The organism is Streptomyces sp. NPDC005195, assembly GCF_040608315.1.
GTDB lineage: Bacteria > Actinomycetota > Actinomycetes > Streptomycetales > Streptomycetaceae > Streptomyces > Streptomyces kaempferi.
Genome location: NZ_JBEXHZ010000003.1, coordinates 1 through 55,184, shown reverse-complemented (window position 1 = coordinate 55,184; position 55,184 = coordinate 1). Strand labels below are relative to the sequence as shown.

Below are 55,184 nucleotides of genomic sequence, written 5' to 3'. Positions count from 1 at the left end.
GAGTGGGAGCGGCGTTGACGTGCTGGTACATCAGCAGGTATTCGCTCTCCGCCGAGAACGCCAGGTGCCCGCTGAGGAGTTCGTGCAGCACACAGCCCAGCGCGTACAGGTCGGTCTGCGGGGTGATGCGTCCGCCGCGGACCTGCTCGGGCGACATGTACTGGTAGGTGCCGACGGGGGTGCCGGTGGCGGTCAGTTTGGTGACGTCGGTGCGCAGGATCGCCGCGATGCCGAAATCGAGGACTTTCACGGTGCCGTCGCGCGCGACGAGGATGTTGCCCGGCTTGAGATCCCGGTGGATCACCGGCACCTCGTGCGCGTACGACAGCACGGTCGCGATCTGCGCCGCGACGGCGGCCGCCCAGCTGACCGGGAGCGGCCGGCCGGGGTCGAGGTAGGCGGACAGCGGCACGCCGTCGACGAGCTCCATCACCAGGAACAGCCGCTCGTACGAAGCGTCGAGCACCGCGTCGTACACCTGCGGCACGCCGGGGTGCTGGATGCGCGCGGTGATGCGGGCCTCGCGGCGGAAGCGTTTGGCGAACTCCTCGGCCATCTGCGGTGAGGTGACCGCCTCCTGCCGGATGAGCTTCACGGCGACGGGCCGGTCGAGCACGGCATCGTAGCCGCGCCACACGTCGCCCATGCCGCCGTGGCTGAGCTCCTCCAGGAGTTCGTAACGGTCGGAGATCGCCTCCTGCGGCACCTTGCCCCCGGTGTGCGTGAAGATCGGCCACGGTCAGGGGTCAAGTGTGACCGCTGTGTCGATCCGGCGTCCAGCGGTCGCGGTGCGACAGGGCTTGAGCGCGGCGGTGGACGGCGGGCAGGGGGGCGCGGCGGCCGGTCGGCCTGGCGTCGGCAGGACGTACTCCGCCCAGACCGTCTTGCCGGGGCCGCTCCGGCGCGGGTGCCAGTCCCAGCGGTCGGCGAGGTGCTCCACCAGGAGCAGGCCGCGGCCGGTGTTGTCGAGCTCCGTGGGCGTCTCTGCGACCGGTACGCCTTCGGTGCGGGTGTCGGTGACCTCGATCCGTACGGTCGTGGCGTCGCAGGCCAACGCGAGGTGGAAGTCGCGTCCGGGGACCCGGCCGTGCCGGACGGCGTTGGCGGCGAGCTCGGCGACGATCAGCGTCAGCGCGTGATGCGTGTCGCAGTCGTAGGGGACGCCCCACGCGTCGAGGCGATGCCCGGCGAGGCGTCGGGCGAGCCGCGCGCCCCGCGGAGTGGAGCTGAAACGCATCGCGAAGTGGCTTGTGGGGCGGGCGGGCCGAGAGAAGCGGTCGGGGGCAGCGGTTTCATCGGTCATGCCCTCCACGCTCCCGGCGGTGTCGTAGCGTGACCAGTAGTGACGCACCGCCACGTTCCGGTTGTACGCGACGGAGCGGGAGGAGTACGAGGCACGCCGCGTGACCGGCTCGGGGCGGGCGCGTTGGGCCGGGGAACTGGGCTGGGGAGACGGTGGAGCCGATGGAGTCGGACGAGCAGGGCGAGGGCGAGCGGGAGGACGCCGGGCCGAGGCCGGAGGACGAGCCGGGATCGGGCGTGGTGGCGGCGTTCGGGCGGCAGTTGAAACTGCTGCGGGTACGGGCGGGCCTGGAACGGCCGGAGTTCGGCAAGCTCACGGGCTACGCGGGCCAGTCGATCGCCTCCTTCGAGCAAGGTCGGCGGATTCCCTCACCCCGGTTCATCGACCGCGCGGACGAGGTGCTGGACGCCGGGGGCGTCCTCAAGGCGCTGAAGGAGGAGGTGGGGCGGGCGCAGTATCCGGCGTTCTTCAGGGACATGGCGCGGTTGGAGGCGGGCGCGGTCGGCCTGTGCGTGTACGCGGCGCATGCGGTGCCGGGCCTATTGCAGACAGAGGATTACGCGAGGGCTGTTTTCCGCATGCAACGCCCTCTACTCGATGACGACGTCATTGAACAGCGTCTGGCGGCTCGGATGGTGCGGCAAGACATCTTCACTCGTCGGCCACCACCGCTGCTGAGCTTCATCATCGAGGAAGTGGTGCTGCGCAAGCCGATCGGTGGACTGGCGACACTCCGCGAGCAGTTGGAGCAGATCCTGCTCGTGGGGCAGAACCGCAACGTGGAGATCCAGGTGATGCCCACCGACCGAGAAGACCACGCAGGGCTGGGCGGACCCTTCAATCTGATCGACACTGCCGAAGGGCGACGCATCGCGTACACCGAGGTACAGGACGACAGTCGCCTGTACACCAGCGCCGGAAAGATCCATGAGCTCGAAGCCCGATATGGCATCCTCCGGTCACAGGCACTCACCCCCTGTGAGTCGCTGGCCTTCATCGAGGAACTGCTGGGAGAGAAATGAGAGTTCAGCAAACCGAGTCGACTGTGCCGGTGACGGCCTGGCTCACGAGTAGCTACAGCAGCGGCGGGGGTGGTGAGTGTGTCGAGGTCGCATCCGCCGTCGACGGCGTACACATCCGGGACTCGAAGGTCCGATCCGGTCCGGTTCTTACGGTCACCCCCGGCGCGTGGGCCGGGTTCGTCGGGCTGGCGGCCGAGCAGGCCGTCTGAGCCGTACATTCGCAAGCCCCGTGATGGCCCAGCGGCACTGGCGGCTGGGCCACACCACCGCCCGCGACGCGAACGCGGGCGGTGCGAGCGCGTCTACGCGAACGCCTACGCGGGCAGCGCGGGGAATACGACCACCGAGCCGTCCGTGTTGCGGGCTATCTCGATCGCCACGTCCGTCGTCCGGCTGTTGACCGTGACGCCGTCGCCCAGTCGGCGAATCCGGTATGCCGCGCGCATCAGGCGTTCGACTTCACCGGTCGTGATGACGGGGAGCAAACCGCTCGGGCCTGCCAGCTCCAGCGCCGACAGGCGCACCAGGACAGTGGCGATGCTCGACTCCATTTCGTCGAGTCGCTGCTGGTCGCGCTTGAGTGCGCGGGTGAAGTTCTGGAACGGATTGCCGGGGTTGCTCTGGGCGCTTTCGACTGCCTGGAGGATGACGACCCGCCGCATCAGCGCGATGGCCAGCGAGGCGAGTTCGAGGTGGGCGCGGAACGTGCCGCCATGGTCGCCGACGCCGGGGAACGACTTGGTCAGCGTGTCGAGTTCGACGGCCTTACCCTCTGGCAGGTTGTCGAGCGCACTCTGCCACCGGGCGAGACGGAGGTCGGCTTTGCCCAGCGCAGTGTCGATGGTGTGCACTGCCGAGTCGAGCCCCAGCGAGACACCGAGCTTGCCCTCGTCGAGCAGGATGGCCGTGGCCTTGTCGATGGCGGCACGGCTGCCGTTGAGCGCGCTGTGCTCGTCGTCGAGTTTGTCCTGCTGAAGTTGCTCCAGCAGTTCCGTGATGTGTTCGATGGCCTGCTGGCGCTTGTGGTCGGCGTGCGCACTCACCCCCACCGCCACGGCCATGAGCACGAGCGGAGCGGCCACAGTGAGCACCGTGCCGCCGGCGGCTGCGGCACCGGCTGTCGCACCGGCTCCACCGACCGTGCCCGCCGCTGCCGCTCCTCCGACTGGCACGAACCTCGCTTTGGCGGCGATCCTGCCCGTCGTCGTGTTCACGATGTCCCCGAAGACGCGACCGGCCGCCCCCTTCGGCTCCATCAGGCGAACGGTGCCCTGCCCGAACTGGGCGGCGACCTTCGCCGGGACCACTATGCGATACAGATTCTCGCCGGAAGCGGTCGCTCTGGCCGCCGTGAGGGAACTTCGCGTCGATTGCGTGATGAACTGTGACAGGTGCTGAGCCAGGGGACTCGCGGCGTCGAGCGGGAGGCCCTTGGCGCGGTCGATCTTGGCGGGCAGCGGATGCGCCTCAAGTGTGACGATCGGCTCGTCGGCCAGGACGGCCAGCACTCCGCGCAGTTCCGTCAGGCGCTCGGCCGTCATCGACTCGCCCGCGGTCAACCCTGGCACCTGGACCTCACCGGTCGCCAGCGTCCACACCGGAACGATTCCCTTACGGTCGTCACTCATCGTCTCCCCTTGTTCTCCCACAACAGCCCATGGCTGACGTCCGACAAAAACGGTATGAACCTCGTGTACCTGCGGCCGCCGGGTCGCAGACGAACCGAGGCCGGAGGGCGCCCCGGCCGGCACTTCCAGCCGGGGCGTATGCGATCAGACGTCGTCGTCCAGGCCCTCCTCGCGGCGGATCATCCGCCACGCGGCCTTGCGGGCGCTGCGGTCCAGGCTGGACTTGAAGCCCTTGTCGGGGCCGAAGTACTGGCGGCCCATGCCCGCGATGGTGTCGATGTGGTCGGCAGCTTCCTCGCGCAGATCGTCCCCTACCGGGACGCCGAGCTGGAGCGGCTGCACCTTTACGGCCGCTACCTCCTCAACCGGCTGCCACGCGACGGACCAGGCGTGGTTCGCCAGCTCCGTGTGCTTGCTGCTGTTCAAGGTTTCCCGAGTTCCTTCCGAGCCGTGCCGCCGGGCGAGGGGGCGGGTGCGGCCAATTGTGATGGATGCGTGAAGAAGTGTGCCAGTGGGTCAGGTCGACGCGGTCTCGGGTGGGAGCAGTGCGCCCGCCGTCAGGCCGGTGGTCAGGAGGTCCGCGTACTGGTGGGCCAGGTTGGTCGCCTGGCGGGCGGCGGTGTGCAGTTCGTGCACCCGGCGGAAGGCCTCGCCGTAGCGGCGTTGCTCCTGCAGGGGCAGCAGCGGAACGCGCAGTCGGCCGGGTTGGAGGTGGATGGTGGTGCTGCCGGTGGAGGCCCCGGTGATGTTGTCGTGCGCGCCGACGAAGCCGGTGAGGAACCAGGGGTCCAGTCGCGTCGGGTCGGGGCGCAGAAGGTAGAGGTCATGTCCGAGCAGTGCGCCGGTGTCCTGTTCGTCGGCCAGCCTGGCCATGCTTCCGCCGTCTCCTGTGAACACGCGTACCAGGATGTCCCCTTCGGCGATGACCGGTGACGACTTCAGGGGCACGCTGTCGAGGAACGTGCCGGAGGCGGGTAGGCCCTCCGCGATGTCGGTGCCGTGGAGAACCAACCGTCCGGCGTTCTCGGCCCTCCATTGCGCGCCCTCGGTCTTCTCCCGGGTGTCGGTCGCCGCCCGCAGGATCTCGAGGGCGCCGCCGCGGGCGAGGTCGGAGAGGGTGGCCGTGCGCCACTGCCGTGGGGAGTCGCCGGTGGGCTGCCAGGTGCCGTGGGCGGCCTCGGCGAGGAGGCCGGCGTGCTCGGTCAGCTGCTCGCGGTGGTCGTCGGCCTGCCGTGCCACCTGGGCCGGGTCGATGTCGGCGGGCAGGGCGCGGACCTGGCGGGCCGGGGTGAGGTCGACGACCTCGTCGAGGAGATCCAGTACGGGGACGGCCCGGGCGATGCCCGGCTCGTCGGAGAAGGACTCCAGGTCGGCGCGGAAGGCCGTCCAGTGGTCCAGCACGGTGTCCGTCAGTTCGTCCCAGTCGAGGGCGTCGCGGCGTCGGCGCGTCCCCGGTGAGCCGAGTGTGCTGTCGGCGCGGTTGCGCGGCCTGTCCTGTTGCCGCTCGGCTGCGGCGTCCACGAACAGCACCGAGGCGCGGTCCGGGCCGTCCGGCTCCGGGGTCTGCAGGATCCACAGCTGGAGTCCGATGTGCAGGGGCGCGGCCGCGCCGGACGGCAGGGCCACGACGGCGCGCAGGGCGCCGCCGCGTACCAGTTCGGCGCGTACGCGGCGGCCCGAGGCACGGGCGGCGGTGGCGGGGGGCAGCAGCAGTACCGCGTAACCGCCGGGGTGCAGGTGGGCCAGGGCGTGCTGGATCCAGGCGAGTTCGGATTCCATGCGCGGTGGGACGCCGTAGGCCCAGCGGGGGTCGTAGGCCAGCTCGTCGTGGCCCCAGTCGCGGTCACCGTAGGGCGGGTTGCACAGGACCGCGTCGACCGGCGGCCGCGGGAAGGCGTCCTGGCGCAGGCTGTCGCCGGCCTGTACGGACACCGCCGCGTCGGGCGTGGCCAACAGCAGGTGTACCGCGCTGCGTTGGGACTGCACCGGCAGGGCGTCCTGGCCGTACAGCTCCCGGGCGCCGTGGCGTGCGGCGGCGGCCAGCAGAGTGCCGCTGCCGCACGCGGGGTCCAGGACACGGGCCGTGTCCGCGGGCAGCACGCGCGCCATGAGATCGGCCAGGCGGTCGGGGGTCTGGTAGGTGCCGGTGGAGGCGCTGTCCTCCAGTTCCCGCTCGGCGAGTACGTCGAGGGTGGCCTGGGCGCCCTCCTCCCGTACGCAGTGGATCAGCGCCCGCACGATGCCCGCGTCGGCTGCCGTGAAGGGGGCGGCCTCGGTCTGCGGAAGGGTGTCGGCGAGGTCGGTGACGGCGGCGTCCGCGCGTGTGGCGAGATCGGCGTCCGGCAGGTCGGCCAGCTCGGTCAGCTCGTGCGGGGAGCGGCGGGAGGTGGCGAGGACCAGGGGGAGCAGCGGCGTGGCCGGACCCGCGTCCGCGGAGTGCAGTCGCAGCAGGGTGCGTAGCTCCTCTGCCGGGGCGGCGGCGGAGGTCTGGCCGCGGGAGCGCAGCCAGGCACGCACGGATTCCAGGTCGTAGAGCGGGCTGGTCTCGTTGCCACCGGCCGGTGCGGGGAAGTCGTCGTGCCGGCGGCGCCAGTTGCTGACGGTGGCGCGTGTGACTCCAGCGATGCGGGAGATCTCCGCGGCTGTCACCTGGGCTGTCGGCTGGGGCATGACGGGTTCTCACCTCTCGTCGGGTACGGAGAGCACGTTACACCACCGACTAAGTGTGTAAGCAGGTTTGACAGTGCTTTCATCTCCATGCTTATCTGTAGATGCTTCCGCTGGCAGTCATCGGCGGCAGCACCCCCCCCGTGGGACCGGCCGTCGCGGCGTGCCCCGGGACGGCAGACGAAGCCTCACGAGCGGAGAGACCTGCTTGACCGAGACGGGCGAGCCCGAACTGACCGTGTATCACCGCCACCTGGCGCAGTTGCTGAAGCGCGACGCCGGGGAGAACTTCCGGGCCCTGCTGGTCCAGGCCCGCCACATCACCGGCACGTCCTACGAGACCAACCTCTACGACCACCAGCAGGCATTCCGCCTCCTGTGGCGCCACCTGGAGCGCAGCGGCCACCTGCGCCGCGCCCACCGCGATGCCCACACCCGCCTCGCCCCGGTCACGCCACGCCCGACGAACGCGCCGACCTGGAGCTGTTCCTCACCGTCTACGGCCAGGTCCACCCGCAGACCACCGCCGGCGCCTGACCCGTATGACCCACCCGGCGGGCGTCACGCGTCGGCCGCCCCCTCTCCCGCCGCCCTCAAGGGCTACCTGCTCGGAAAGGAAGTCATCCATGAGCATCACTGTCGACTCCTCGCGCCTCTCCCTGGTGCGTGAGGAGTCCACCTACCTGGCGATCCGCACCAGCCAGGGCGGCAGGACCGTCTACACGACGCGCATTCCGCTCGCCGACCTGTCGGTCATCCTCACCATCCCCGACCCGGCCAAGCCGGACCCGGACAACCGCAAGGTGGACATCACCCACGCCAAGGGCTTCGGCCAGTACCTCGCCGACAACCCCAAGTGGGTGGCTCCGGCCCTCCTCATCCGCGACACCGGCGGCTGCCGCTTCGAGCCCATCAGCGAGGACGGCTCGGTCGGCTACCTCACCGTCCCGTGGTCCATCGGCGGCATCGGACGCCTGATCACGATCGACGGCCAGCACCGCATCCTCGGGGTCCACCTGGAGAAGAAGCGCATCACGGACGAGGTCTCCCGCGTCGACCGGGAGATCCACCGCGCGGGCGAGGCCAAGAAGGCGAAGCTGGAGCAGGACCGCGAGGCGCTGATCGGCCGCATGCAGCGACTCAAGGACGAGTTCGTCGGCATCGACATCTACGTGGAGCCCGACGGCGTCAGCGGCCAGCAGATGTTCGTCGACGTCGCGGACAACGCCAAGGGGATCTCCGGTGCCGTCCGGGCCCGCTTCGACACCTCGCGCATCGCCAACCGCACGCTCAGCGACATCGTCGTCCACCCCCTCTTCCTGGGCAAGGTCGACATCGAGCGGGACCGGATGACCCTGACCAACCGCAACCTGATGGGCGCCAAGCACGTCGCCGACATCACGCGGGCCGTCATCGGCAGTGCCAGTGGCCGCTTCAGCAAGAAGGTCGAGTCGCTGACCGACAACGAGGTCATCGAGAGCGTCCGCAGCTTCCTGGACGTCATCTCCCTCGCTTTCACCGCGCTCGCGGAGATCACCGAGGAGGACGTGGACAACTACGACCCCTCGCTCTCCGAGAAGAGGAAGAACGAGCCGCCGGCGCCCCCCACCAAGGCCATGCGGCTGCGCGAGTCCTCGCTCCTGGGCTCGGTGGGCATGCTCCGCGTCCTGGGCGGCGTCTACCGCAACCTGAAGGAGGACGGAGCCGAGGACGGTGACATCCAGGAGTTCTTCAAGCGGCTCGACCGGCACATGACCGCCCCCGTCACCGAGGACAGCATCTGGCGCACCACGGACGCGAACGAGGACTTCGAGCCGAACGCCTCCGCCCCGATCATGCGTCAGCAGAACGTCGTGCACCTGACCAAGGTGATCACGGACTGGTACAAGAAGGCCCCTGCCGCCATCTGACCCACCGGCAACACCGGAGCCCGTCCACATCCGACGGATTCCAGGGGCCATTGCGACACCGTGCCGACGCCTGACCCACACGATCAAGTTCGGCGGGCGTCACGCGCGCCCGCCCTCTCCCGCTGCTCTGTTGCACAGACAAGAAGGCAACAACTGCCATGGGTCGCCGTTCTCCCCTCGCCCACGCACCGCGCCCCGCCACCTCCACTCTCCGCCAGGTGCACGTGAACGACAAGGTCGAGGCCGTCGCCGGGCCGATCGTGCTGGCCACGGATGCCTCGGTCAGTCCGGACCGGGTGGCCTCCGGCTACCTTTCCACCACCGGCCACACCGGTCTGCGCGCACACCTCTACCCGAAATACCTCGTACGCCCCTGCTCCCGGGTGGTCGTCACCGAACTGCGCGCCGTGTACGGGGGCCTCAAAGCAGTCCTCCACGCGCACCCCGGCCGGCCCATCGAGGTCCGCGTGGACAACCTGCAGGCGCTGCGGCACCTGCACAGCTGGCGGCAGGGCGGGACGGACATGCCCGAGGGCTACGACACCCACCTGCGTGCCCAGGGCCGCCGGCCCAGCCTGGTCAAGCTGCAGTTGCTCGCCGAGTACACCCCGCACCTGACCTTCGTCCACGAGAAGGCCCACGCCGGCCATCCCCTCAACGAGGCCGCGGACTCCCTCGCCAAGCTCGGCCTTCGCTGCGTGCGCGGAGCCGTCCCGCGCACCGAACTCCCGCGGCTGGTCCCGTTGTGGGCCGCCGGCGCCCTCGCCGACTACCGGCGCTCCCTGGCCGCCTGACGCACATTCCAGCTTCACACGTCACACGTCACACGCACCCGCAAGGTGCATCTACATCCCTTGGGGGGACCATGAGTCAGCAGCAGTACCCGCAGCAGCCCCAGCCCGGTTGGGGAGGCCCTCAGCAGCAGGGTCACGGCACTCCGCCGTTCCAGCCGCAGCCGCCGAAGAAGTCGAAGGCGGGGAAGATCGTCGGCTTCGGCTGCCTCGGCGTCGTCGCCGTCTTCGTTCTGATCGGCATCGCCGCCGCGGCCGGCGGCGGAAACGGCGACTCCATCGACACCGGCACCAAGGACAAGGCCGTCGCCGCCGGCCGCACGCCGGAGTCCGACAAGGCCGAGGCGACGCCCGAGCAGAAGACGAGGACGCAGGCGGAACAGTTCAAGGCCTGCGTCGCCAAGTCCGGTACGGCCGCGGAGAAGAAGGCCGTCCAGCACGTGACGAAGGTGACCGGCGCGGACAAGCGGAACGACATCCTGGACTCGGCTGAGATCTACACCGACTTCACCGGCGGGTTCATGAGCGACGACGAGGGGGACGCGAAGCTCATCGCCTCCGCGTTCACGTCCTGCTACGAGTCCAAGAACGGGCTCGTCAGCGTCTACGGCCAGGATGGCGACCTCATCGCCAACGCCAACTACTGATCTCTTCTACCCAGGCCGTGAGGTGGTGCGGCGGCGGCTCATTCGACAGAGGCAAGTGGACTGACACCAGGTCGGCTGACCGGCTGCCCGAGCGAGTCAGTACGCCTTCGAGTGCGGCGGCGAGGCGATGCTCCGCCGCCTCCGCGCCGCCCCCGGCCACGACCTGCCGTGTGGTTTTCACCCTCCGATTCCTTACCTGAAGGACAACCGTGAACAGACCCAAGGTCCTCGCCATCGCCGCCTGCGGGTTGACCGCCCTGACCGTCACGGCGGCCACCGTGGACCACGTCAGTACACACTCCGCGCTCGCCGCCTCCCGCCGTCAGGCGGCTGCGGCCGACCACCGCGCCGATCAGGCCGAGTCCCGCCCGCCCAAGGTCGTCACCCATACGGTCACCAAGACCGTGGACAAGCCCGTCTTCGGCCGCTCGACGCTCCTCGGCGCCTACGCGTCCGGCGTGATAGCGGGGGGTGTGTACGCCGACGACGGCAGCATGGCCTACACCGCGAGTGACAGCACCTGCTCGCAGGAGTACGCCCAGATCTCCCAGGAGCCCACCGGCGGCACCGTGCACCGCGACGCCTTCATGAAGGCCTGCCTGACCAACGTCAACGACACCGCCAAGGCCGACCCCGCGCCCTGACCCGCGGCGCTTGGCGCTGACTGGCGGGCCACATGGGCGCGTTGGGCGCGGCCGGCACCCCTCGACGAGGCCGCAGACCGCCGACCCCCTCGCCAAGCTCGGCCCGCACTTCGCGCGTGGCACCGCCCCGCGTACCGAACTCCCGTGCACCGAACTCCCGCGCTTGGTCCCGCTGTCGGCCACCGGCGCTCTCACCGACTACCGACGCTCCCGGGTCGCCTTTCCTCACTGCCGTCCGGGAATCCGGTCAACCTGCCTCGCCTTCGGCCCGGCCCTCGGGCTCTCCACGCCTTCCCGCGCCCACTCTGGAGCACCTCATGACCGAGACGGAACAGCCCCAGCACGCCGCGCACCATCGCACCCAGCCGACCCGGACCGCCCCGTCCATGCCCGTAGCCGAACTGGTTGAGGCCCGCCTCGCGGAGGCGCTCCTCAGCGAGCCGGTGAAAGTGCTCCTCAAGGACGCGCTGGGCGAGGGGGAGGCCGAAGGGCCGTCCTCCGTCGGCCGGATCTACCTGGCCTCCGTCGCCGTCACCGGATTCCGCGGCATCGGCCCCCGCGCCTGGCTGAACCTCAGCCCCCGGCCGGGCGTGAACCTCGTAGTGGGCCGCAACGGTTCCGGCAAGTCCAGCATCGCCGAGGGCATCGAGACCGCGTTCACCGGCACGAACACGCGTTGGCATGGGCTGCACGCGTCGCGCAGCGGCAACTGGCGCAACCTCCACCTCGAGGACGGTGCCAAGCCGGAGATCGAGGTCAAGCTCGCCATCGAGGGCGACACCGGCCGCAGCACGCTCACCCGTACGTGGGAGAGCGGGGACTTCGGCAGCTCCGAGGCGGAGTTCAAGCGGCCCGGACACGGACGAGTCCCTCTCGACCAGGTGGCCTGGAAGCAGGCCATGGAGGACTACCGGCCCTTCCTGTCGTACGTCGATCTCGACCGCATGATCAGCGGCAAGCCCTCCGAGATGTACGACGCCATCGCCACGATCCTCGGCCTGCGGCATCTCAGTGCGGCGGACAGCCGGCTTCGCGCGGAGGAGAAGGTACTCGACGACGCGGCGAGGGCGGCGAAGGCGGAAGTCCCGGAACTCGTGGACGCCCTGTACGCGCTGGAGGACGACGAGCGCGCGGTGCACGCCCTCCTGGCCATCGACACCCCGGGCAGCCCGGACTTCGACACGGTCGAGGCACTGGTGGCGGGACTGCCCGCCGACACCGACGAGGGTCTTCTCGCCGAGCTGCGGGTCGCGGCCGCTGTGCGGGGCCCCGACATGGAGCAGGTCGCCGACGCGGTGGGAGGGCTGCGCAAGGCCCTCGCCGATGCCGAGGACGTCCGCGGCACGAGCGCCGAGGACGCTCACCAGCGCGCCGACCTCCTCGCCAAGGCCCTGGCCCACTACGACCGGCACCCCGACGAGACGTCCTGCCCGGTCTGCGGAACGGACCGCGTCCTGGACGGGGAGTGGGCTGCGCGTGCCGCCGCGCAGATTGCCGTACTGCGGCAGGAAGCCAAGGCTGCCGACGAAGCGCGCAGCGCACTGCGGTCGGCGGTGCGTGTCGTGCAGGACCTCGTACACCGGCCTCAGCGGATCCCGGCCGCGTTGACCGACCCGTGGGACGCCTGGGCCGACTGCCGCACGGTCAGCGATCCGAGCGAGCTCGTCAGGCGCGCCCACGAGGCGGCCGGGACGCTGGCCGACGCTTGCGCCGCGGTGCGAGAGAACGCCACGAGGGAGCTGGAGAAGCGGGACGAACGCTGGCGCCGGCTCGTCACCCGCCTGGCCGGCTGGGCGGAGCGGGCCCGTGCGGCGCAGGAGAGCGGTCCCCGGCTGAGAGACATCCGGCGGGCCCGTGCCTGGATCAAGGCACTGAGCACCGAGCTGCGGGAGCGGCGCATGGAGGGCTTCGCCGAGCAGTCGCAGCGCATCTGGGAGAAGCTCCGCCAGGAGAGCAACATCGACCTCAACGGTGTGAGCCTGCGCGGCAGCGAGAAGGCCACCGTACGCAAGCTCGTCATGGACGTCTCCGTCGACGGCCGGGACGCCTCGGCACTGGGTGTCATGAGCCAGGGCGAACTGCACTCCCTCGCCCTGTCCCTGTTCCTGCCGCGCGCCGTTACGGCCGACAGCCCGTTCGGGTTCGTAGTCGTCGACGACCCGGTGCAGTCCATGGACCCCGCCAAGGTCAACGGGCTCGCCCAGGTCCTGGACGAGCTCGGCAAGCACCGACAGGTCGTCGTGTTCACCCACGACACCCGGCTGCAGCGGGCGTTCACGAGCCAGGAGTTGCCGGTGACGGTGTTCCAGGTCGAGCGGAGCAAGGCCTCGAAGGTGAAGGTCGAGCGAGTGACCGATCCGGTCGCGCAGGCGGTCGCCGACGCGATGGCCATCGTCCGCACCCCGGATCTGCCGTCGGCGGCCCGGACCCATGTGCTGCCCAGCCTGTGCCGTATCGCTCTGGAGAACGCCTTCCTGGAAGCCGCGTGGATCAGGTACCACCTCTCCGGCGGACCTGAGCGGGAACTGCACGCCGCCGTCGACGATGCCGAGAAGTTCACGAAGGTCGCGGCGCTCGCTCTGTTCGGCGACACCACGCGGATCCGCGACATCGACAAGGAGGTGAAAAGCCGCTACGGAGCCCAGGCGGCTTACCTCATCAAGCAGTGTCAGAGAGGAGCCCACGCGGCGGGAGCGCAGATCACAGACCCGCGCCGTTTCGTCCAGGACGTCGAGGCTCTGGCGCAGAGGGTGCGCAGGCCGGAGGTGAGCGGCCGATGAGTGCCTCCGCTGCATCCTCACCCCCCGTATCCGCGGAACCCGCTTTCCCCACCTCCGTCGAAGACCTCCTGCTGACGGCGGACCGGCTGCTCGCCGGCGACCTCGGCGGTGCCACGGCTGCCGGCCGTCACCGCGGAGCCTCACTGGCCCTGAGGACTGCCCTGGAGATCTGCGTGGACCGGGTGCTCGACGCAGCGGAACCGGGACTCGCCCGCGCCACCATGCGGGCCAAGATGCTCTGCTTGCGCTGCTACACCTCTGGGGAGACTGCCCGGCGGACCCGCGCCGTCTGGTCGCACCTGTGCCTGGGGTGCCACTACCACCAGTACGAGATCGGCCCTGCCTACGAGCAAGTCCGCGCCTGGCGTACGGAAGTCGGCGAGCTCGTCCGGACGTTGGACGTTCCTTGACTGTTTGGTCATGGAGGTCACTCCCTCCTGACGCCGCTGCGATGCACCGCTAGGCTTCACCCATTTCATCCACTACCTTCACGACCTCTCCATCAGCGAGGGAGCTGCGCAGTATGACCCTCCAAGGCAGGCTGCCTTCCACGGACCGCGCTCGACTGGAGAGGCTGCTCGCCTCATGGCGGGACTCACTCATCGATCTGAGCTTCCGTAACCGGCTGCTCAACTACCAACGCCGCTCGTCGTCCGCAGGTATGGATGTGGTCGAGCCCGGGTTGTCCACCGTGCTGGAAGGGCTTTCCCGCGGCTGCGCCTTCTCCGCTGTACGCGACGACGGCGACGAGAGCGCTTCGCCGGACGGCTTGGCACCCCGCGCCAGAGCGGTCCCGGCCAGTTCCGCCACTGGCGCCAGGCCGATCGACACCCCGGCATCCCGGGCAGGATCCGGCAGTAACCGCCCCGTTGTAACGCTCACCACGTCCAAGGCCACGCAGGCTGAACAGGATCGGCATGTGCGTCGCCTCGCCCTTGTCGCGCGGGAGAAGTACAACGACTACGGCCTGTGGGTGCTCCATCTCGGTGTGGGCTTCCTCGACTGGACGCCGGCCTCGTCCGCCGAGAAGAGCTTCAGTTCGCCGTTGGTGATGGTGCCGGTCGTGCTGGAACGGCGACGTGGGGACTCGTACGTCCTGAAGGCCAACACAGATGAGGAGCCGGCTCTCAACCCCGCCCTCGCGATCAAAATGGGCGAGTTGGGTGTTGACTGGCCACGCGTCGAGCAGGTGGAACACCGTGACATTCCAGCTTTGATTGCGCAGGTCCGGCGTGCGGTAGCGGGTATGCGCGGTTGGAAGGTCACCAATCGTGTGGTGCTGGACACGTTCAACTCCAGCAAGGAGGTCATGTATCGAGACCTCCTCGACAACGCCGATCGGGTGCAGGGCAGTGCCCTCGTGCGGGCCATTGGGCTCGGCGCGGACTCCGGCATCTCGCCTGGGACCTTTGCCTTCGAGCCGGCCGACGCCGATCGCATCGACGAGATCCAGCCGCCCGAGAAAGCCCCGCTTGTGCTCGACGCGGACTCTTCCCAGCGGCAGTGCGTCGCTGCTGCGATCGAGGGCCGCAGTTTCGTGATGGACGGCCCGCCCGGCACCGGCAAGAGCCAGACGATCACCAACATGATCGCGGGCTTGCTGGAGCAGGGCCGTACCGTGCTCTTCGTCAGCGAGAAGGCGGCCGCCCTGGATGTGGTCCGCAACCGTCTGAGCGATGTCGGGCTCGATGACTACGTCTTGGCATTGCACAGCAACAACACGGGCCGCAAGCAGGTGGCACAGGAGCTCGGCGGGGCATTGCAGGCGCCTCGCCGCACCCTGTCGGGCGGTGCCCGGGCCGATCTTCAGCGTGCTCGCCAACTGCGCCAGGAACTCTCCGGGTACGCGGCGGCGATGAACGAGAGCCGGCCGGGACTCGGTATGAGCCTGCATGACGTCCTGGGCAGGATCTCACTGCTGGACCATTCTCATCCGCTTCCCGCGGACCCGGCCTTCGACGCGGCGGCGCTCACGGCCGAGGGACTCGACCAGGCGACTGTGGCAGCCCGCAAGGTCAGCAGGTCGTGGCGCCCGGCTTTGGAAGGCACGGCATTCTCCTGGTACGGGCTGACAGAAGCCGGTAATCCGCTGCAGACGCTCGACCTCGCCACCGAAGCCCTCAGCGAACTCGATACAAGGCTGCTGCCGCACACGGCTCTTCTTGCTGAACTCAATTGGGAGGAAGTCCGTGACACCGCCCGGCTGACCGCGCTGCTGCACGTCGCGGGCGCTCGGCCGACGCTGCCGCACCCTTGGCTGACCACCGATCACCAGCGCCTGACCACGGCGGTGACGGGCTTCCGGTGCCGTCTCGACGAGGTCATCGAAGCCGAACGGTCGGCGGAACAGACACTCGGTGCCGCATGGGAGCAGTTGCCTGCCGAGGCGGATCCCACGCCGAGTGCTGAGGAGACCGCTCTGTCGGCTGTGCTGCCCCCTGCCATCGATATCAGTGTGCTCACGGCCGACGCTGCCCGTGCGCTCGGTGACCGACTTGAGGCAGATGCCCCGGCACTCGACGAGGCGGTCCAGTCGCTGGCGGCCGTTGCCGCGATGTACGGTCTGCCCGCCCCCGAGTCCTGCGACGACGCCCTTCGCTTGGGACACCTCGCCGTTCTCGCAGGACACCCCGACGACGCCAAACCGCTGCCCTCATGGCTCACCCGTGAGGGAGCGACTGCCGCCAGGACCGCCGCACAGGTCCTGCGTGAAGCGGTGATGCGGCTGCGGGAGACCCGGACGAAGGCCGAAGCGGTCTTCACGGACCGGGCGCTGCGGGAAGACTCTCTCGAAGAGGTCACGCACCGGTTTGCCACCGTGCACCGGTCCTTCACCGGGAGGCTGTCCGCAGCGTGCCGCGCCGACCGGCGGTTGGTCAGGTCTCTACTCCCTGACGGCGGCAAATGCACCAAAGCGGTAGTGGCCGCGCTTCCGGCCGCGGTGACGTGGCAGCAGGCGGCACGGACACTGAATGCTGAGGCCGGTCACCATGCGTCTGTCCTCGGTCCGCACTGGCGGAGCGAGGACACCGACTTCGATGTCCTGGACTCCCTCATCGCACGAGCCGACGACATCCTCAGGCTCGCTCCCCGAGTGATGAACCAGGACGCGCTGGCGCGCGAGGTGGCTTCCGGAGGGCAACCGCGCCCTGCCCCGAGGCACACCGCAGAACGGGCAGCCGCGCGGCTGACCGAGTGGCGGGATTCCCTGGTGCTTCCACCCGTGCCCGGGCCGTCGTACGAATTGGAACCGGGAAGCCTCAGGGCCGCTGCGCAATGGAGCCGCGCGCATGTTGCACCTCTGCGAGAGGCTGAGCGACTGATCCGGACGGTGGAGGAGACCGCCGCCGCGAACGGACGAGCGGTCGCGGCACCGGGCACCTGGACTCTCTCCACGGCACGCGCCGGTGTGCATGCCGTACGGGCAGCGCGTGCCGCCGCGGTGAAGTTCGAGTCCGGAGCGGAAGACGACCGGGCCTTGCTCGGGGATCTCTACACGGGCCGGAGCACGAGCGTGCCCGGCCTGACCGCCGCCCTCGACTGGATCACCACTCTGCGTGCGGCGTGCGGACTTCGGAGCACGGCGCCACTGAGTGTGTCCGCCGCCGAGATCCTCTACCGCGCGGAAGCCGACACCGGGCTGGAATCCGCGGCAGCCGCGTGGGCACGGGCCACAGAGGCATTGGCGGGTCTGTTCCGTCCGGAACGTGCCGAGCAGCTCCGAGAGTCGTTCTCCCGCGGCCAGGATGCAGCCTTGAAGGTGCTCGCGGTCCTGGACGGTGATCGGGGCGGCCCTGACGAGTGGCGTGCCTACGACAGAGGCCGCCGGGCCCTCGACGACCTGGGCCTGGGCGATTTGGTGGACCGGGCGGTGCGCCGCGGGGTTGTTCCGGCCGACTTCCCAGCTCTGGTCGAACGTGCGGCTCTCCGCGCCTGGGCTGATCTCCAACTGTCCCGTGATCCACGGCTGGGAACCCCTCGATCCGCGGACCGTGATGACTTGGTGGCCGGCTTCCGGGAACTGGACGCGAGACTGGCCAACCACGCCCGTGCGCGCGTCGTCCAGGCCTGTGACGCCCGCCGCCCGCGAACCACGGACGCTCCGGGTGCGGCGTTGCTCAGGCGAGAGGGCGAGAAGAAGAGTCGGCACAAGCCCGTGCGAGAGCTCCTGGAGGCCGCCAGGGAGACGGTGCCGCTGATCAAGCCGTGCTTCATGATGAGCCCGCTCACGGTCAGCCGATTTCTGCCGCCCGACCTCGTCTTCGATGTGGTGATCTTCGACGAGGCGTCGCAAGTGCTGCCACAGGACGCCATCAACTGTGTCTACCGTGGTCGGGCGCTGATCGTGGCCGGCGATCAGAAGCAGCTCCCGCCCACCGAGTTCTTCTCCTCCATGGGCGATGACGAGGAGGACGGCGAGGACGAGGAGTCCCCCGATCAGTTCCGTTCCGTGCTGGATCTGTGCAAGGCGAGCGGGCTGCTGGAGAGTTTGTCGCTGCGCTGGCACTACCGCAGCCGTCATGAGGACCTGATCGCTTTCAGCAACCGGGAGTTCTACGACGAGTCGATGACCACCTTCCCGGGGGCTCACGCCGAGGGCGCGGATGTCGGCGTCGCCTTCTACCGCGCCAGGCAAGGCGTCTACCGTTCCGGGGCAGCCGCTCGCAACAACCCCGGGGAAGCTGAGGACGTGGCCCGCCGGGTGATCCACCACTTCAGCACGCGCAAGGGCAGATCGCTGGGTGTGGTCGCGCTGTCCCAGTCACAGGCCGTCGCGATCCAGGACGCCGTGGACGCGGCCCGCCGGAGCCGACCCGACCTCGACGAATGCTTCTCCGAGGACCGGCTGAACGGGTTCTTCGTCAAGAATCTGGAGAGTGTGCAGGGCGACGAACGGGACGTCATGATCCTGTCCGTCGGGTACGGCCGTGACGCCCACGGCAAGTTCTCGAAGAACTTCGGCCCCATGAACAAGGCGGATGGCTGGCGCCGTCTGAACGTCGCCGTGACCCGCGCCCGCTACCGCGTGGAGGTCGTAGCCTCGTTCGACCCGGATGAGGTGGGGAACACCGGCAGCAAGAGCTTCCGGCACTTCCACCGCTACCTGCAGTACGCGCAGAGCGGTCCGTCTGTGCTCTCCCAAGAGACGGTGGACCCGGACGCCCAGCCAGAGAGCCCGTTCGAGGAATCCGTACTGGCGGTGCTGCGCGGCTGGGGCTATGACGTGCAGCCTCAGGTCGGTGTCGCCGGCTACCGCATCGACCTGGGCGTCCGGCATCCGCACCGGCCGGGGTTGTACGCGCTGGGGGTGGAGTGCGATGGCGCCATGTACCACTCCTCGAAGGCGGCCCGTGACCGTGACCGGTTGCGCGAAGGAGTACTGCGGGGACTTGGCTGGGAACTGCACCGGATCTGGGGCACCGACTGGTACCGCGACCGGTCCGGCGCCGAAGCCCGGCTGCGCGCCGCCGTCGAACGTGCGATAGCCCTCGTCGGTACGAGCCCCCGCGCCCCGAAAGTGGTCGAGGGTGACGCGGCAAGACCGGAAGCGTCGTCGTCACGAGCCGAGCCACACATCGGGCCTGGGCGGCGGTCCTCCGCGGGTCAGGACGCCGAAACCCGGACTGCTCCAGCTGCGCGACAGCGCAGAACCGTGCCGACTCCGCGGCATGGCGAGTCCCCTCCTGCCGCCCTCTACCCGGTGACAGCGTTGGCCAGGACATCCCGGCAACGTGTTGAGAACGAGCTGTCCCAGATACGCGAGTACCTGCGGCAGCCGAAGACCCTTGATACCGCGGCCGATTACCGGGTGCGTGCCGATAACCGGCGCAAATGGGAAAAGAGGCGTGAACAGCTCGAGGAGCGCGCCACTTTCCTGGAGAGCTTCCTCAGCGCAACCTCTGTCACCCCTCGCACAACCGGGGGAGCGACAGTCGCCCCTGGTCGCTTGGTCGGCCTGACCTTCGACGGATCCGCAGACGTTGAGGAGTACGAGATCACTTCACAGAGCCCGGTCGCGGAGGAGGGTCAGGCGCTCAGCCCTTTCACCCCACTCGCAGCTGCCCTGCTGTGGCGCGAGGCCGGCCTCCTGGTGGAGTACGAGGACGGCTCAGGGAAGCGCCGCACCGCCCACATCCGACACGTTCACGACTGAACGGAACCGTACGGCTATCGGCCGGAGCCGGATGCAGAGGAGCGATCGCGTCAAGGGTGAGGGCCCCGTCCATGTGCCGGGAGCTCGCAGAGGGTCATCCGATGTGACCGGTTGTGGCCACCCCTTGTCCCGATTCCATAGACCCACGGGTTTGGTGTTCACCTGGGAGGACGGAGGCGCTTACCACCTCGAGTGCGTGTCGCAGGTGTTCATGCTCCTCATGAAGAAGCTCGACGTGCCGCCGACGCAGCAGCGCACCCTTTGCCCCGGGCTCGGTCAGCCGCTCGTGCTCCTTCGCGATGGCCAGCTTGTACTCCGGGGTAAAGGACCGCCGCTTCGGCCCGTCCGCGCGCGGACGGCGCTTCTTTTTGCCCACGGCCTCATCATCGGCCACGCCGGCCTCAAGGTCGGCACTGCTCAATGTCACGCTCGAAAGGTCCTGTTCTCGCCCTGCTAACAACAGAAGACTCGATTGGCTTCATGTCTCACGGGAATCCGACAGGGACGGCGCGCACGCATTGGTGGGACGGTCCAGTCAAGGGCACTCACGCTGACCTCTGGCACGGCAAGCGTCTCTGTAGCAGGCGGCATACCAAGTGAGCAGGCGTAATCCTGCGGCCGGGCCGATTTTGCCGCTGCGCACGGCCCAGCCCTGTCGCCATCACCTACGGCCAGCCCTGACAAGCGGCCAGATTCCGTTCCCATGGCGTGCCCATTTCACCGGGGAAACGAGACCGCCGCACTACTTAGCGGCAAAACCGCAGGTCAAGCGTGCCCCCGGCAGGATTCGAACCTGCGACACCCGCTTTAGGAGTTCGATCGACACCCGCCCCTGGTGCCACCGTCGGCAGGTCCGGCGGTCGTGTGGGGGCGCTGCCGTATGCCGCCGTTCGGCCTCGTTGATGTCAGCCGTGGATGTCAGACCGCTCTGGCATCCTGCGCCAGTGACCATGACATGGGCCGCCTTCTGGGCGCTGATAGCCACCCTGAACGGCGAAGCCACGGAGGCGAGCTGCCAGCGTCTGGCCGAGGAGCTGAGCCGCCGTTCCGTCTCCGACATCGTCGGCTTCGCGGAACGTCATGCCGAGGCTCTCTACCGCTTGGACCAAGAGAAGTTCGGGACGCTTCCGGTTGCCGACATGACGGACCGGAACGGCGAGCCTTTCCCGCAGTCTGCCGACGTGTTCCTGTACGCCCGTTGCGCTGTCGTCGCTGCGGGACGAGCCGTATGGGAAGGGGTCTTCTTCGACGTCGACAAGTTTGCCCCGTACACCTCCACCGAGTTTGACGGGGAGTGGCTGCTGTACGTGCCGGATCAGGCGTACGAACTCGCTACCGGGAAGGAGTGGGACCGCCCGACCCGGTATTGCTTCGAGAGCTACTCCAACAAGGATGGATGGCCGGACCTGGGGCGCTGAGGTGGACTACCGCTTGACGGGGATCTCGTAGACGATCTCGCAGTGCGCGGCGGGCACGACGATGTCTGCCGTCTCCACGGGCCGTCCCTCCTCGCTGTAGTAAGTCCGCCGGATGTTCGTCACGAGTGCGGCCTTCTGGATGCCGAGTAGCGACGCCTCTTCGGCGGTCGCCGTCCGCGGCTCCGGCTGTTCCACCGCATGACTGACGATGACTCCGATCGCGGCCATGCGGTTCACGACGCCCGCCCCGGCGTGCGGCCCTCCCTCGGGGAGGACGACGAGGGTGCCGGCTGTGAGGTCGTACGGCTCCCAGCTCGTCGACAGCTGTACCGGCTTGCCGTCCGCCAGGAACTCGTACACCGTCCGGACGCACAGCTCGCCGTCGGCCAGCCCGAGCCGCGCCGCGATATCCGCAGGCGCCGGCACCTTGGCATCCGTCCGGCTCTCCCAGTTGCCCTGCTTGCCCACGGCCCTCATGTCAGTCCGGAAGGGCGACTCGGCGGGGTGCTCCCGCGCCGAGGACCGCACGACCCGTACCCGCTGTCGAGGCTCGGCGACGTACGTACCCGATCCGGCGCGGCCCTCCAGCACTCCATGGGAGATCAGCAACTCCTGCGCCCGGCGGATCACGTTCTCACCCACTCCGCACTCCTGGCCGATCTGGGCGCGGGAGGGCAGGCGATCGCCCGGCTCCCACACGTGCTCCGCGATCCGGCGCCGGAGTTCGTCGGCGATGCGGAGATAGGGCGGCTGCTCAGGCATATGGAAAATCTAGTCCACTAGCTCTAATCTAGTTAACTAGCTTCACTGAAAGTGATCGCCTGTGACGGAGGCTGCCCTGTGCCCGATTCGGAAGTCAGCGCGGCGGCCATGGCCGCACGGCTGTCCATCCTCGGGCTTCCCACACGAGTGGAGGAACACCGCCGTCACACGTCGGTCGAAGCGGAGGTGCCGGACGGGCTCTCCGCCGAGTCATGGCGGGAGGTCCTGGGCGTGGTGGCTGAGGCCGACCGGTTCGGGCTCCTCGCCACCAGCTTGAACGGCCGCACCCTCTGGGCGGTCGTACGCAGAACGGTTCCCACGACGGGCGATGTCGGGGGACCGGGCAATCAGCGATAGGAGCTGACCAGCGTGCTCAACCGTATCCGCCGCGCCGTATCTCTCATCAGGTCGCGTCACTCCGCAAAGGGCAGGCACCGCCGCCCCTTAACGGCCGTCCACTCGCCGAATACTCCCGCTGTCCCCACGTCCGCTGACGCGTGGACGGTCATCTTGGGGCGGACCTCGACTCACGCGGACCGCCGGCACTTGCTCGCGGCTGAAGACGTCGCACTCGTCCGCCCGTACGTGCTGGCCTGGGAGAAGCGCGTCCGTCCGCGCTTGGTGGTCGTCGCTCCTCATCTGCCGATCAATGCGTGGTCGGCCCTCGCGGGGGTCCACTGATGTCCTCGATGTCCGCAAGGCCGTCTCGCCGGCATCTCCGCATCGCGGACGCCTCGGCCGTTCCCTATCGCTCGACCGCCTGCCGCATCGGCACACACCCCGCCTGCGCGGAGTCCTCCCCGGCTCAGGCCCCGGTCGACCTCCCGGTCATCTACGAGGTGTGCGACTGCCCGTGCCACCCGGTAGTCGACCGATCCCCCACCACGGAGGTGGAGCGATGACCGCATGGGCCCCTGGCGGCGCGCTGGTCGGCAACGTCGAGGTCACCGCGGCCACCGTGCAGCGCGGTGATGTCATCCAAGTCGGCGGCCGTGCCTGCCGGGTGAGAGACCTCTTCCAGCTTCCCCAAGGGGCCAAGCAACTGGTCTTCGAATCGGGCGAGCTGCTGACCATCCACGCGCGTACCCGGCTCGTCGCCGTGCGGTCGCTGAGAAGGCGGTGACCGGGTCAGTGCCCTCTCGTCATCACGACATCGCGGACGACCTCCGCCGTCAGATCGCGACCGGCCGCATCCAGCCCGGTGAACGCCTGCGGTCCGAAGCCGACTTAGCCGACCGGTACAAGGTCAGCACGGTGACGCTACGGAGAGCTCTCTCCGTGCTTCAGGTGGAGGGCCTCGTCGAGAAGCTCCACGGCAAGGGCAACTTCGTCCGCCTACCCCTTCGCAAGATCATGTACGTCGGCGGTTGGGGAACCCTGGATCCGTGGACCGCTGCCGAAGCGGCCCTGCGTGTCACCGTTCGCACCACCACGGTTCAAGCGTACGGACATCTCACGACCTTGCTCAACGTCCCTGTGGGCAGCCCTCTCGCTGAGTTCTCGTGCCTCAGCCTCGAAGGAGCGTCACCGCACGGACTGGCCCGCATCTACATTCCGCGTGACCTGGCGCCGGCCGGAGTGCTCGACGATGAATCCGCGTGCGGGGAAGCGGCTACGAGATTCGCCGTGCTCGGTCCTGCGCCGGCCGCTGTCCGGGAGACGGTATGCGCCCGCCTACCGACACCGGATGAAGCATCGGTCCTTCGGATCGGCTCCAAGATGCCCGTCCTCGCCATCACGCGCACGGCAACCGACCCCACTGGGCGCGTTGTCGAAGCCGCGCTGCTGACCTTCCCGGGTGACCGCATCGACGCGGTCTTTACCTCCCTCCACGTGATCGACGAGAGGCAGACGCAAGGATGACGGCACAAGACGAACTGCGGCTCCTCCCATGGTCGGGCCCGGGCGGAAACCCCTGCTACCTGAGCACCGACGACCGGGACGGCTACATGTCCCGCCTGGCGGACAACATCGAGGCGGTCCAACTCGGCACGGCCGCCGAGCTGCTGGAGCGAGCCTCCGAAACGCTCGACGACACGGACACGGACCCGGAGGAGAAGCAACGCCTGGCGAAGGAACTGACCGGGGCCTTGAGAGACGTCCTCCGCGTCGCGATCAGCCGCGGTCACCTGCTGGCGGTGAACGAACCGCACGGCACCTGAAGAAGCGTCCTCCCACCGGCGCCCGCCGATGACGGCCCTCCCTTCTACACGGGGAGGGGAGCCCGAACACCAATCGGGCTCCCCTCCCCGTCGCGCTGAGTCGACCTGCTCCAGAACACATCGCACACCGAAGCGCAGGCGAACCCTTCCCTGGACCGCCTGAACCTGAGCCGACGAAAGTCAGCAACGGCGGCGGGTACGCCGACCGACCAGGCGCGCGTATGCCTCGCTGCACCCCTACCGGGCCTCAGCCACGCTGCCGGGGAAGTCCCGACGGCCTATTGGGAGCGCACCGTCCGCGCCATCAGCTTGGGAAGCTGAGGGTATTCGGGGCCCACCTCGCGACTGAGCTGCGGCGGAGGGGTGCAGCGGCTTCGTGGGCGGCCGATTGGGTTCCCGCTGTTCCCCGCACGTACTGGCACGCCAATGGCACGGCCCGCGTGCTCCCTATAGAGCCTCTGTCCGGAAACGACTTGTGCGAGGGCTCCACCTTGGGCTGGGACGGATCTCACCCGCGCGGATGGCCCTCTGGCGTCCGGCGTTTGGCCGCGGTGGTGAGCGTGTCGAGTCAGACCCCCCGTGATCATCCTTGCTACCGTCCACTTCGCCTTGAATTGATCCATAAAAGGAACGATTCGCGCCCACGGGGGGTTGAGAGGACACGGACCATGAACGACTTTTCCCGGCGTCGGCTGCTGAAGACTTCGGCGGTCGCCGGCGCTGGTGCCGTTGTCGTGTCGGGTGTCGCTGCTGCCGCAGCCCCCGTTGCGAGCGCTGTGACGGAGGCTGCGGCGAGCGGAGCGCACGGGGGGCACGGACACTGCCCGCCGGCGAAGCTGACCGGCCGGATCGTTCGCCCCCACGACGCCGGGTACACGGACGCGCGCCTGGGCTGGGACCAGCTCTTCTCCCACTATCCGCTGGTCATCGTCTTCGCCCAGAACACCCGGGACGTGGTCAACGCCCTGACATGGGCGCGACAGAACGATGTCGCGCTGCGGATTCGCAGCGGCCGGCACAGCCTTGAGGGCTGGTCGAACGTCGACAGTGGCCTCGTGATCGACATCAGCGAACTGAAGTCGGTGCACATCGACGCCAAAGCTCGCGTCGCGACCGTCGGCGCCGGGCTCAACCAGGAAGAAGCGGTGACCACACTCGCGAAGCAGAACTTCGCGGTGACGACGGGCACCGAAGGCAGCGTGGGTCTGTCCGGCGCCACGCTCGGCGGCGGCTTCGGGTTCCTGACCCGTTGGCTCGGCATGGCCTGCGACAGCCTGATCGGCGCCGAGATCGTCGTCGCGGACGGCGACGAGTGCGCCAAGGTGATCAAGGTCGACCTGAACCACCACTCGGATCTGCTGTGGGCGCTGCGCGGCGCGGGCAACGGCAACTTCGGCATCGTCACCTCGCTCACCTACAAGCTGGCCCCGCTGAAGAGCGTCACGTATCTCCAGGCTACGTGGGACGGAACCGGCGACCTGCGCAGGCTCTTCGAGACCTACCAGCGCACCGCGCCGCACACCGACGCCCGCCTCGGCACCCAGCTCGAAGCCCACCGGAACCAGATCCTGCTGTTCGCGGTCCTCCCGGAGGGAACCCCCGCGGAGACAAAGCGGCTACTGGCCCCGCTCCTGTCGATCGGCAGCCCCCAGGTCACGACACAGGTGGGCAACTGGGGCGACGTGTACGCGGGATTCCAGATCCCGACCGAGCTCGAACCCGCGAACTGGAAGTTCTACTCGCAGTTCGCCAGGAAGCCGTTCCCGACCAAGGCGATCGACATCGTCACCTCGTACGTCAGGTCCGCCCCCACGGACGACAGCAACTACTTCCTCCAGGCGTTCGGCGGGAACGTCAGGAAGACCCCCCGCGGCGGCACGGCGTTCCCGCACCGCGACGCGCTCTTCTACGCCGAGCCCGGTGTCGGCTGGGGCAAGCGCAGTGACCAGCCGGGCATCTGCGACCCGCTCACCCCCGAGGCCCAGGCCTGGATCGCCGAGTTCAGCCAGAAGCTCCGTCCGTACGTGGACGGCGCCTACGTCAACGTGCCGAACATCGGCACGCAGGACTGGGAGACCGCCTACTGGCGGAACAACTTCGGCCGCCTGCGCAAGATCAAGGCGAAGTACGACCCGCAGAACGTCTTCCAGTACGACCAGAGCATCCCGCCCGCGGTCTGCTGACCTGACCGAGCACTGACGAAAGCCCCCTCCCGACTGGTGAGGGGGCTCCGTCATGTCTACCCGCCCTGGGGCCTCCTTTGGACGGTTCTTGCGGTTCCGGATGTCGACGCACCCATGGACAGCCCCTTCATCCGCAGTCGCAGCCTGCGGTCACGGGCTCCGACTCGACGGCCAGGCTGGTGCAGCAGCCGCCACCGACGTTGGGGTCGGCGCTCTTGCCGAGCCTGTCTGCGTCCGCCTTCACGACGTAGACCTCCCAGGGCTCCTTACCGGGGCCGTGCACCCACACCTTGTCCTGGAGGGCGTAGCAGCAGGAGGTGTCGTTCTCCTCGAACGTGGCGAGGCCTGCGTCCTTGAGCCGGGTGGTGGCGGCGGTGACCTGGTCGGTGGAGTCGACTTCCACGCCGAGGTGGTCGAGCCGGGTCTCTTCGCCGGGGGCGCCTTCGATGAGGACGAGCTTGAGCGGGGGCTCGGTGATGGCGAAGTTGGCGTATCCCTCGCGCCGCTTGGCGGGTTTGGTGCCGAAGAGCTTCGAGTAGAAGGTGATCGATGCTTCGAGGTCGCTGACACGCAGGGCGAGCTGAGCGCGGGACATGGCGGGGTCTCCCATCGGCTTGCATTGACGTCTGTCGATGCAACCTTGTGTCTTGGATCGAAGGATGTCAACATAGACGCATGTCGAAGCAAGAGCTTGTGGTCCTGGGTCGGACCGACGAGGACGGCGCGTGTTGCGCCGGGGTGGCTGCCGCGCCTCTGGCCGAGGATCAGGCGGCCGAGTTGGCCAAGGTGTTCAAGGCGCTGGGTGACCCGGTACGGCTGCGGCTGCTGTCGATGATCGCCTCACAGGCGGGCGGTGAGGTCTGCGTCTGTGATCTGACGCCGGCCTTTGATCTGTCGCAGCCGACGATCTCCCACCATCTCAAGCTGCTGCGGCAGGCTGGTCTGATCGACTGCGAGCGGCGCGGTACCTGGGTGTACTACTGGGCGATGCCGGCCACGCTGGACCGGCTCGCCGGCTTCCTGAAGACGTCGCAGCCTGCGGAGGCGTGAGCGTGCCCCTGGCTCGCCGGGTCGTGGCTGAGTTCGTCGGATCGGCCGGCCTGGTCGCGGTGGTCGTCGGCTCCGGCATCCAGGCGACCGAGCTGACCCGGGACGTGGGGGTGCAGCTACTCGCCAACTCGCTGGCCACGGTGTTCGGGCTGGGCGTGCTGATCCTGCTCCTGGGCCCGGTCTCCGGCGCGCACTTCAATCCTGCCGTGACCCTCGCCGCCTGGGCCACCGGCCGGCGCACCGAGGACGGGCCGACTGCGCGGGAGGTCGCCGCGTACATCCCGGCCCAGATCGCGGGTGCTGTCGCGGGTGCGGTCCTGGCGGACGCGATGTTCGGCAAGCCGCTCGTGCAGTGGTCCACTCACGACCGCTTCGCCGGTCACCTGTGGCTGGGTGAGGTCGTCGCGACCGCCGGCCTGGTCCTGCTCGTCTTCGGCCTGGCCCGCACCGGTCACGCCCGCTTCGGGCCCGCGGCCGTGGCCTCCTACATCGGCGCCGCGTACTGGTTCACGTCCTCCACCTCGTTCGCGAACCCCGCGGTCACCATCGGCCGGGCCTTCACCGACACCTTCTCCGGGATCGCCCCCGCCTCCCTCGGCCCGTTCATCGTGGCTCAACTGGTCGGCGCCGCCGTGGGGCTGGGCCTGGTGCTCGCGGTCTTCGGACGTCCGGCGCCCGCGGCCGTCCCCACCGGCCTTCAGGGCGAATCCGACCTCGCCTCCCCCGTGCTCTCCTGACCTGCCCTCCGCCAGAAAGACGTACCCGCCATGACCTCTCCCGCTGAAAAGCCGTCCGTCCTCTTCGTCTGCGTCCACAACGCCGGCCGCTCGCAGATGGCCGCCGCGTTCCTCACCCACCTCGCGGGCGACCGCGTCCAGGTCCGTTCAGCTGGGTCCGCGCCGGCCGCGACGGTCAACCCGGCCGTCGTCGAAGCCATGGCAGAGGTCGGCATCGACGTGTCCGCCGAGGTCCCCAAGGTGCTCACGGTCGAAGCTGTGCAGGCCTCGGACGTGGTCATCACGATGGGCTGCGGCGACACCTGCCCGGTCTTCCCCGGTAAGCGCTACCTCGACTGGGAGCTCCAGGACCCGGCCGGTCAAGGCGTCGCCGCCGTGCGTCCCATCCGCGACGAGATTGAGAAGCGCATCCGCGGCCTGCTAGACGAGATCGCTCCGGCGAGCCAGGCGTGAGCATCTGAGTAATTTCTCAGTTTCCTTTGGGATAGCAACCCACCCGCAGTCTGTCGCCACTGACATACAGCACCGTTGGCGCATGCCTCCGGGTCGAGTGAGACGCGGATCGGTGGCCCGCTGAGCAAGATCACAATCATTCGAACGCGCGAATGGCTTTCCGCATGCCCTATGGACCGTCAAAAGACTGTATGGGAGCATGCGTTCATGCCGGATGTGACTGTCGAGGTGCGCAGAGATCATATTGAGCGCTTGGTGCGTCCCACTAAGCCGTTGCATGCCATTTTCGAACTTATCTGGAACTCTCTAGATGCGGACGCGAAAAAAGTCAAAGTCATTCTGCGGAGAAATGATCTGGACGGCGTCGAGTCTATCCTCGTAGAGGATAATGGGCTTGGGATTCAGCGGTCCGAGAGTGAACACGAGTTCGGCAGTCTCGGTGGCTCTTGGAAATCCCAGACCAGGGTCACTAGGCGCCATAAGCGGCCCTTGCACGGCAGTAACGGCGAAGGAAGATTCAGGGCATTCGCTCTCGGCCCAAAAGTGACGTGGACCACTGTCGTCGATGATGTTAATGGGCGAATTCAATACCGAATCAAAGCTAATTCGACCACTCCTGAACGGTTCAGTATCGGTGACTCGCTTAGCAGTACAGATCATACGGGCACGACTGTTGCGGTCGAGGGGACCTCAAGCTCCCTAGTTAGCTTGAAGAGCGAGAAAGCGCAAAGTAGGCTTGCGAAGGAATTTGCCCGCTACCTAAACAAGTTCCGTGATGTCTCCTTGGAGTATGACGGCCGGGCGGTTACTCCCGGTGAAGTGATTGCGAGGGTAAATCTGATCGCGCTGGCTTCGCCAGATGAAGCGGACCAGAATCCACCCACACTGGAAATTGTGGAGTGGAAGCAGGATTGGCCGAATGAGATCTTCTTTTGTGATCCTACCGGAGCGGCGCTAGCTGAATACAAGGCAGGCATACACGCTCCGGGATTCTCCTTTTCTGCATACATCACTTGGCATGGCTTTCAGGGGTCGGAAGTCGTGTTGGCGGAACTTGGGCACGCGCGGTACGGGCCAATTCTGGATATGGCCCGAGTGGAGCTTCGAAAGTATTTCAAGGAGCGGGCAAGGGAACGCAGGCAGCGAGTAGTAGATCAATGGCGCGCCGAGCAGGTGTACCCGTTCTCAGGAAATCCGACCACTCCGCTAGAAGAAGTCAAGAGAGATCTCTTCGATGTCGTGGCAGTCCAGGCAATCCCGGGCATTGGATCGGAACCGGCCGCCAAAAAGCTGTCCCTCCGGCTAATTCGTGAATCACTTGAGCACTCGCCAACCTCTCTGAAAAAGGTACTTCAAGACGTTCTCGATCTGAGTAACCAGGAACTCGATGACCTGGCGATGTTGCTCGATCGCGCATCGCTTGCATCCGTGATCTCCTCAGCCCAGACGGTAGCCGATCGGCTCGACTTTCTGCGCAGCCTGGAGCTACTTCTCTTCGATGCCGACCTGAAGAAAGAAGTATTGGAGCGAAGTCAACTTCATCGGATACTCGCGGCAGAGGCGTGGGTATTCGGTGAGCAGTACCAGTTGGGCGTGGATGATCAAAGCATCAAGGAGGTCCTGAAACGGCATCTCGAGTATCTAGGGCGAGAAACCCTGAACATAGCAGACGTGAAACTTGAAGATCGCAAGACGGCGATCGTTGATCTCATGCTCTCGAAGACCATTCAAGACAGCGAGCATCAACATCATCTAATTGTTGAGCTGAAAAGGCCTTCTGTTATCGCGGGTTACAAAGAGCGTCAGCAGATAGAGTCCTACGCCATGGCCGTTGCCAACGATCAACGATTTCGAGATGCGGGAACCAAGTGGGACTTTGTTCTTGTCGCGAACGCAGTCAGCGATGACGTTCGGCGATTGTCCCGAAAAAAGGGGCAGCCCGTCGGATTGATTCACGACGACGATGATCTGGATTTGCGCATCTGGGTTAAGCATTGGGGGTCGATCATTGAGGAGCGTAGACGAGCCTTGCATTTCTATCAGGATAAACTGCAAGTCGATCCCACGCGAGACGATGCGATTGAGTTTCTCCGCCGTAAATACGCGCAGTTCCTTCCGGGGGGCATCCAGGGCGAGGAGGAAGCCTCCTGAGCTGAGTACTTCAGGTTGGCGGAGCGGCTTTGGGGTGGCGCTGCTTTGGCGCGAGTGATCATGGCCCCGTAAAGCCGTGGAGCCGACCGCCCCAGCCCACGACGTACCCCTTCTCTGGCATCGAGCGGCTGCATGCTTTGAGCGCGGCACGGGCGCCGGCTGGGCTGGAGCGGGGCGGAGACAGGAGCGCAGGCCCGGCCGGGGGCCGGGCCGCGCGCGGGGAGCGGAGCGAGCCGCCTTGATGAAGGAGAGAAGGTCTTATCCCGCTGGGATGAGGCGCTGTCCGTCATGGCTCCGTACATGTGGGCCGTTGCCGTCCAAGGCGTCCAGGAGTCTGACAGCGAAGGCCTCCGACATGCGCTCGCTGACCTCGTCGGGCGTGAGCCACGAGACCGCCAGGGACTCGCTGGAGGTACGTTCGGTGCCGCCCGAGGGCTTGCAGCGGAAGACCAGGGCCACGATGCCGCGGGTCATGTTCTTGTAGACGCCGGTGAGTTCGTCGACCTCGACGTGGATACCGGTCTCCTCCAGGACCTCGCGGGCGACGCCGGCCTCGGGGGTCTCGTCGAGTTCGAGGATGCCGCCTGGGAGCTCCCAGGTGCCGTTGTCGGCTCGGCGGATGGCCAGGAGGCGGCCGTCCTCGCGCACCACTACTCCGGCCACGGATACGGAGTGCAGGGGAGACGGTGTCGCTTCCTGTGATTGACTCATGTAAAGGAGCATAGGAGGCAGGGAAGGACTATGGGAACTGCGGCGGGAGGGGTCGGTTCCGGGCCTCGGTACGTACAGATCGCGGACGAGATCGTGCAGCAGATCCGGGCGGGGGTTTTGAAGCCCGGTGACATGGTGCCGAGTGAATCGGAGCTGGTGGAGCGCTACGGCGTCGCCGGCGGGACGATTCGTAAGGCCATGGTCGAGGTGCGGGCGAGTGGACTGGTCGAGACCCGGCACGGCAAGGGTTCGATCGTGAAGGACCGGCCTCCGGTGCGGCACCGTTCCTCCGACCGCTTCCGGCGTTCGCTGCGGCGGGGAGGGCAGGCGGCCTACCTCGCGGAGTCCGCGCAGTCCGGGGCCACCGCCAAGGTCAGCGTCCTGTACATCGGGCCCCTGGAGGCGCCCGAAGGTGCCGCCGAACGCCTCGGCATCCCCGTCGGTACACAGGTGCTGGCCCGTCGGCGTCTCTACTTCCGCAACGGCACGCCGGTCGAGACCGCCACGTCCTACCTGCCTTGGGACGTCGTGAAGGACATCCCCGAGCTGTTCGCCGAGAATCCCGGCGGCGGCGGCATCTACGCCCGACTCGAAGACCACGGGCATGAGTTCGCCGAGTTCGTCGAGACGGTGCAGGCGCGGCCGGCCTCCAAGGCGGAGGCTTCGGAGCTGGCGCTGAGCCCGGGTGCGCCGGTGGTTCACCTGATCCGGGAGGCTCGTACGACCGCGGGTCTCGTGGTCGAGGTGTGCGACACCCTCATGGCCGCTGACCAGTTCGTTTTCGAGTACCGGATCCCCGCCGAGGACTGACACTCACTCAGCGTCCCGCAACCCGCCACGAGTTCCTCTTCGCGGCGGGTTGACTCATGTACAGGAGTGAGGCACTCTTCTTCATGTCACTCCTATACATGAGTGACGGAGTTCGGCATCTATAGAGGAGTGAGTTCTGTGCGTCAGATTCCCGTCGACACCTCCGGCGCGGTCGTGATGGTCGCAAAGTCCCCGCAGGTCAAGGTGCGTGACCGCCGTACCGGTGAGATCGCCACCGACACGGAGACCGGGGCGAGGCTGATGACCGTGGACGTCATGTTCGCGGCGAACGAGGAGGTGGAAATCCTGTCCGTCACCGTGCCGGAGCCGGGCATCTCCGGTGAGCTGGCCATGGGCACGCCGGTCGCGCTCACGGGCTTGATCGCCCGGCCCTGGGAGAACGACTTCAACGGCCAGAGGCGGCACGGGATCGCGTTCCGCGCGGTCGCGGTCACCTCGCTCGTCGGTGCTGCCGCAGGGTCCAAGGCGGCCTGATCGTGACCGACTTCATGGTCGTTCTGGTGCTGGTCGTCGCTGCTGTGGGTCTCCTGCGGTGGCGGCGCCCCGCCTGGTACTGGTTGACCTTCGGGGTCACGCTGGCCGTGTTACGGGTCCTGGTCCGCTACGGCTCGGTCATGGACGCGTGCGGGCTGACAGTCCCACCCTCACGATGGCGGCTCGCCCTGGCCCGTGCCGCCAACCGGCCCATGCCGGAGCCGCGTCCGCCGCGCATCCTGCGGCTGCGGCCGACGCGTACCGGCCTGGTCCTGAGACTCAAGCTCCGCCCCGGGCAGGACGCGTTCGACGTCGCCGCCGCCTCGGACCGGCTCCGGCACTCGTTCTCGATGTACGGCGTGACCTCGCGTGAGCTGCGCTCCGGCGTCGTAGAGGTGCGGATGACCGGCTACGACGTGCTCAAGCGAGTGCAGATGCCGGCCGAGACCGATCACCGGCCGATGCGGGTACCGGTCGCCCTGCGGGAGGACGGGTCGGTGCACTACCGCGACTACCGGGCGGTACCCCACGCCCTCACTCTCGGCGCCACGGAGTCCGGCAAGTCCGTGTACCAGCGCAACCTGGTCGCGGGACTTGCCCCGATGGACGTCGCCCTCGTCGGCATCGACTGCAAGCAGGGGGTCGAACTGTTCCCCCTGGCCCGCCGGTTCTCCGCGCTGGCCGACGATCCCGACACAGCCGCGGAAGTTCTCGAAGCGCTCGTTGTCAGGATGGGACACGTCTATCAACTCATCCGGTCCCAGCAACGGATCACCTCCGACGTGCCGGACGCGGAGATCGCCGCCGACATCTGGGACCTGCCCGACGACCTTCGCCCGGTCCCGGTCGTGGTCCTGGTCGACGAGGTGGCCGAACTCGCCCTGTACGCGAGCAAGGAGGAGGAGAAGCGCCGGGACCGCATCATCACCGCCCTGGTCCGCCTCGCCCAGCTCGGCCGCGCGGCCGGCATCTACCTGGAGATCTGCGGGCAGCGCTTCGGCTCCGAACTCGGCAAGGGCATCACGATGCTCCGCGCCCAGCTCACCGGCCGTACCGCCCACCGCGTCAACGACGAGCCCTCGGCCAACATGGCCTTCGGCGACATCTCCCCGGACGCCGTCCTCGCCGCGATCCAGATTCCGGCAGAGACGCGGGGCATCGCCATCGCGGGCGACTCTTCCGGCGGGTGGCACCGCATCCGCGCCCCGCACACCTCGCTCCGCCAAGCCGTGAACATCTGCAACCGGCACGCCGACCGGACCCCGGACCTGCCCGAACTGGCCCCGTTCCGGCCCGCTCTCCCCGGCATCGCCGCCGAACCCGTGCCGCTGGTCAAGGCGTCCTCGGTCACCGTCTGATCCCTGCCTCACCCCCACGGTCGGCGCGACCGCCTTCGTGCCAAATTCCTACCCCCGCCATGCCCAAAGAAGGGAGACCCGCCATGTGCCCGAACTGCGAGGACTTCGCCCGGACCGTGCTCCTGCTCGGCCAACTCGCGCTCTACGCCGACATGGCCGGCGCCGACCTCGACTTCGTGGACGCCGTCAGCCCGTCCCTCGCCGTCTCGCTGCCCGAGCCGCCGCCCGGCGTGTTCCCGGACGACTACGACCTCGACGACGGCCCCGCCTATCCGGGCGACGTCTGATGGGCACCCGTCACGGCCTCCGAGTCGACGCGGTCCTGATTCAGGCCGTGATCGCTGGTGCCCTGTCCTTCGCCCATCTGCACGACCTGGCCGCCGCTGCCGGACAGAACGGCTGGAAGGCATGGGCCTACCCGGTCAGCGTCGACCTGCTCCTTGTCGCCGCCTGGCGGAGGCTGCGCAGCGAGGAACCGTCCCGGCTGGCTTGGTGCTGGTTCGTCGTCGCGCTGTTCGCCTCGCTCGGCGCCAACATCGCCACCGCCGGATTCCTCGACCTGGCCGACCCGCCCGCCCCGCTCCGTCTCGGCATCGCCGGATGGCCCGCGCTCGCCTTCCTCGGCGGCACGCTCCTCGCCCACTCTGCGGCCCCGGAGCCGCAGACGGCACCGCCGACCCCGGTTGCTTCACCGCAGGCCCCCGAGCACTCGGACGAACAACCGTTGCCGGACGCCGAACGCGCATCGGTCACGGAAGCCCTGCCCGAGCCTGCTGGGGCCCTCGTCCCCGCAGGGGAAGTCGCCACTTCCCCGGACTCCGCCCCGGCTCTCGTCCCGGCCCCCGCCCCGCCGATCCCCGCCGTCCTCGTCGACCACGCCCGCAAGGTCGCCGACGAGTACCGCGCCCGTACCGGCGCCCCGATCGATCCCGACACCCTCCGCTCCCGCCTCGGCGTCCCGCCCCACCTCGCCGACGCCATCGCCGCCCACCTCAACTGACCGCAAGGGAGTGCAGAGATGACCTCCGACCCAGCCGGCCTGACCGCGGCCGACTACCTCGACGCGGCACGGGACATGGCGGCGGCCGGACGTTCCCTCCTCGCCCACCTGCTCGCCGAGGAAGCCGCCCGTCGCGTCGACGACCCGGTCATCGCCCGGAACATCCGGACCCGGTACCCCGACCCCACCAGCAGAAGGGACTGACCCGACGTGCCCGCACGCGACAACTTCCACTCTCTGATGCGGATCGGCCCCGTGCAGATCGGCACCCACCGCGACCGCAACGGCCGCACCACGCACGCCGCCGTCTGCACCGCCGACCGCTGCGGCTGGTCCGCCGACTACTCCAGCCAGACCGCCGCCCAGCTCGCCGCCCGCGCCCACCGCTGCACCGTCCGCTGAGGAGTCACCCCGTGCAGGTCCCGCTCTGGCTCGCCCTGATCGCCGTCGGCTACCTCGGCGTCAAGCTCATCCGCCCGCCCTGGTGGCTCATCGCCGTCCTCCTCCTCGGCGGCTACCTCCTCGCCGACAGCGTCCTCGCCCCCGCCATCGACACCGCCGTCAAGTAGCGCACCACGAAGGAGAACTGCCCATGCTCCGCCCCAAGTTCCCGACCATGCCCCAGCCCACCGGCCTGACCACCCCGCCCGCCGTCATCCAGCCGACCACCATCACCCCGGGCGCCCCGGTCCCGCCGCCGATCCCCGTCGCCCCCGCGGCGTCCCGCCCGGTTGTCCAGCTCACCCCCGGTACCGCGCTCGCGCTCGTGGGCGGCGGAACGGCTGTGGTCCTGGTCGTCGGCGCCGTCCTGGTCTCGCTGCTCCTGGCGGTCGCCATCACGGGCGCCTCGGTCGCCGTATGTGCGGTCGTCCTGCGCTCTCTGCTCGCCTCCGACGCCAAGCGACGCTGACCGGCCCCCGGGCGGCCTCGATACCGCCAAGCATCCGCCGCCCGGGAGCCGTCCCCGCCGATCGATCTCGCAACCGGAAGGAAGCCCCAGCATGGCCCACCGGGCCTCACCCACGACACAGAAGGCACCCACGCCCGCCCCGCCGCTCGACCCGATCACCCTCGGAGACATCCTCCGGGTGGCCTCGGCCTCCGACTACACCCGCTGGGAAGACCAGATTCGCCGCACCGGCGGCTGCTCCGACCCGATCCACCTGACCGGCTGGACCCTCACCAAGGACAAGACCACCGGCGAGACCCTGCACCACTACTCCACCGAGAACGAACCCGGCGGACGTCTGCGCCTCGCCTGCGGCAACCGCCGCGCCTCCCGCTGCCCCTCCTGCGCCTGGACGTACGCGGGCGACACCTACAACCTGATCCGCGCCGGCCTCGCCGGGGACGACCGCCGCGACATCCCCGCGACCGTCCGCGACCACCCCCGCGTCTTCGCCACCCTCACCGCGCCCTCGTTCGGCTCGGTCCACAACCGCCCCGACCAAACCGGCACCTGCCGCTGCGGCACCGCCCACACCCCCGACGCCCCCGAACTGGGCACCGCCCTCGACCCCGGCACCTACGACTACGCGGGCGCCGTCCTCTTCAACAACCACGCCGGACAGCTCTGGCAGCGCTTCACCACCCGCCTGCGCCGCGAACTCGCCGCCCGCGCCGGACTGCCCCGCCGCGAACTCGCCGACCACCTGCGCGTCTCGTACGGCAAGGTCGCCGAATTCCAGAAGCGCGGCGCCCTCCACTTCCACGCCGTCGTACGCCTCGACGGCCCCGAGGGGCCCGGGACACCTCCACCCGCGTGGGCCACCGTCGACCTGCTCACGGACGCGGTACGTGCCGCCGCCGCGCACTCGTACACGTCCGTCTCGGTTCCGGCCGCTGACGACCAGCCCGCCCGGACGTTCCGATGGGGCCGACAGCTCGATGTCCGCCCGGTCAAAGCCTTCGGAGACGGCTCCGACATCACGGAACAGGCGGTCGCCTCGTACGTGGCCAAGTACGCCACCAAGGCCGCCGAGAACACCGGGACCCTGGACCGCCGCATCGGCGAACTCGCCGAACTCGACCGCCACCACGTCCCCGACCACACCCGCCTACTCATCACCGCCTGCCGCGACCTGGACGCCCTGTACCCGGACCGACGTCTCTGGGCCTGGGCGCACATGCTCGGCTTCCGCGGGCACTTCTCGTCCAAGTCGCGCACGTACTCCACCACCCTCGGCGCCATCCGTCAGGAACGCGCCGACTACCGCGCCGCCCAAGAGGCATCCGTCCTCGGCCTCGACGACCGCGAGCCGGACACCGTCCTCGTCCTGACCGACTGGCAGTACGCCGGCCATGGCCACACCCCGGGCGAAGCCGCCCTCGCCGCGACCATCGCCCGCGACCTCCAGACCAACCGCGAGACCGCCCGCGACGCCCTACGCGACGAGCTGACCAAGGAGGGAGCCGCAGCATGACCACCGCCACCGCCGAACTCCTCACCGTGCCGGAGGTCATGACCCGGCTCAAGGTCGGGCGCTCCAAGGTCTACGACCTGATCCGGTCGCGCCGCCTCGTCTCGATCAAGATCGACGGGGCCCGCCGAATCCCTGTCGACGCCGTCACGGACTTCGTCCTCGGCCAGATCGAGGAGGCCGCCTGATGGCCCAGCAACGCAAGCGCAACCCGAACGGCGCGGGGACGATCACCAAGCGCAAGGACGGCCGGTTTCAGTGCGCGGTCTACGTGCTCCAGCCGGACGGCACCCGGGCCCGCAAGTTCGCCTACGGCAAGACGTGGGCCGAGTGCGACACCAAGCGCCGCGAACTGCTCGCCAAGGTCGACCAGGGCGTGCCCGTGCCCACCCGGTCGGCCAAGCTCTCCGAGTGGCTGCCGTACTGGCTGGACAACGTGATCAAGCCTCGGCGGAAGCTCAGCACGTACGACAAGTACGAGACGCACGTCCGGCTCTACCTCGTGCCGCTGCTCGGCTCGAAGAGGCTCGAATCCCTCGGCGTCGCGGACGTCCGGCGCTTCCTCGTGCGGCTGGAGAAGGACACCACCGCCGCAACTGCCAAGGAATCGCACCGAGTTCTGCGCTCGGCCCTCTCCTCCGCCTGCCGAGAGGAACTGATCGCGCGCAACGTCGCCAAGCTCGTCGAGCCACCTCGCACGGACAACAGGGAGCTGAATCCCTGGACGCTGGATGAGACGCTCGACTTCCTTGCGGCATCTCGTCGAGATCCGCTCTACGCGGCCTTCGTGCTCGCCATTGCCATGGGCCTGCGTCGGGGCGAGATCATCGGCCTCCGCTGGTCCGATCTCGACCTCGACAATCGGGTCCTTTACGTCCGCCAGCAGACTCAGCGCCGTCGCGGCGTTCTCTACGACGACGATCCCAAGAGCCGCCGTCGCCGTGTCGTCCCGTTGCCTGCGCTGTGCATCGCCCCGCTGCGCTGGCACCGGATGCGGCAGTCGACCGCTCGTGCCAAGGCGGGGGAGCAGTGGCACGAGTCCGGCTCCGGCTACGTCTTCACCACCCGTACCGGGCGTCAGGTCGAGCCGCGGAACGTCTACCGCTCCTTCACTCGCATCGCCGAGTCCGCTGGCATCCGCGTCGTCCGGCTGCACGATGCTCGGCACGGCACCGCCACCCTGCTCACGGCGGCCGGAGTCGCGCCCCGCGTGGTGATGGAGATCCTCGGGCATTCGCAGATCAGCATCACCATGGACGTGTACACGCACGTCGTGCAGGACACCCAGCGCGAGGCCATGAGTCACATGGACCGGCTGCTCAGGAAGCGCCCCGGTCGTCAGTGACCGTGCTCGTTGATGTCAAAAGTGGATGTCAAAGGCCCCGGACCATGATCGGTCCGGGGCCTTTTCCCATGTGCCCCCGGCAGGATTCGAACCTGCGACACCCGCTTTAGGAGAGCGGTGCTCTATCCCCTGAGCTACGAAGGCGGGACGGATCTCTGTGAGGTCCGGCGACTAGCGTAGCGGATGCGGGCGGGCGGGGGTCGGGGCGTCCGGTCAGTGGGTGATTCGGGTTTCCAGGCCGTCCAGGACGCGGTCCGGGCCGTACTGGAAGTTCGTGTCGCAGGACGTGCGGGGGTCCTTGCCGCGTTGTTCGGCGTAGCCGTCGCGGAGGTGGGGGTAGGACTCGGCGGCCTGTTCGGCGATGGGCAGGACGTTGTTGAGCCAGTCCAGTTCGGTCTGGCCGCTGCGGGCGAGGACGTTCGGGTAGGCGGCCTCGCTGGTGGCCATGCCAGTGACGTACGCGACGAGAGTCGACGCCGCCCGGTCGGCCTCGGAGGTCTGACGATGCCCGCGGCGATGGCGGCCATGATGGGCGCGATTCCCGACGAGCACGCCGCAGTGGGCTTCGCGCTGAACGACACCGTGCAGCAGGACGGCGCCGCCCTTGGAGTCGCCGTCCTGGGTGCGGTCCTCTTCCGTACCTTCACCGGCCACATGCCCGCCCCCGCTCTCACCCGCTCACCACCCCCCGCTCCCTCACGCTCTCGGAACCCGCCGGAACCGTCCCGCGACCCGCAGGTCCGCCTCGACGTCTCCCGCCGTGGCCAGCAGCTCCGGCAGCACCTCGTCGACACACTGCGCGGGCGTACGACGGCTGCTGTGCATCGCGACGTTGACGGCGGCCACCACCCGCCCGCCGCGCTCCCGCACCGGGACGGCGATCGAGCGCAGGCCCTGTTCCAACTCCTCGTCGACGAGGGCGTACCCCTCGTCCCGTACGCGGTCCAGGACCGCCTTCAGGCGGCCGGGGTCCGTGATCGTGCGGGGGGTCAGGGGACGCAGCTCGGAGAGCGGGGGGTCGGGCAGGTCCGCCAGCATCACCCGGCCCAGCGAGGTCGCGTACGCGGGCAGGCGGGTGCCGACGGTGATGTGGGCGCTCAGAATGCGGCTGGTGGTGACGCGGGCCGTGTACTGGATCTCGTCGCCGGTCAGCACCGCCAGGGACACCGACTCGCGCAGGCGCTCCGAGAGCCCGGTGAGGTGCGGGGCCGCGATCTCGGCGAGCGAGGTGCGGGAGAGCGGCGGGAAGCCGAGGCCCAGCACGCGGGGGGTGAGCCGGAAGGCGTGGGCGTGCGCGGTGACGTATCCGAGGTGTTCCAGGGTGATCAGCGCACGACGGGCGGTCGCGCGGGCCAGGCCGGTGGCCTGGGCGACCTCGGTGAGGGTCAGTTCGGAGCGGCCCTCGCCGAAGGCGGTGATCACCGTGAGTCCCCGGGCCAGCGACTCGACGAACTCCCGGCCCAGTTCCTGCTTGGACACGCCGGTCCAGACGGCGAGGCCGGAAGGGATGGCGGCCGTGGCGGGCGGGGCCTCGCTCAGCTCCCGTTCCATCGCGGCGACGGCCGCCCGCAGCCGTGGCAGCAGGGTGTCGCGCAGATCGGCGGCGGTGTGGCGGCTGGTGTGGCTCACCACGCTCACCACACAGGCGATGCGTCCCGCCTCCCGTACGGGCATGGCGATGGCGACGAGGCCCGGTTCGATCAGCTGGTCGTCCAGTGCCCAGCCGTCCTCCCGCGCCTCGGCCGTACGCCGCTCGAAGCCGTCGCCGAGCGTGCGGAGCGGGTCTGTTTCCGGGGAGGGGGTCCGGCCGGGGGGCGATCCGGGGAGGGGGACGATCCGGCCGTCGTCCGTGGTGGCGGAGGACGGCGGGCCGTCGCCCGGCGCGGGGGACCGGTCCCCGTGGGTCGCGCCGGAGGCGTTCCGTCGCTCGGAGTCGGCCTTCGAGTCGGAGTCGGCCTCGGTCTCGATCGGGCGGCTGCGCGCCGGGACGGCCGGAAAGCCGCGGTCCTCGGGATCCGCGGCGCGCCGTTCCCGCCACCGGGCCCATTCCCGCTCGCCCCACTCGGTGGCGAACAGCGGTCCCGGCGCGGTGCGTTCGGCGGGCAGCAGGTCGCCGATGCGGAAGCTCAGCGACATGGCGCGGCGCCGGGTCGCCTGGTGGATGAAGCGGATGCCGTCCTGGTCGCCGACCGCGAGGGACACCGACTCGTCGAGCTCGTCGGCGAGGGCGTCGGCGTGCGCGTCGAGGAGGCGGGGCAGGCGCAGGGCGGCGAGGTAGGCGTTGCCGAGCTCCATGAGGCGAGGCGCCAGGACGGCGTCGCGGCCGTCGAGACGTACGTACCCCCTGCGCGCCAGGGTCGCCGTGATGCGGTCGACGGTGGACCGCGCGAGCCCCGTGGACCGCTCCAGGCCGCTGAGGCTGGACACCCCGTCGGCCTCGGTCAGCCGGCGCAGCACGGCGATACCGCGGATCAGCGGGGTGACGGCCTCGTCGGGCACGGCGGTCCCACCCCCGGCCCCGCCCGGGTCCCCCGCCCGTCCGGCCCGTCCAGTCCGTCCGGGCCGCTCGCTCCCGGTCGCGCTGCCCTGGGCCGCCCCGACGTTCGATGCCATGTGCTCTCCGTTGCGGCTCTCGATGGAGGCTCCGCGCGACTCCCGTCCGGGACTCGGCGCGGCCCGCGGGGAAGATGCGCTCATTGCGGCCCACGGTAGTGCTTACCCGGTCGACCCAGCAGGTCGGCGGCGTTCGCGCGCCCGGCCGGCGACAGGCCGGCGCCGGGGGATGCGGGGAGGTCAGCGGCGTGTCACGGACACCTGGTAGTCGCCCGCGGGAGTCGTCCCCGTGACCGCGACCGTGACGCCGGTCTTGGGATCCTTGAAGGACTCACCAGGGGCGAAGGGGGCGTCGGACAGTTCCGCGTGGACGTTGGGGCTGCGTGTGCAGCCGCCGCTGTTCCTGTGGGAGTCGTAGACGGTGATGGGGCCGCTCCCGGTGTCGACGTCCGCGTCGACCTTGTAGACGAGGATGCCGGGGCGGCAGATCTCGGTGTCGTTGCCCCCGTGGGTGCGCAGTTCGAGGGCGAAGCCCGTGCGGGTGCCGGTGGGGACGAAGACGAGCTTGGCGCCGCCGGGCCGGGACAGCGGGGTGAGCGTGTACCGCGTGGTCCCGGGCGTCGCGGCACAACCGACCTGCGAGTCGTCGAGCCAACCCAGTTTCCACTTGTGCCAGCCGAGCAGGTCGTTGTCGGCGCCCCAGTCCTCGCTCATGATGTCCCAGTGGCCGACCGAGCCGCCGCCGTCCTGGGTGTAGAGGTCGGGCAGGCCGAAGGTGTGGCCGTTCTCGTGGGGGAGCACCCGGAAACCGGTGTCGGCGTAGGAGCCGGAGCCGTCGTCCTGGCGGCTGTAGACGAAGGACGCGTTGGAGACCGGGACACCGTCGGCGACCGGGGCCTCGGCGTTGCCGGCGAAGGTGACGGACAGGACGGTGTCCAGGGCGGAGGGCCCGGCGTTCGGTGTCACCAGCACGTTCAGCAGGTCGTACGAGTGGAAGTCCACTTCGGGGTCGGCCGCGGCCACGATGTCCTGGACCAGGCCTCGGTACCCGGGGTCGAAGGGGGCGCCGCGTTCTATGCCGTACTCGCTGAAGGGCTTGGGCATGCGCAGCCAGTGCCGTATCGGGGTCTCGGGACGGTAGTCGAGGCGGCCGTAGGAACTGGTGCGGAACCAGTTCTGGGTCTGCGGGAAGAACTCGCCCAGCCGGTCGAGCGCGCTGCCCTGACCGGGCGCGTCGGAGAAGTCGACCATCACCGTGAGGGCCCGGACCGTGCCGGTGGAGCGGGCGTATCCGGGCACGGTGGGTATCCCTTCCCCCATCTGTACGCCTTTCGTGCCGCTGATCATGCAGGGACCCAGCGCCGTCGAGCGGGCCAGCGCGATGGAGCCCGCCGCCGTGGAGCCCGCCGTGAGGTGCCCGGTGCCGGCGGACGTGCTGACCGCCAGCGTAAGAAGGGTCACCGAGGCCAGGGCGGCCACGCGGCGCCGGCGTATCCGGTGGCTGGTCGGCTGCATGCAGGGGTCCTTCGCTCACGGCAGCCGCCCGGTCACCGACTGCACCCTGTGCGATCACCCTGTGTCGATGGGTGCGCGGGCGCTCGCTGGAAGAGCCCGATCGTGGGTTTCTCGCCGAGAAAGGTGTGACGCGGGTCACAGGAAATGAGCGGGGATCGGGGAAATAACCGGGGATGGTTTCCCCGTTTGGCATAGGTGTCCGAGTGAAAACGGGGAGTGAATCCCCGGATCACATCAGAGCCTTCACCTACCAACGAGGAGTACGCCGTGGAGACCGCCACCCCCGTGAAGCGTCGGATGCCCCGGCCCCGGGCCGATGCGCTGCGCAACCGGGAGCGGATCGTCGCCGCCGCGCGCGAGATGTTCGTCGAGTTCGGCCCCGAGGTGCCGTTCGACGAGATCGCCCGCCGCGCCGGTGTCGGCAACGCCACGGTGTACCGCAACTTCCCCGACCGCGACGCGCTCGCGCGGGAGGTCGTCTGCTCGGTCATGGACCGCACGTCGGAGTGGATCGAGGCGGCTCTCGTCGAGGGCGGCGACGCCTTCGACGCGCTGAGCCGCTTCGTGCACTTCTCGGCGGACGAGCGGATCGGCGCCCTGTGCCCCATGCTCTCCGCGGCGTTCGACCAGAACCATCCGGATCTCTACGCGGCACGCGAACGGACCATGGATCTGATCGAGGCGCTGATGAAGCGTGCCCGCGAGGCAGGCCAGTTGCGCCCCGACGTGGAGTCCGGCGACCTGATGGTCGCCGTCAGCCAGCTCACCCGGCCGCTGCCCGGCACCGCGTGTCAGGGCATCGACCGGTTCGTACACCGTCATCTGCAGCTGTTCCTGGACGGTCTGCGGGCACCGGCCCGCTCCGTACTGCCCGGAGTGGCGGCCACCGTGGAGGGCCTGCGAACAGCCTGACCGATCAGTCCAGAGCGATGAGTCCAGAGCGATCAGTCCAGAGCAATGAGTCCAGAGCGATCAGTCCGGCCCGCGGCGCCGGTCCACAGCTCGACAGCCGGCCCGTAGCCGCAGTCCTGACCCGTAACCCGTAGTCCATAACCCGTAATCCGCAGTCCGTAACGTGTGATCCGTGTACGGCTTCCGGACGCGGGCGCCGGACGTCGGACTCCGGATCCCGGACTCCCCAAAGCCTTCGGCCGTCGACGAGGACGAGCCGTTTTTTCCCTCACCTTTTTCACTGCGAAGTACCGGAGTGGGTATCCCCATGTCTTCATCAGCAACACCGACAGCGGCGGCGGCGGAAGCGGCCGACGCGCATTCCAACCGCTGGAAGGCCCTCGCCTTCATCGCGCTCGCCCAGCTGATGGTCGTCCTCGACGCGACCATCGTGAACATCGCGCTGCCCTCCGCCCAGCGTGACCTGGGGATATCGGACGGCAACCGGCAGTGGGTCATCACGGCCTACGCCCTCGCCTTCGGCGGCCTGCTCCTCTTCGGCGGCCGCATCGCCGACCTGTGGGGCCGCAAGCGCACCTTCGTCACCGGCCTGATCGGCTTCGCCGGCGCCTCCGCCCTCGGCGGCGCCGCACAGGGCGAGGCCCTGCTGCTCGGGGCCCGTGCCCTGCAGGGCGCGTTCGGCGCGCTGCTCGCGCCCGCCGCGCTCTCCCTGCTCGCCGTGATGTTCACGGACGCCAAGGAGCGCGCCAAGGCCTTCGGCATCTACGGTGCGATCGCCGGCGGCGGCGGTGCCGTGGGTCTGATCCTGGGCGGTTTCCTCACCGAGTACCTGAACTGGCGCTGGACGTTCTTCGTGAACATCCCGTTCGCGATCATCGCCGCCCTGGGCGCGTACTTCGTCATCCGTGAGCCGGCCGGTGGCCGCAACCGCTCGCCGCTCGACATCCCGGGCGTCGTCCTGTCCACCCTCGGTCTGGTCTCCCTCGTCTACGGCTTCACCCGCGCCGAGTCCGCCGGCTGGAGCGACGCCAGCACGATCGGCCTGTTCGTCGCCGCGGTGGTGCTGCTCGCCTCCTTCGTCCTCGTCGAGTCCAAGGTCAAGGCCCCGCTGCTGCCCCTGCGCGTGATCACCGAGCGCAACCGCGGCGGTGTCTACCTCTCCCTCGGCCTCGCGATCATCGCGATGTTCGGCCTGTTCCTCTTCCTGACCTACTACCTGCAGATCGTGAAGGGCTACTCGCCGGTCAAGACCGGCTTCGCCTTCCTGCCGATGATCGCGGGCATGATCACGGGCTCCACGCAGATCGGTGCCCGTCTGATGACCCGGGTTCCGCCGCGGCTGCTGATGGCCCCCGGCTTCCTGGCCGCCGCGATCGGCATGCTGCTGCTCACCCAGATGGAGATCGGTTCCTCGTACGCCGGTCTGCTGCTCCCGGCCCAGCTGCTGCTCGGCCTCGGCATGGGTACGGCGTTCATGCCGGCCATGTCCCTGGCCACGTACGGTGTCCAGCCGCAGGACGCCGGTGTCGCCTCCGCGATGGTCAACACCTCGCAGCAGGTCGGCGGCGCGATCGGTACGGCTCTGCTGAACACGATCGCCGCCTCGGCGACCACCTCGTACATCAAGGACCACATCGCCGGTGCCGCCTCCAAGCCGCAGCAGCAGCTGGTCCAGCTGCAGGGCCTGGTGGACGGTTACACGAACGCGATCTGGTTCGCCGTCGGCATCCTGGTGCTCGCCTCCGCGATCGCCGTGACCCTCGTCAACACCGGCCGTCCGGACATGTCCTCGACCGTCGGCGCCGGCGAGGGCAGTGAGGACGAGATCAAGGTGCCGGTGATCGCCCACTGATCACCCGCCGCCACGCGGGTACTTCGCGTACGGGCGCGGGGTGGGGACGCCTCGCCCGTACGAATCCCAGGGTCCGCCCCGGTTCCGAACTCGTCGGAGCCGGGGCGGACCCGCGTCCGCGCACCCGGCCCCGCGGCGGAGTGCTACCGCAGCCAGGGCAGATCCGCGCCCGCGTCCTTCGGCTGGAGTCCCTCGGCGATGACGCGCATGGCGGCGCCGAGGGACTCGTGCTGTTCGGGGGTGAGTCGGTCGAAGAAGGCCTGGCGTACGGCGCTGACATGGCCCGGCGCGGCCTGGCGCAGCATCGCGTGGCCCTCGTCGGTGAGCACCGCGAACTGGCCGCGCCTGTCGGACGGGCAGTCCTCCCGGCGCACCCACCCGTTCTTCTCCAGGCGTGCGATCGCGTGGGAGAGGCGGGAGCGGGTGATCTTGGCGTTCATGGCCAGCTCGGTCATCCGCAGTCGCCGGCGCGGTGCCTCGACGAGTTGGACGAGCAGCCCGTAGTAGACGTGCGGCATGCCCGCGTCGCGCTGCAGCTGCCGGTCGAGGTGGTCCTCGAGGAGGGTGGCGGCGTGCATGTACGCACGCCAGGTGCGCTGTTCCTCGTCGGTGAGCCAGCGCGGCTCTTCAGCGGGTGCGGATGCCGTGTTCATGTACACCACTGTACGAGCCTCTCCTTGAAGGTTAAACAAGTAGGGGGTAGGGTCGTCACTTGAAGCTTGAGACTTCAAATAACTGGCTGATCGGTCCTACGATGGATCCCTCGGAGGGAGTAGCCGCCATGTCTGTCGCCATGTCCGACGTCACCGAGGGGCGTGCCCCGCAGGAGCGCATGCCCGCCCTCTACCTCGGTCATGGCGCCCCGCCGCTGGCCGACGACCCGGTCTGGCCCGGCCAGCTGGCCGCCTGGTCCGCCGAACTGCCCCGCCCCAAGGCGATCCTGATGGTCTCCGCCCACTGGGAGGAGGCCCCGCTGGCCCTCGGCGCGGTCGAGACCGTACCGCTCGTGTACGACTTCTGGGGCTTCCCCGAGCACTACTACCGGGTGCGGTACGCGGCCCCCGGCGCTCCCCGGCTCGCCGAGTCCGTACGGAAGCTGCTGCGCGCGCCCGGCATCCCCGTCCAGGACATCCCGGACCGCGGCCTCGACCACGGTGCCTACGTGCCCCTGGTGGAGATGTTCCCCGAGGCCGACATCCCCGTCCTGCAGATCTCGATGCCGACCCTCGATCCGGTGAAACTGATGGACATCGGCCGCAAACTGGCCCCCCTGCGTGATGAGGGTGTCCTGATCGTCGGCTCCGGGTTCTTCACGCACAATCTGGCGGCGCTGCGGCAGGGCGGCGTCCCGTCCTGGTCGGCGGAGTTCGACGACTGGGGTCACCGGGCCCTGGACGCCCACGACTGGGACGCCCTGCTCGACTTCACCCGCAAGTCACCGGCCGGTCTGCTGGCCCACCCCCGTACCGAGCACTTCGCCCCGCTGTTCGTGACGATGGGCGCGGCGGACGCCACCGGTGAGCTCGACGGCCAGAAGTCCGTGATCGACGGCTTCTGGATGGGGCTGGCGAAGCGGTCGGTGCAGTTCGGCTGAGGCCCGGTCACCCGGCGGGGCCGGAGCCGGCCGGGAGCTCCTTCTCGTACCAGGCGACATCCCAGTAACGGCCGAACTTCCGGCCCACCTCCCGGTACGTGCCGACGTGCCGGAACCCGAAGCGTTCGTGCAGCCGCACGGACGCTTCGTTGGGTTGCGCGACGCCCGCGTAGGCGCGGTGCAGGTCCTCGCCGGCCAGTGCCTCGAAGAGTGCCTCGTAGAGGAGTGTGCCGATGCCGCGGCCGCCCGCGCCGGGGGCGAGGTAGACGGACACCTCGACCGAGGTGACGTAGGCGGGCTTCGGGCGAAAGCCGCTGGATGTGGCGTATCCCAGAATCCGTCCACCCCCTGGTTCCCGGTCCGTGTCCGTGGCAACCATCAGGCGGTGAGGGCCGTCTTGCAGGTGGGAGAGCAGCCACGGACGGCGCTCCTCCGGTGTGAGAAGTGCTGTGTCGAAGGTGATCGGCGTCTCGCGTACGTAGTGGTTGTAGATCTCGGTGAGGGCGCCGAGATCACTCTCGACTCCGGCCCTGACCTGCACATCTGTACGTTCTGACGTCATCTGACCCCCTGCTGTGGCGGCACAGGGTACTGCATGATCAGAAAAATAGGGGAACGGGTTGGGAATTCTGTCCGGATTCCAGTCGTTGTTTCCTTCGGATGCCGGGCACTCGGACGAGTGGCCGAGCCGCCACCAGGACTCGCAAGCCCTCCCCCAGCTCCCGGCTCCGGCTCGAGCAGGGGGTACACCCGATACGCAAGGGAGCACGCATGGCAACCCGTGCCGTCGCCCGTCGTCAGTCCGCCACCGGCGAGACCCGCGACGCGGCACGCAGTGTTCGCGCCGTAGGCGGCGAAATCGCCGACCGCGACCTGGTCGGCATGTACCTCGACGAGATCGCGCGCACACCGCTGCTCGACGCCGCCAAGGAGGTCGAGCTGTCCCAGACCATCGAGGCGGGTGTGTTCGCGCGGCAGATCATCGACGGCGAGGTGGATGCCCCCAAGGCGGACGCGACCCGTGAGGAACTGGACGTGCTCATCGCCGAGGGCGAGCGGGCCAAGGACGTCTTCATCCGCTCGAACCTCCGGCTGGTCGTCGCGGTGGCGCGCCGCTACCCCCGCAGCGGCCTCCCGCTGCTGGACCTGATCCAGGAGGGCAACGCGGGGCTGGTGCGCGCGGTCGAGAAGTTCGACTACCGCAAGGGCTTCAAGTTCTCGACGTACGCGACGTGGTGGATCCGTCAGGCCATCACCCGTTCCATAGCCGACCAGTCACGGACGATCCGCCTCCCCGTGCACCTTGTCGAGGAGCTCGGCAGGATCCGTCGTGTGCAGCGCGAGTTCAACCGGAAGAACGGCCGCGAGCCCGAGCACGCGGAGATCGCCGCCGAGCTCGACTCGACCCCGGCGCGCGTCGGCGACGTCCTGGACTGGGCCCGCGACCCGGTCTCGCTGAACATGGCGGTGGACGACAACGGCGACACCCAGTTCGGTGACCTCCTGGAGGACACCTCCGCCGTCTCGCCCGAGCAGTCGGTGCTGACGCTGCTGCGCAGTGAGGAGCTGGACGACCTGATCGGCCGCCTCGACCAGCGCACGGCCTCGATCATCAAGATGCGGTACGGCATCGACGACGGCCGCGAGCGCACGCTCACGGAGGTCGGCAAGCAGCACGGCCTCACCCGCGAGCGCATCCGGCAGATCGAGAAGCACGCGCTGCTCGAGCTGAAGAAGCTGGCTCGCGACACGGGCTTCGACGCGGCGGCGTGACGAGGTCCGCGTGACGAGGGTGATGTGACGGGGGCGACGTGACGAGGGCGACGTAATGAGTACGCGCGGTTCGCGCGGTTCGTGCGGTTCATACCGTTCCGCTCCGCGTATGGTTCGTAGGGATCCGAAGCACCCGCCCGGTACGTCCGGGCGGTGCGGCAGATCCGTATCCGCTTGAGGTCGGCCATAACTCGACCGGACATGGCCATGTAACGCCGCTTCAAAACGCTGAGCTCTGGGCACAAGACTTCAGGGCCCAGGGTTCAGGGTCCCGGGGCACACGCCCCAGACCCCCCAGAACCGAGTCCCGACGCACTCCCCCCCGCGCCGGGACTCTTCCAGAGCCGAGCTTCGGCGCCTTCCCCCCCCTGGCGCCGGGGCTCGGCTCCATTTTGTCGTCGCTCTTGTCCTCGTTCTTGTCTTCCGCTCGGGACTTCGGGCTCGGGGCCTTCGTCCGGGGAAGGGGACGGGGCGGGCAGGCCGACGGGCCACCCCGTACCTGAACCCCGGGGTGACCCGGAGGGCAGAGTCTGCCACAAGGGCAGATCCTGCCGACCATGACCGGTGCCGCGCGCGGAGCCACCCGGAAGCGCTTCGTGATCTTCCCTCAGGCCGTCGGCGCACCCCACCCGGCGTACGTCACCCGACAACGGTGCCGAAGTCCTCCGCGCCACCCGTCGCCCGCGTCAGACGCTCACCCAATTCCCGTATGTAGCCGACCAGGTCCGGTGGCCGGTGGACCGTGAACTCGCAGTCGACCAGGGCGATCCGCACGGCCAGCCACTCCACCGAGTCACCGGCGGAGGACCGCAGTCGGCAGTTGTGCTCGTCGATCGGTTCCGGCGCGCCGAGCCAGTTGGGCAGCCGGGCCGCGACGAACGCGGCGGGCGCGGCGAAGGTGACCTCGAACTCGTACGTCTCCTGACGCCGGTACATCGACTGCCGCAGATACTCCGCGGCGTTCCCCGCCGGCAGCTCGCGCGGCGGGAAACGGACGCCCGTGGCGGAGGGTTCGGTGACGCGGTCGACGCGGAACGTGCGCCAGTCGGCGCGATCCAGGTCGTATGCCACGAGGTACCAGCGACGGCCGGTGGAGACGAGCCGGTAGGGCTCGGCCTGCCGCCGTGAGGGCGTTCCGTCCCCGGAGCGGTAGGCGAACCGCAGCCGTTCACGGCCGGCCACCGACGAGGCGATCACGGTCAGTGTCTCGGGCGCGATGCTCGCCCCGTCCCCGCTGGTCAGCGGGGTGGTCGCGGCCTGGAGGGTGGACACGCGGTGCCGGAGCCGGGACGGCAGCACCTGCTCCAGTTTGGCGAGCGCCCGTACGGAGGCCTCGTCCACGCCCTCGACCGCGTGCCCGGCGCCCGCCCGCAGGCCCACCGCGATGGCCACCGCCTCCTCGTCGTCGAGCACCAGCGGGGGCATCGCCTTGCCCGCCACCAGCCGGTAACCGCCGTCCGCGCCCTTCGTCGCCTCCACCGGATAGCCCAGCTCGCGGAGCCGGTCGATGTCCCGGCGGACGGTGCGCCGGGACACCCCGAGCCGCTCGGACAGCTCACCGCCGGGCCACTCGCGGGGCGTCTGGAGGAGGGAGAGCAACTGGAGAAGCCGGGCCGGTGTGTCCGTCGTCATGTTTCCCAGAGTGCCGCACATCTAGGACATGATCTGACCTAATGGGGGCTTACCTTCTTCTCATGACCTCCACCGACACCCCTTCCAGCGGCGCGGCCGAGCAGGCGTCCGGCCCGGCCGGCGCGGCCGACCGGCGGCGCTGGTTCGCACTGGCCATCGTGATGACCGCCGCCTTCATGGACCTGGTCGACGTCACGATCGTCAACATCGCCATCCCGTCCATCCAGCGGGACGAGGGCGCCTCCTTCAGCCAGATCCAGTGGATCACGGCCGGCTACGCGCTGGCCTTCGCCGCCGGGCTCATCACAGGTGGGCGGCTCGGCGACATCCACGGCCGCAAGCGGGTCTTCCTCCTCGGCATAGGGGGCTTCACGGTCGCCTCGGCGCTGTGCGGTTTCGCCGCGAACCCGGAGATGCTCGTCGCCTCGCGGATCCTCCAGGGCGGCATGGCCGCGATGATGGTGCCGCAGGTGCTGTCGATCGTGCACGCCACCTTCCCGGCGCACGAGCGGGGGAAGGTCTTCGGCCTCTTCGGAGCGATCATCGGTCTGGGAGCCGTGTCCGGCCCCCTTCTCGGCGCGCTGCTCACCGAGTGGAACCTGTTCGGCCTGGAGTGGCGGCCGATCTTCCTCATCAACCTGCCGGTGGGTGTCGCCGCGCTGATCCTTGGACGGCGCTTCATCAGCGAGTCCAAGGCCCCGAAGGCCCTCAAGCTCGACCTCGTCGGCGTGGCTCTCGTGACGCTGGCCCTGCTGATGCTGCTCTACCCGCTGACCCGCGGACGTGAGCTGCACTGGCCGCTGTGGGGGTACGGGTCGATGGCCGGCTCCCTCGTCGTCTTCGCGGGGCTGGTGGCGTACGAGAAGCGGAAGGCCGCGCGAGACGGTTCGCCGCTGGTCGAGCTGTCGCTGTTCAAGGTGAAGAGTTTCGCGGCGGGCATCGCCGTACAGACCGTCTTCGGGGTCGGTCTCGGCATCTTCTTCCTGGTCTGGACGCTGTACATGCAGGTCGGTCTGGGCTGGACGGCGCTGCGGGCGGGGCTGACCGGGGTGCCGTTCTCGATCGCGGTCTCGGCCGCGGCCGGTATGTCCGTGCAGCTGCTCGTCCCGCGTTTCGGGCGCAAGGTGCTCCAGGCGGGCGCGCTGATCATGGCGGTCGGCGTGGTGCTCTACATCTGGGAGTCCGACCGGTACGGCATGTCCATCGCCTCCTGGCAGATGGCCCTTCCGCTGGTCGTCATGGGCGCGGGCATGGGCTTCATCGTGGCCCCGCTGACCGACGCGGTGCTGTCGGAGGTGCCGCGCGAGCACTCCGGTTCGGCGTCCGGGCTCATCAACACCGTGCAGCAGATGGGCAACGCGCTCGGGCTCGGGCTGGTCTCGGTGCTGTTCTTCGGCCGGATGGCCGACCGGCTCACCCCGGTCCAGGTGGGCCCGGCCTTCGTGAACGCCTTCCAGTACGCGCTGGGCTGGGTCGCGGCGGTCATGGCGGTCATCTTCCTCCTGATGTTCGCGCTGCCCAAGCGGCCGGCGCAGCATGTGGAGGGAGCGGAGGAGGAGCCAGTCGGCGAGGGGTCCGTCGGCGGGGACTCCGCCGGGGAGGACTCCCCGCCCGCCGGGCGGGACGACTCGCGCTCGCCGGAGGACGCCGCGGTGTCCGACGGCGGTCCGGTGCTGACCGGCTGATCTCCCGAGGTCCGACAGCGGCCCCGAGGGGCCGGTGCGCAGGTCAGGTGCCCGTTCTCCGTCCGCGGAGGGCGGGCACAGGCCGTTCGCGCGGGCGGGCCCTGTGATTCCGGTGGCGTGGGCGGTCCGAGGGCGGGCGCGGGGACCGGTCGGGTCCGCCCTCGGACCGCCTCCGGGATCAGTAATGCCTGTTTGTGTCCGTCCCATGCCCGAACCTGTTTACATTCCTGAAATCCGGGCGTAGCCTCCGACTGAAACCACAGATTCGGGCATCAGTCGGAGGCGAACGGACATGTACGCACCGGAGCGGCAGCAGGAGATCCTCCGGCTGGCTCGTGACGGCGGCCGGGTGGACGTGCTGTCGCTGGCCGAGGAGTTCCAGGTGACCGCGGAGACCATCCGGCGTGACCTGAAGACTCTCGACCGCGCGGGGCTCGTGCGGCGGGTGCACGGCGGTGCCATACCCGCCGGACGCCTGGACTTCGAGCCCGATCTCGCCGAGCGCGAGTCCACCGCGGCCGACGAGAAGGACCGCATCGCCCTGGCGGCCGTCGCGGAACTGCCCGGCGAGGGCACGGTGATCCTCGACGCGGGCAGCACGGTCGCCCGCCTCGCCGGTGACCTCCCGCTGGAGGCGACGCTCACCGTCGTCACCCACAGCCTGCCGATCGCGGCCCGCCTCGCGGACCACCCCGGCATCCAGCTCCACCTGGTCGGCGGACGCGTCCGGCACCGTACACGCGCCGCCGTGGACGCCTGGGCGCTGCGGGCGTACGGCGAGATCCGCGCCGACGTCCTGTTCATCGCCGCCAACGGCTTCTCCGCCGAGCACGGACTGACCACCCCCGACCTCGCCGAGGCCGCCGTGAAGCGCGCGGCCGTCCGCGCGGCACGCAGGGTGGTGCTGCTCGCCGACTCCTCCAAGCACGGCCAGGAGCACTTCGCCCGCTTCGGCGACCTGAGTGACGTGGACCTGCTGATCACCGACACCGGCCTGAGCCCGGAAGACGCCACCGACATCGAGCGCGGTGGCACGGAAGTAGTACGCGCATGATCCTCACCGTCACCCCGAACCCGTCCCTCGACCGCACCTACGAAGTCCCCTCGCTCGACCGCGGTGAGGTCAACCGGGCCACCGGCGAGCGCGTGGACCCGGGCGGCAAGGGCGTGAACGTCTCGCGCGCGGTCGCCGCGGCCGGGCGGCGCACGATCGCCGTACTGCCCCTGGGCGGCGCGCCCGGCGCACTCGTCGCCGAGCTGCTCGACGCGCAGGGCATCGAGGTCGCCCCGGTCCCGGTCGCGGGAGCCACCCGGTCGAACATCTCGGTCGCCGAACCCGATGGCACTCTGACGAAGATCAACGCGCCCGGTCCCGAACTCTCCGCCGCCGAGGCCGAGTCGCTGCTGGAGACGGTGCGTCAGCAGTATCGTTCCGGCGACACCGACTGGATCACCTGCTGCGGCAGCTTGCCGCGCGGACTCGCTCCCTCCTGGTACGCCGACCTCGTCGCCCGCGCCCACGCGGCGGGTGCCCGGATCGCGCTGGACACCTCGGGACCGGCGCTGATCGCGGCGTTGCGCGAGCGGCCCGACGTGGTGAAGCCCAACGCCGAGGAACTCGCGGAAGCCGTCGGGCGCCCCCTGACCACCGTGGGCGACGCGGTCAAGGCCGCCGAGGAGCTGCGCGAGATGGGCGCGGGCGCCGTGCTCGCGAGCCTCGGCGCGGACGGGCAGTTGCTCGTGGACGACTCGGGAGCCTGGTTCGGCAGCGCCCAGGTGGACGCCGTACGCAGCAACGTGGGCGCCGGTGACTCCTCGCTCGCCGGTTTCCTGATCGCCGGGGGGCGCGGCCCGGAAGCGCTTGCCTCCGCCGTCGCCCATGGTGCCGCCGCCGTGCAGTTGCCCGGCAGTGTCATGCCGGGACCGGCCGATCTCGACCCCTCCGGTGTGACCGTCACGACGGAGATCCCCGTGGACCGCGTCCTCACGGAGCCGGTGTCATGACGGACACCGCCGCCGCGATCGCGGCCACCCGCCGGGGCGGGCTTCCCGGGCCGGCCTCGCGGGCGTCGAGTCGCGGTCCCGGCCGGAAGGTGCCTCCTGTCCGGGCGCGGAAGGTGCCGCGTACCGGCGCGGTGGCGAAGGCGTCCCCCGGCCCGGTTCCGAAGGCGCCTCCCGAACGGGCACTCAAGTGGCGGGACTTCCCAGGTCCCGTCCACGGCGCCCTCCACGAAACCCTCCACGGCGCCGTCCTCGCGGATCCCGTCGATCCCGTCGATCCCGCGGATCCCGTCATCCCCTCGAACCTCACCGTCCCCGCACCTCCGGAGTCCTCCGCGTGCGGTACCCCCGTCTTCACCCCCGTCCCCGTCCTCACCCCCGCCCACTCCCCACGGGCGATACGCGTGCGAAGGAGCCCGCGATGAGCGAGATGATCACCGCGGACCTGGTCGATCTCGACCTGTCCGCCGAGACCAAAGAGGCGGCGGCACGCGCCCTCGCCGAGCGCATGGTTGCCCAGGGCCGGGTCACCGACCTCGACGGCTTCCTCGCCGACGTGGCCGCCCGCGAGGCGCAGATGCCGACCGGTCTCGACGGCGGCATCGGCATCCCGCACTGCCGGAGCGAACACGTCACCGAGCCGACGCTCGCTTTCGGACGCAGTGCAGCCGGGATCGACTTCGGGGCGCCGGACGGCCCCGCCGACCTGATCTTCCTGATCGCCGCTCCGGCGGGCGCCGACGACGCGCATCTGACGATCCTGTCGGCGCTGGCCCGCCAGCTCATGAACGCCGAGTTCACCTCCGCGCTGCGGGCCGTGGACGACGCGACGGCAGCGGCCGCGCTCATCCGCGGGGACGAGTCCCCGGCGGCCCCGGCTGCCGGCGCGGCCACCTCCGAGGCCGAGGCCTCGGAGGTGGCCGAGGCGGCCGAGGGTTCCCAGGACTCCGTGGCGGGGGGGGGGGGGGGCGGCGCCGCCCCCCCCCCCCCCCCCCCCCCCGCGCGGGCCGTGCCGTTGGTGGGCCGGCCCCCCGGCCCCCCCCCGGTCGGGCCCCCCCAAAAGGGG

At 69.2% G+C, this 55,184-nt stretch carries 55 protein-coding genes, 1 tRNA gene and 1 pseudogene (1 of these 57 running past the window's edge); 42 read left to right on the top strand and 15 right to left on the bottom strand.

Features of this window, described 5'->3' with window-relative positions; translation table 11 throughout:
• Together ABZV34_RS04745 and ABZV34_RS04740 are read right to left on the bottom strand one after the other, a co-directional pair.
• A protein-coding gene (locus ABZV34_RS04745; protein ID WP_356271298.1) for a serine/threonine-protein kinase crosses the window boundary here: on the bottom strand, positions 1–706 show its start. The gene continues 881 nt to the left of window position 1, outside the view; the window shows 706 of its 1,587 coding nt (coding positions 1–706); the start codon lies at positions 704–706; the stop codon falls past the left edge of the window.
• A 33-nt stretch (positions 707–739) separates the two neighbouring features.
• A complete protein-coding gene (locus ABZV34_RS04740) occupies positions 740–1,303 on the bottom strand; it encodes an ATP-binding protein (protein WP_356271297.1) in 564 nt (187 codons plus the stop codon).
• A 161-nt stretch (positions 1,304–1,464) separates the two neighbouring features.
• Between ABZV34_RS04740 and ABZV34_RS04735 the strand changes: the two genes are divergently transcribed.
• Entirely contained in the window at positions 1,465–2,325 is an 861-nt protein-coding gene (locus tag ABZV34_RS04735) for a helix-turn-helix transcriptional regulator (protein ID WP_356271296.1), read from the top strand.
• Positions 2,322–2,534 carry a DUF397 domain-containing protein gene (locus tag ABZV34_RS04730; RefSeq protein ID WP_356271295.1) on the top strand — a complete coding sequence of 71 codons (213 nt, stop codon included), beginning with the start codon at positions 2,322–2,324 and terminating at the stop codon, positions 2,532–2,534. Before ABZV34_RS04735 ends, ABZV34_RS04730 begins: the two co-directional genes overlap by 4 nt.
• 105 nt (positions 2,535–2,639) lie before the next feature.
• Here ABZV34_RS04730 and ABZV34_RS04725 read toward each other — a convergent pair whose 3' ends face one another.
• The 3 genes from ABZV34_RS04725 to ABZV34_RS04715 all read right to left on the bottom strand — a co-directional run bounded on the left by ABZV34_RS04725 (position 2,640) and on the right by ABZV34_RS04715 (position 6,623).
• Entirely contained in the window at positions 2,640–3,953 is a 1,314-nt protein-coding gene (locus ABZV34_RS04725) for a hypothetical protein (protein WP_356271294.1), read from the bottom strand.
• A gap of 144 nt (positions 3,954–4,097) precedes the next feature.
• Positions 4,098–4,379, bottom strand: coding sequence for a hypothetical protein (locus tag ABZV34_RS04720; RefSeq protein ID WP_356271808.1), 282 nt, complete (start codon positions 4,377–4,379; stop codon positions 4,098–4,100).
• Between the two features lie 90 nt (positions 4,380–4,469).
• Positions 4,470–6,623: an N-6 DNA methylase gene (locus ABZV34_RS04715; protein WP_356271293.1), complete on the bottom strand. Its 2,154-nt coding sequence runs from the start codon at positions 6,621–6,623 to the stop codon at positions 4,470–4,472.
• A 205-nt stretch (positions 6,624–6,828) separates the two neighbouring features.
• Between ABZV34_RS04715 and ABZV34_RS04710 the strand changes: the two genes are divergently transcribed.
• The 8 genes from ABZV34_RS04710 to ABZV34_RS04675 all read left to right on the top strand — a co-directional run bounded on the left by ABZV34_RS04710 (position 6,829) and on the right by ABZV34_RS04675 (position 19,546).
• Complete coding sequence (locus tag ABZV34_RS04710) at positions 6,829–7,290, top strand: hypothetical protein (protein WP_356271292.1); 462 nt, start codon at positions 6,829–6,831, stop codon at positions 7,288–7,290.
• Complete coding sequence (locus ABZV34_RS04705) at positions 7,247–8,530, top strand: DNA sulfur modification protein DndB (RefSeq protein WP_356271291.1); 1,284 nt, start codon at positions 7,247–7,249, stop codon at positions 8,528–8,530. Before ABZV34_RS04710 ends, ABZV34_RS04705 begins: the two co-directional genes overlap by 44 nt.
• Before the next feature lie 158 nt (positions 8,531–8,688).
• Positions 8,689–9,324 carry a hypothetical protein gene (locus ABZV34_RS04700; protein WP_356271290.1) on the top strand — a complete coding sequence of 212 codons (636 nt, stop codon included), beginning with the start codon at positions 8,689–8,691 and terminating at the stop codon, positions 9,322–9,324.
• A gap of 71 nt (positions 9,325–9,395) precedes the next feature.
• On the top strand, positions 9,396–9,968 hold the full coding sequence (locus ABZV34_RS04695; RefSeq protein ID WP_356271289.1) for a hypothetical protein: 573 nt from the start codon (positions 9,396–9,398) through the stop codon (positions 9,966–9,968).
• 209 nt (positions 9,969–10,177) lie between these two features.
• On the top strand, positions 10,178–10,612 hold the full coding sequence (locus ABZV34_RS04690; RefSeq protein WP_356271288.1) for a hypothetical protein: 435 nt from the start codon (positions 10,178–10,180) through the stop codon (positions 10,610–10,612).
• Between the two features lie 317 nt (positions 10,613–10,929).
• Positions 10,930–13,392 (top strand): AAA family ATPase, encoded by a 2,463-nt coding sequence (locus ABZV34_RS04685; protein ID WP_356271287.1) that lies wholly within the window; start codon positions 10,930–10,932, stop codon positions 13,390–13,392.
• Complete coding sequence (locus ABZV34_RS04680; RefSeq protein ID WP_356271286.1) at positions 13,389–13,802, top strand: hypothetical protein; 414 nt, start codon at positions 13,389–13,391, stop codon at positions 13,800–13,802. Before ABZV34_RS04685 ends, ABZV34_RS04680 begins: the two co-directional genes overlap by 4 nt.
• A gap of 113 nt (positions 13,803–13,915) precedes the next feature.
• Positions 13,916–19,546: a DUF4011 domain-containing protein gene (locus tag ABZV34_RS04675; RefSeq protein WP_356271285.1), complete on the top strand. Its 5,631-nt coding sequence runs from the start codon at positions 13,916–13,918 to the stop codon at positions 19,544–19,546.
• A 94-nt stretch (positions 19,547–19,640) separates the two neighbouring features.
• On the opposite strand, the gene ABZV34_RS04670 is transcribed toward ABZV34_RS04675, so the two are convergent.
• A complete protein-coding gene (locus ABZV34_RS04670) occupies positions 19,641–19,973 on the bottom strand; it encodes a hypothetical protein (RefSeq protein WP_356271284.1) in 333 nt (110 codons plus the stop codon).
• Between the two features lie 523 nt (positions 19,974–20,496).
• Between ABZV34_RS04670 and ABZV34_RS04665 the strand changes: the two genes are divergently transcribed.
• A complete protein-coding gene (locus tag ABZV34_RS04665; protein WP_356271782.1) occupies positions 20,497–20,964 on the top strand; it encodes a DUF4240 domain-containing protein in 468 nt (155 codons plus the stop codon).
• A gap of 6 nt (positions 20,965–20,970) precedes the next feature.
• Here ABZV34_RS04665 and ABZV34_RS04660 read toward each other — a convergent pair whose 3' ends face one another.
• Positions 20,971–21,726 carry a GntR family transcriptional regulator gene (locus ABZV34_RS04660; protein WP_356271283.1) on the bottom strand — a complete coding sequence of 252 codons (756 nt, stop codon included), beginning with the start codon at positions 21,724–21,726 and terminating at the stop codon, positions 20,971–20,973.
• Between the two features lie 78 nt (positions 21,727–21,804).
• Here ABZV34_RS04660 and ABZV34_RS04655 point away from each other — a divergent pair, with 78 nt between their 5' ends.
• The 5 genes from ABZV34_RS04655 to ABZV34_RS04635 all read left to right on the top strand — a co-directional run bounded on the left by ABZV34_RS04655 (position 21,805) and on the right by ABZV34_RS04635 (position 26,071).
• A complete protein-coding gene (locus tag ABZV34_RS04655) occupies positions 21,805–22,083 on the top strand; it encodes a hypothetical protein (RefSeq protein ID WP_356271282.1) in 279 nt (92 codons plus the stop codon).
• Positions 22,084–22,624: 541 nt separating this feature from the next.
• Positions 22,625–22,849, top strand: a complete 225-nt coding sequence (locus ABZV34_RS04650) for a hypothetical protein (RefSeq protein WP_356271281.1) — start codon at positions 22,625–22,627, stop codon at positions 22,847–22,849.
• The gene (locus ABZV34_RS04645) at positions 22,846–23,589 is read left to right on the top strand and encodes a GntR family transcriptional regulator (RefSeq protein WP_356271280.1); all 744 of its coding nucleotides are present in this window, start codon (positions 22,846–22,848) and stop codon (positions 23,587–23,589) included. The genes ABZV34_RS04650 and ABZV34_RS04645 overlap by 4 nt, the downstream gene beginning before the upstream one ends.
• The gene (locus tag ABZV34_RS04640) at positions 23,586–23,888 is read left to right on the top strand and encodes a hypothetical protein (protein ID WP_356271279.1); all 303 of its coding nucleotides are present in this window, start codon (positions 23,586–23,588) and stop codon (positions 23,886–23,888) included. Before ABZV34_RS04645 ends, ABZV34_RS04640 begins: the two co-directional genes overlap by 4 nt.
• 668 nt (positions 23,889–24,556) lie before the next feature.
• Complete coding sequence (locus tag ABZV34_RS04635) at positions 24,557–26,071, top strand: FAD-binding oxidoreductase (protein ID WP_356271278.1); 1,515 nt, start codon at positions 24,557–24,559, stop codon at positions 26,069–26,071.
• Between the two features lie 127 nt (positions 26,072–26,198).
• On the opposite strand, the gene ABZV34_RS04630 is transcribed toward ABZV34_RS04635, so the two are convergent.
• A complete protein-coding gene (locus tag ABZV34_RS04630; RefSeq protein WP_356271277.1) occupies positions 26,199–26,666 on the bottom strand; it encodes an ArsI/CadI family heavy metal resistance metalloenzyme in 468 nt (155 codons plus the stop codon).
• Between the two features lie 80 nt (positions 26,667–26,746).
• Between ABZV34_RS04630 and ABZV34_RS04625 the strand changes: the two genes are divergently transcribed.
• The 4 genes from ABZV34_RS04625 to ABZV34_RS04610 all read left to right on the top strand — a co-directional run bounded on the left by ABZV34_RS04625 (position 26,747) and on the right by ABZV34_RS04610 (position 30,462).
• Positions 26,747–27,121, top strand: coding sequence for a metalloregulator ArsR/SmtB family transcription factor (locus ABZV34_RS04625; protein WP_356271276.1), 375 nt, complete (start codon positions 26,747–26,749; stop codon positions 27,119–27,121).
• A 2-nt stretch (positions 27,122–27,123) separates the two neighbouring features.
• A complete protein-coding gene (locus ABZV34_RS04620) occupies positions 27,124–27,858 on the top strand; it encodes an aquaporin (protein ID WP_356271780.1) in 735 nt (244 codons plus the stop codon).
• A gap of 30 nt (positions 27,859–27,888) precedes the next feature.
• A complete protein-coding gene (locus tag ABZV34_RS04615; protein ID WP_356271275.1) occupies positions 27,889–28,311 on the top strand; it encodes an arsenate reductase ArsC in 423 nt (140 codons plus the stop codon).
• 207 nt (positions 28,312–28,518) lie between these two features.
• Complete coding sequence (locus ABZV34_RS04610) at positions 28,519–30,462, top strand: ATP-binding protein (RefSeq protein WP_356271274.1); 1,944 nt, start codon at positions 28,519–28,521, stop codon at positions 30,460–30,462.
• A gap of 258 nt (positions 30,463–30,720) precedes the next feature.
• Here the strand turns inward: ABZV34_RS04610 and ABZV34_RS04605 are convergent, their stop codons facing one another.
• Positions 30,721–31,185, bottom strand: a complete 465-nt coding sequence (locus ABZV34_RS04605; RefSeq protein WP_356271273.1) for an NUDIX domain-containing protein — start codon at positions 31,183–31,185, stop codon at positions 30,721–30,723.
• 18 nt (positions 31,186–31,203) lie between these two features.
• Here ABZV34_RS04605 and ABZV34_RS04600 point away from each other — a divergent pair, with 18 nt between their 5' ends.
• The 12 genes from ABZV34_RS04600 (at position 31,204) to ABZV34_RS04545 (ending at position 38,601) form a co-directional block, all read left to right on the top strand.
• Complete coding sequence (locus tag ABZV34_RS04600) at positions 31,204–31,983, top strand: GntR family transcriptional regulator (protein WP_356271272.1); 780 nt, start codon at positions 31,204–31,206, stop codon at positions 31,981–31,983.
• A gap of 138 nt (positions 31,984–32,121) precedes the next feature.
• Positions 32,122–32,478: a hypothetical protein gene (locus ABZV34_RS04595; protein ID WP_356271271.1), complete on the top strand. Its 357-nt coding sequence runs from the start codon at positions 32,122–32,124 to the stop codon at positions 32,476–32,478.
• A gap of 2 nt (positions 32,479–32,480) precedes the next feature.
• Entirely contained in the window at positions 32,481–33,836 is a 1,356-nt protein-coding gene (locus tag ABZV34_RS04590; RefSeq protein ID WP_356271270.1) for an FtsK/SpoIIIE domain-containing protein, read from the top strand.
• A gap of 83 nt (positions 33,837–33,919) precedes the next feature.
• A complete protein-coding gene (locus ABZV34_RS04585; protein ID WP_356271269.1) occupies positions 33,920–34,123 on the top strand; it encodes a hypothetical protein in 204 nt (67 codons plus the stop codon).
• Positions 34,123–34,836 (top strand): DUF2637 domain-containing protein, encoded by a 714-nt coding sequence (locus ABZV34_RS04580; RefSeq protein WP_356271268.1) that lies wholly within the window; start codon positions 34,123–34,125, stop codon positions 34,834–34,836. Before ABZV34_RS04585 ends, ABZV34_RS04580 begins: the two co-directional genes overlap by 1 nt.
• 18 nt (positions 34,837–34,854) lie before the next feature.
• Complete coding sequence (locus tag ABZV34_RS04575; RefSeq protein ID WP_356271267.1) at positions 34,855–35,040, top strand: hypothetical protein; 186 nt, start codon at positions 34,855–34,857, stop codon at positions 35,038–35,040.
• 6 nt (positions 35,041–35,046) lie between these two features.
• On the top strand, positions 35,047–35,238 hold the full coding sequence (locus ABZV34_RS04570) for a mobile element transfer protein (RefSeq protein WP_356271266.1): 192 nt from the start codon (positions 35,047–35,049) through the stop codon (positions 35,236–35,238).
• Between the two features lie 11 nt (positions 35,239–35,249).
• Positions 35,250–35,405: a hypothetical protein gene (locus ABZV34_RS04565; RefSeq protein WP_266614471.1), complete on the top strand. Its 156-nt coding sequence runs from the start codon at positions 35,250–35,252 to the stop codon at positions 35,403–35,405.
• A gap of 23 nt (positions 35,406–35,428) precedes the next feature.
• The gene (locus ABZV34_RS04560; RefSeq protein ID WP_356271265.1) at positions 35,429–35,746 is read left to right on the top strand and encodes a SpdD-like protein; all 318 of its coding nucleotides are present in this window, start codon (positions 35,429–35,431) and stop codon (positions 35,744–35,746) included.
• A 91-nt stretch (positions 35,747–35,837) separates the two neighbouring features.
• Positions 35,838–37,259 carry a replication initiator protein RepSA gene (gene repSA, locus ABZV34_RS04555; RefSeq protein WP_356271264.1) on the top strand — a complete coding sequence of 474 codons (1,422 nt, stop codon included), beginning with the start codon at positions 35,838–35,840 and terminating at the stop codon, positions 37,257–37,259.
• Positions 37,256–37,444: a helix-turn-helix domain-containing protein gene (locus ABZV34_RS04550; RefSeq protein WP_266614465.1), complete on the top strand. Its 189-nt coding sequence runs from the start codon at positions 37,256–37,258 to the stop codon at positions 37,442–37,444. Before repSA ends, ABZV34_RS04550 begins: the two co-directional genes overlap by 4 nt.
• Positions 37,444–38,601, top strand: a complete 1,158-nt coding sequence (locus ABZV34_RS04545) for a site-specific integrase (protein ID WP_356271263.1) — start codon at positions 37,444–37,446, stop codon at positions 38,599–38,601. The genes ABZV34_RS04550 and ABZV34_RS04545 overlap by 1 nt, the downstream gene beginning before the upstream one ends.
• A 71-nt stretch (positions 38,602–38,672) precedes the next feature.
• Here the strand turns inward: ABZV34_RS04545 and ABZV34_RS04540 are convergent.
• A tRNA-Arg gene (locus ABZV34_RS04540) sits at positions 38,673–38,745 on the bottom strand.
• Positions 38,746–39,084: 339 nt separating this feature from the next.
• On the opposite strand from ABZV34_RS04540, the pseudogene ABZV34_RS04535 reads away from it, so the two are divergent.
• Positions 39,085–39,249, top strand: a pseudogene (locus ABZV34_RS04535) (MFS transporter); the annotation flags it as partial.
• A gap of 48 nt (positions 39,250–39,297) precedes the next feature.
• On the opposite strand, the gene ABZV34_RS04530 reads toward ABZV34_RS04535, so the two are convergent.
• Positions 39,298–41,214 carry an IclR family transcriptional regulator C-terminal domain-containing protein gene (locus tag ABZV34_RS04530; RefSeq protein WP_356271262.1) on the bottom strand — a complete coding sequence of 639 codons (1,917 nt, stop codon included), beginning with the start codon at positions 41,212–41,214 and terminating at the stop codon, positions 39,298–39,300.
• Between the two features lie 180 nt (positions 41,215–41,394).
• The gene (locus tag ABZV34_RS04525; protein WP_356271261.1) at positions 41,395–42,669 is read right to left on the bottom strand and encodes a M6 family metalloprotease domain-containing protein; all 1,275 of its coding nucleotides are present in this window, start codon (positions 42,667–42,669) and stop codon (positions 41,395–41,397) included.
• A 267-nt stretch (positions 42,670–42,936) separates the two neighbouring features.
• Between ABZV34_RS04525 and ABZV34_RS04520 the strand changes: the two genes are divergently transcribed.
• Together ABZV34_RS04520 and ABZV34_RS04515 are read left to right on the top strand one after the other, a co-directional pair.
• Entirely contained in the window at positions 42,937–43,581 is a 645-nt protein-coding gene (locus ABZV34_RS04520) for a TetR/AcrR family transcriptional regulator (protein ID WP_356271260.1), read from the top strand.
• 307 nt (positions 43,582–43,888) lie between these two features.
• Positions 43,889–45,433 carry an MFS transporter gene (locus ABZV34_RS04515; protein WP_356271259.1) on the top strand — a complete coding sequence of 515 codons (1,545 nt, stop codon included), beginning with the start codon at positions 43,889–43,891 and terminating at the stop codon, positions 45,431–45,433.
• Positions 45,434–45,576: 143 nt separating this feature from the next.
• On the opposite strand, the gene ABZV34_RS04510 is transcribed toward ABZV34_RS04515, so the two are convergent.
• Complete coding sequence (locus tag ABZV34_RS04510; RefSeq protein ID WP_356271258.1) at positions 45,577–46,086, bottom strand: MarR family transcriptional regulator; 510 nt, start codon at positions 46,084–46,086, stop codon at positions 45,577–45,579.
• Between the two features lie 179 nt (positions 46,087–46,265).
• Between ABZV34_RS04510 and ABZV34_RS04505 the strand changes: the two genes are divergently transcribed.
• Entirely contained in the window at positions 46,266–47,027 is a 762-nt protein-coding gene (locus ABZV34_RS04505) for a class III extradiol ring-cleavage dioxygenase (protein WP_356271778.1), read from the top strand.
• A gap of 7 nt (positions 47,028–47,034) precedes the next feature.
• On the opposite strand, the gene ABZV34_RS04500 is transcribed toward ABZV34_RS04505, so the two are convergent.
• Entirely contained in the window at positions 47,035–47,589 is a 555-nt protein-coding gene (locus ABZV34_RS04500) for an N-acetyltransferase family protein (RefSeq protein WP_356271257.1), read from the bottom strand.
• 209 nt (positions 47,590–47,798) lie between these two features.
• Between ABZV34_RS04500 and ABZV34_RS04495 the strand changes: the two genes are divergently transcribed.
• Positions 47,799–48,800: a sigma-70 family RNA polymerase sigma factor gene (locus tag ABZV34_RS04495; protein WP_356271256.1), complete on the top strand. Its 1,002-nt coding sequence runs from the start codon at positions 47,799–47,801 to the stop codon at positions 48,798–48,800.
• Positions 48,801–49,439: 639 nt separating this feature from the next.
• Here ABZV34_RS04495 and ABZV34_RS04490 read toward each other — a convergent pair.
• Complete coding sequence (locus ABZV34_RS04490) at positions 49,440–50,432, bottom strand: YafY family protein (RefSeq protein ID WP_356271255.1); 993 nt, start codon at positions 50,430–50,432, stop codon at positions 49,440–49,442.
• A gap of 62 nt (positions 50,433–50,494) precedes the next feature.
• Between ABZV34_RS04490 and ABZV34_RS04485 the strand changes: the two genes are divergently transcribed.
• From ABZV34_RS04485 to ABZV34_RS04465, 5 genes are all read left to right on the top strand, one after another.
• Complete coding sequence (locus tag ABZV34_RS04485) at positions 50,495–52,117, top strand: MFS transporter (RefSeq protein ID WP_356271254.1); 1,623 nt, start codon at positions 50,495–50,497, stop codon at positions 52,115–52,117.
• Positions 52,118–52,409: 292 nt separating this feature from the next.
• Entirely contained in the window at positions 52,410–53,171 is a 762-nt protein-coding gene (locus ABZV34_RS04480; RefSeq protein ID WP_356271253.1) for a DeoR/GlpR family DNA-binding transcription regulator, read from the top strand.
• On the top strand, positions 53,168–54,121 hold the full coding sequence (gene pfkB / locus ABZV34_RS04475) for a 1-phosphofructokinase (protein WP_356271252.1): 954 nt from the start codon (positions 53,168–53,170) through the stop codon (positions 54,119–54,121). The genes ABZV34_RS04480 and pfkB overlap by 4 nt, the downstream gene beginning before the upstream one ends.
• The gene (locus ABZV34_RS04470; RefSeq protein ID WP_356271251.1) at positions 54,118–54,543 is read left to right on the top strand and encodes a hypothetical protein; all 426 of its coding nucleotides are present in this window, start codon (positions 54,118–54,120) and stop codon (positions 54,541–54,543) included. The genes pfkB and ABZV34_RS04470 overlap by 4 nt, the downstream gene beginning before the upstream one ends.
• On the top strand, positions 54,540–55,184 hold a 645-nt coding region (locus tag ABZV34_RS04465), incomplete at its 3' end, for a fructose PTS transporter subunit IIA (RefSeq protein ID WP_356271250.1). The genes ABZV34_RS04470 and ABZV34_RS04465, both read left to right, overlap by 4 nt.

What these genes read in the sequence shown, in the direction of transcription:
- ABZV34_RS04740 (WP_356271297.1), bottom strand. Translation starts at nt 1,303, where the DNA reads ATGACCGATGAAACCGCTGCCCCCGACCGCTTCTCTCGGCCCGCCCGC.
- ABZV34_RS04735 (WP_356271296.1), top strand. Translation starts at nt 1,465, where the DNA reads ATGGAGTCGGACGAGCAGGGCGAGGGCGAGCGGGAGGACGCCGGGCCG.
- ABZV34_RS04730 (WP_356271295.1), top strand. Translation starts at nt 2,322, where the DNA reads ATGAGAGTTCAGCAAACCGAGTCGACTGTGCCGGTGACGGCCTGGCTC.
- ABZV34_RS04725 (WP_356271294.1), bottom strand. Translation starts at nt 3,953, where the DNA reads ATGAGTGACGACCGTAAGGGAATCGTTCCGGTGTGGACGCTGGCGACC.
- ABZV34_RS04715 (WP_356271293.1), bottom strand. Translation starts at nt 6,623, where the DNA reads ATGCCCCAGCCGACAGCCCAGGTGACAGCCGCGGAGATCTCCCGCATC.
- ABZV34_RS04705 (WP_356271291.1), top strand. Translation starts at nt 7,247, where the DNA reads ATGAGCATCACTGTCGACTCCTCGCGCCTCTCCCTGGTGCGTGAGGAG.
- ABZV34_RS04700 (WP_356271290.1), top strand. Translation starts at nt 8,689, where the DNA reads ATGGGTCGCCGTTCTCCCCTCGCCCACGCACCGCGCCCCGCCACCTCC.
- ABZV34_RS04695 (WP_356271289.1), top strand. Translation starts at nt 9,396, where the DNA reads ATGAGTCAGCAGCAGTACCCGCAGCAGCCCCAGCCCGGTTGGGGAGGC.
- ABZV34_RS04685 (WP_356271287.1), top strand. Translation starts at nt 10,930, where the DNA reads ATGACCGAGACGGAACAGCCCCAGCACGCCGCGCACCATCGCACCCAG.
- ABZV34_RS04680 (WP_356271286.1), top strand. Translation starts at nt 13,389, where the DNA reads ATGAGTGCCTCCGCTGCATCCTCACCCCCCGTATCCGCGGAACCCGCT.
- ABZV34_RS04675 (WP_356271285.1), top strand. Translation starts at nt 13,916, where the DNA reads ATGACCCTCCAAGGCAGGCTGCCTTCCACGGACCGCGCTCGACTGGAG.
- ABZV34_RS04665 (WP_356271782.1), top strand. Translation starts at nt 20,497, where the DNA reads ATGACATGGGCCGCCTTCTGGGCGCTGATAGCCACCCTGAACGGCGAA.
- ABZV34_RS04660 (WP_356271283.1), bottom strand. Translation starts at nt 21,726, where the DNA reads ATGCCTGAGCAGCCGCCCTATCTCCGCATCGCCGACGAACTCCGGCGC.
- ABZV34_RS04650 (WP_356271281.1), top strand. Translation starts at nt 22,625, where the DNA reads ATGACCGCATGGGCCCCTGGCGGCGCGCTGGTCGGCAACGTCGAGGTC.
- ABZV34_RS04640 (WP_356271279.1), top strand. Translation starts at nt 23,586, where the DNA reads ATGACGGCACAAGACGAACTGCGGCTCCTCCCATGGTCGGGCCCGGGC.
- ABZV34_RS04635 (WP_356271278.1), top strand. Translation starts at nt 24,557, where the DNA reads ATGAACGACTTTTCCCGGCGTCGGCTGCTGAAGACTTCGGCGGTCGCC.
- ABZV34_RS04630 (WP_356271277.1), bottom strand. Translation starts at nt 26,666, where the DNA reads ATGTCCCGCGCTCAGCTCGCCCTGCGTGTCAGCGACCTCGAAGCATCG.
- ABZV34_RS04625 (WP_356271276.1), top strand. Translation starts at nt 26,747, where the DNA reads ATGTCGAAGCAAGAGCTTGTGGTCCTGGGTCGGACCGACGAGGACGGC.
- ABZV34_RS04615 (WP_356271275.1), top strand. Translation starts at nt 27,889, where the DNA reads ATGACCTCTCCCGCTGAAAAGCCGTCCGTCCTCTTCGTCTGCGTCCAC.
- ABZV34_RS04610 (WP_356271274.1), top strand. Translation starts at nt 28,519, where the DNA reads ATGCCGGATGTGACTGTCGAGGTGCGCAGAGATCATATTGAGCGCTTG.
- ABZV34_RS04605 (WP_356271273.1), bottom strand. Translation starts at nt 31,185, where the DNA reads ATGCTCCTTTACATGAGTCAATCACAGGAAGCGACACCGTCTCCCCTG.
- ABZV34_RS04600 (WP_356271272.1), top strand. Translation starts at nt 31,204, where the DNA reads ATGGGAACTGCGGCGGGAGGGGTCGGTTCCGGGCCTCGGTACGTACAG.
- ABZV34_RS04585 (WP_356271269.1), top strand. Translation starts at nt 33,920, where the DNA reads ATGTGCCCGAACTGCGAGGACTTCGCCCGGACCGTGCTCCTGCTCGGC.
- ABZV34_RS04580 (WP_356271268.1), top strand. Translation starts at nt 34,123, where the DNA reads ATGGGCACCCGTCACGGCCTCCGAGTCGACGCGGTCCTGATTCAGGCC.
- ABZV34_RS04575 (WP_356271267.1), top strand. Translation starts at nt 34,855, where the DNA reads ATGACCTCCGACCCAGCCGGCCTGACCGCGGCCGACTACCTCGACGCG.
- ABZV34_RS04560 (WP_356271265.1), top strand. Translation starts at nt 35,429, where the DNA reads ATGCTCCGCCCCAAGTTCCCGACCATGCCCCAGCCCACCGGCCTGACC.
- repSA (WP_356271264.1), top strand. Translation starts at nt 35,838, where the DNA reads ATGGCCCACCGGGCCTCACCCACGACACAGAAGGCACCCACGCCCGCC.
- ABZV34_RS04550 (WP_266614465.1), top strand. Translation starts at nt 37,256, where the DNA reads ATGACCACCGCCACCGCCGAACTCCTCACCGTGCCGGAGGTCATGACC.
- ABZV34_RS04545 (WP_356271263.1), top strand. Translation starts at nt 37,444, where the DNA reads ATGGCCCAGCAACGCAAGCGCAACCCGAACGGCGCGGGGACGATCACC.
- ABZV34_RS04530 (WP_356271262.1), bottom strand. Translation starts at nt 41,214, where the DNA reads ATGGCATCGAACGTCGGGGCGGCCCAGGGCAGCGCGACCGGGAGCGAG.
- ABZV34_RS04525 (WP_356271261.1), bottom strand. Translation starts at nt 42,669, where the DNA reads ATGCAGCCGACCAGCCACCGGATACGCCGGCGCCGCGTGGCCGCCCTG.
- ABZV34_RS04515 (WP_356271259.1), top strand. Translation starts at nt 43,889, where the DNA reads ATGTCTTCATCAGCAACACCGACAGCGGCGGCGGCGGAAGCGGCCGAC.
- ABZV34_RS04510 (WP_356271258.1), bottom strand. Translation starts at nt 46,086, where the DNA reads ATGAACACGGCATCCGCACCCGCTGAAGAGCCGCGCTGGCTCACCGAC.
- ABZV34_RS04505 (WP_356271778.1), top strand. Translation starts at nt 46,266, where the DNA reads ATGCCCGCCCTCTACCTCGGTCATGGCGCCCCGCCGCTGGCCGACGAC.
- ABZV34_RS04500 (WP_356271257.1), bottom strand. Translation starts at nt 47,589, where the DNA reads ATGACGTCAGAACGTACAGATGTGCAGGTCAGGGCCGGAGTCGAGAGT.
- ABZV34_RS04495 (WP_356271256.1), top strand. Translation starts at nt 47,799, where the DNA reads ATGGCAACCCGTGCCGTCGCCCGTCGTCAGTCCGCCACCGGCGAGACC.
- ABZV34_RS04490 (WP_356271255.1), bottom strand. Translation starts at nt 50,432, where the DNA reads ATGACGACGGACACACCGGCCCGGCTTCTCCAGTTGCTCTCCCTCCTC.
- ABZV34_RS04485 (WP_356271254.1), top strand. Translation starts at nt 50,495, where the DNA reads ATGACCTCCACCGACACCCCTTCCAGCGGCGCGGCCGAGCAGGCGTCC.
- ABZV34_RS04480 (WP_356271253.1), top strand. Translation starts at nt 52,410, where the DNA reads ATGTACGCACCGGAGCGGCAGCAGGAGATCCTCCGGCTGGCTCGTGAC.
- pfkB (WP_356271252.1), top strand. Translation starts at nt 53,168, where the DNA reads ATGATCCTCACCGTCACCCCGAACCCGTCCCTCGACCGCACCTACGAA.
- ABZV34_RS04470 (WP_356271251.1), top strand. Translation starts at nt 54,118, where the DNA reads ATGACGGACACCGCCGCCGCGATCGCGGCCACCCGCCGGGGCGGGCTT.